Origin of the sequence: Brevibacillus sp. AY1 (assembly GCF_029870785.1) — a bacterium.
Taxonomy (GTDB): domain Bacteria; phylum Bacillota; class Bacilli; order Brevibacillales; family Brevibacillaceae; genus Brevibacillus; species Brevibacillus invocatus.
The window spans coordinates 1-57,671 of sequence record NZ_JAFLPN010000010.1 but is presented as its reverse complement, the minus strand read 5'-3'; the positions used below and the strand labels follow the sequence as shown (position 1 = coordinate 57,671).

Annotated in this window: 51 protein-coding genes and 1 other annotated feature (1 of these 52 running past the window's edge); of the genes, 48 read left to right on the top strand and 3 right to left on the bottom strand. The window is 49.9% G+C overall.

The features are described from left to right. From tig to JZI27_RS10805, 7 genes are all read left to right on the top strand, one after another. Nucleotides 1-15, top strand: partial view of a trigger factor gene (tig, locus tag JZI27_RS10835; protein WP_280207518.1) — the end only. It extends 1,278 nt beyond the left edge of the window; 15 of the gene's 1,293 nt are visible here — the last part of the coding sequence; its start codon lies beyond the left edge, outside the window; its stop codon occupies nt 13-15. Between the two features lie 134 nt (nt 16-149). Continuing rightward, nucleotides 150-731 (top strand): ATP-dependent Clp endopeptidase proteolytic subunit ClpP, encoded by a 582-nt coding sequence (clpP, locus tag JZI27_RS10830; protein WP_122910297.1) that lies wholly within the window; start codon nt 150-152, stop codon nt 729-731. Between the two features lie 20 nt (nt 732-751). Next, nucleotides 752-2,017 carry an ATP-dependent protease ATP-binding subunit ClpX gene (clpX, locus tag JZI27_RS10825; protein WP_251242958.1) on the top strand — a complete coding sequence of 422 codons (1,266 nt, stop codon included), beginning with the start codon at nt 752-754 and terminating at the stop codon, nt 2,015-2,017. Nucleotides 2,018-2,472: 455 nt separating this feature from the next. Continuing rightward, nucleotides 2,473-4,170 carry an ATP-dependent protease LonB gene (gene lonB, locus JZI27_RS10820; protein WP_280207517.1) on the top strand — a complete coding sequence of 566 codons (1,698 nt, stop codon included), beginning with the start codon at nt 2,473-2,475 and terminating at the stop codon, nt 4,168-4,170. A 247-nt stretch (nt 4,171-4,417) separates the two neighbouring features. Continuing rightward, a complete protein-coding gene (gene lon, locus JZI27_RS10815) occupies nt 4,418-6,757 on the top strand; it encodes an endopeptidase La (RefSeq protein ID WP_280207516.1) in 2,340 nt (779 codons plus the stop codon). Further along, entirely contained in the window at nt 6,754-7,410 is a 657-nt protein-coding gene (gene yihA / locus JZI27_RS10810; protein WP_122910300.1) for a ribosome biogenesis GTP-binding protein YihA/YsxC, read from the top strand. Before lon ends, yihA begins: the two co-directional genes overlap by 4 nt. A gap of 32 nt (nt 7,411-7,442) precedes the next feature. Continuing rightward, nucleotides 7,443-8,795, top strand: coding sequence for a protein O-GlcNAcase (locus JZI27_RS10805; protein ID WP_280207515.1), 1,353 nt, complete (start codon nt 7,443-7,445; stop codon nt 8,793-8,795). Nucleotides 8,796-8,870: 75 nt separating this feature from the next. Here JZI27_RS10805 and JZI27_RS10800 read toward each other — a convergent pair whose 3' ends face one another. Continuing rightward, nucleotides 8,871-9,812, bottom strand: a complete 942-nt coding sequence (locus JZI27_RS10800) for a DMT family transporter (protein WP_348521361.1) — start codon at nt 9,810-9,812, stop codon at nt 8,871-8,873. Between the two features lie 308 nt (nt 9,813-10,120). On the opposite strand from JZI27_RS10800, the gene hemA reads away from it, so the two are divergent. From hemA to JZI27_RS10760, 8 genes are all read left to right on the top strand, one after another. After that, on the top strand, nt 10,121-11,479 hold the full coding sequence (gene hemA, locus JZI27_RS10795; RefSeq protein WP_122910302.1) for a glutamyl-tRNA reductase: 1,359 nt from the start codon (nt 10,121-10,123) through the stop codon (nt 11,477-11,479). A gap of 48 nt (nt 11,480-11,527) precedes the next feature. Then, nucleotides 11,528-12,346, top strand: a complete 819-nt coding sequence (locus JZI27_RS10790) for a cytochrome C assembly family protein (protein ID WP_280207514.1) — start codon at nt 11,528-11,530, stop codon at nt 12,344-12,346. A gap of 21 nt (nt 12,347-12,367) precedes the next feature. Further along, complete coding sequence (gene hemC, locus JZI27_RS10785; RefSeq protein WP_280207513.1) at nt 12,368-13,294, top strand: hydroxymethylbilane synthase; 927 nt, start codon at nt 12,368-12,370, stop codon at nt 13,292-13,294. Next, nucleotides 13,291-14,121, top strand: a complete 831-nt coding sequence (locus JZI27_RS10780) for a uroporphyrinogen-III synthase (protein WP_280207512.1) — start codon at nt 13,291-13,293, stop codon at nt 14,119-14,121. The genes hemC and JZI27_RS10780 overlap by 4 nt, the downstream gene beginning before the upstream one ends. Continuing rightward, complete coding sequence (hemB, locus tag JZI27_RS10775; RefSeq protein ID WP_122910305.1) at nt 14,105-15,079, top strand: porphobilinogen synthase; 975 nt, start codon at nt 14,105-14,107, stop codon at nt 15,077-15,079. The genes JZI27_RS10780 and hemB overlap by 17 nt, the downstream gene beginning before the upstream one ends. Nucleotides 15,080-15,084: 5 nt before the next feature. After that, nucleotides 15,085-16,368 carry a glutamate-1-semialdehyde 2,1-aminomutase gene (hemL, locus tag JZI27_RS10770; RefSeq protein ID WP_280207511.1) on the top strand — a complete coding sequence of 428 codons (1,284 nt, stop codon included), beginning with the start codon at nt 15,085-15,087 and terminating at the stop codon, nt 16,366-16,368. Between the two features lie 154 nt (nt 16,369-16,522). Continuing rightward, on the top strand, nt 16,523-17,005 hold the full coding sequence (locus JZI27_RS10765) for a GyrI-like domain-containing protein (RefSeq protein WP_280207510.1): 483 nt from the start codon (nt 16,523-16,525) through the stop codon (nt 17,003-17,005). A gap of 81 nt (nt 17,006-17,086) precedes the next feature. Beyond that, complete coding sequence (locus tag JZI27_RS10760; protein WP_280207509.1) at nt 17,087-17,494, top strand: DUF1266 domain-containing protein; 408 nt, start codon at nt 17,087-17,089, stop codon at nt 17,492-17,494. Nucleotides 17,495-17,552: 58 nt separating this feature from the next. On the opposite strand, the gene JZI27_RS10755 is transcribed toward JZI27_RS10760, so the two are convergent. Then, nucleotides 17,553-18,773 (bottom strand): polysaccharide deacetylase family protein, encoded by a 1,221-nt coding sequence (locus tag JZI27_RS10755; RefSeq protein WP_280207508.1) that lies wholly within the window; start codon nt 18,771-18,773, stop codon nt 17,553-17,555. 419 nt (nt 18,774-19,192) lie between these two features. On the opposite strand from JZI27_RS10755, the gene JZI27_RS10750 reads away from it, so the two are divergent. From JZI27_RS10750 to JZI27_RS10700, 11 genes are all read left to right on the top strand, one after another. Next, on the top strand, nt 19,193-19,993 hold the full coding sequence (locus JZI27_RS10750; RefSeq protein WP_251242949.1) for an alpha/beta fold hydrolase: 801 nt from the start codon (nt 19,193-19,195) through the stop codon (nt 19,991-19,993). A 124-nt stretch (nt 19,994-20,117) separates the two neighbouring features. Then, nucleotides 20,118-21,995, top strand: a complete 1,878-nt coding sequence (locus tag JZI27_RS10745; RefSeq protein ID WP_280207507.1) for a bifunctional metallophosphatase/5'-nucleotidase — start codon at nt 20,118-20,120, stop codon at nt 21,993-21,995. Between the two features lie 126 nt (nt 21,996-22,121). After that, nucleotides 22,122-22,451, top strand: a complete 330-nt coding sequence (locus JZI27_RS10740) for a PadR family transcriptional regulator (RefSeq protein ID WP_122910313.1) — start codon at nt 22,122-22,124, stop codon at nt 22,449-22,451. After that, nucleotides 22,438-22,992, top strand: a complete 555-nt coding sequence (locus JZI27_RS10735) for an HAAS signaling domain-containing protein (RefSeq protein ID WP_280207506.1) — start codon at nt 22,438-22,440, stop codon at nt 22,990-22,992. Before JZI27_RS10740 ends, JZI27_RS10735 begins: the two co-directional genes overlap by 14 nt. A gap of 1 nt (nt 22,993) precedes the next feature. Then, nucleotides 22,994-23,812, top strand: coding sequence for a DUF4097 family beta strand repeat-containing protein (locus JZI27_RS10730; protein WP_280207505.1), 819 nt, complete (start codon nt 22,994-22,996; stop codon nt 23,810-23,812). A gap of 140 nt (nt 23,813-23,952) precedes the next feature. Next, nucleotides 23,953-24,990: a uroporphyrinogen decarboxylase gene (hemE, locus tag JZI27_RS10725; protein ID WP_280207504.1), complete on the top strand. Its 1,038-nt coding sequence runs from the start codon at nt 23,953-23,955 to the stop codon at nt 24,988-24,990. 18 nt (nt 24,991-25,008) lie between these two features. Then, on the top strand, nt 25,009-25,941 hold the full coding sequence (hemH, locus tag JZI27_RS10720) for a ferrochelatase (RefSeq protein ID WP_280207503.1): 933 nt from the start codon (nt 25,009-25,011) through the stop codon (nt 25,939-25,941). 13 nt (nt 25,942-25,954) lie between these two features. Continuing rightward, entirely contained in the window at nt 25,955-27,364 is a 1,410-nt protein-coding gene (gene hemY, locus JZI27_RS10715; protein ID WP_280207502.1) for a protoporphyrinogen oxidase, read from the top strand. Between the two features lie 90 nt (nt 27,365-27,454). Then, nucleotides 27,455-29,011 carry a LysM peptidoglycan-binding domain-containing protein gene (locus tag JZI27_RS10710; protein WP_280207501.1) on the top strand — a complete coding sequence of 519 codons (1,557 nt, stop codon included), beginning with the start codon at nt 27,455-27,457 and terminating at the stop codon, nt 29,009-29,011. 22 nt (nt 29,012-29,033) lie between these two features. Beyond that, a complete protein-coding gene (locus tag JZI27_RS10705) occupies nt 29,034-30,023 on the top strand; it encodes a phosphotransferase (protein ID WP_280207563.1) in 990 nt (329 codons plus the stop codon). Next, nucleotides 30,010-31,005, top strand: a complete 996-nt coding sequence (locus tag JZI27_RS10700; RefSeq protein WP_280207500.1) for a hypothetical protein — start codon at nt 30,010-30,012, stop codon at nt 31,003-31,005. Before JZI27_RS10705 ends, JZI27_RS10700 begins: the two co-directional genes overlap by 14 nt. Before the next feature lie 51 nt (nt 31,006-31,056). Here the strand turns inward: JZI27_RS10700 and JZI27_RS10695 are convergent, their stop codons facing one another. Next, on the bottom strand, nt 31,057-31,239 hold the full coding sequence (locus JZI27_RS10695; protein WP_122910322.1) for a hypothetical protein: 183 nt from the start codon (nt 31,237-31,239) through the stop codon (nt 31,057-31,059). 130 nt (nt 31,240-31,369) lie between these two features. Between JZI27_RS10695 and JZI27_RS10690 the strand changes: the two genes are divergently transcribed. From JZI27_RS10690 to JZI27_RS10585, 22 genes are all read left to right on the top strand, one after another. Next, the gene (locus tag JZI27_RS10690) at nt 31,370-33,550 is read left to right on the top strand and encodes a PP2C family protein-serine/threonine phosphatase (RefSeq protein WP_280207499.1); all 2,181 of its coding nucleotides are present in this window, start codon (nt 31,370-31,372) and stop codon (nt 33,548-33,550) included. Next, complete coding sequence (locus JZI27_RS10685; RefSeq protein ID WP_122910323.1) at nt 33,547-34,785, top strand: ATP-binding protein; 1,239 nt, start codon at nt 33,547-33,549, stop codon at nt 34,783-34,785. The genes JZI27_RS10690 and JZI27_RS10685 overlap by 4 nt, the downstream gene beginning before the upstream one ends. 106 nt (nt 34,786-34,891) lie before the next feature. Continuing rightward, nucleotides 34,892-35,206 (top strand): STAS domain-containing protein, encoded by a 315-nt coding sequence (locus tag JZI27_RS10680; protein WP_122910324.1) that lies wholly within the window; start codon nt 34,892-34,894, stop codon nt 35,204-35,206. A gap of 62 nt (nt 35,207-35,268) precedes the next feature. Further along, nucleotides 35,269-35,507 (top strand) — a binding site (T-box leader). Nucleotides 35,508-35,546: 39 nt separating this feature from the next. Further along, nucleotides 35,547-38,219, top strand: a complete 2,673-nt coding sequence (locus JZI27_RS10675) for a valine--tRNA ligase (protein WP_122910345.1) — start codon at nt 35,547-35,549, stop codon at nt 38,217-38,219. A 42-nt stretch (nt 38,220-38,261) separates the two neighbouring features. Further along, nucleotides 38,262-39,632 (top strand): bifunctional folylpolyglutamate synthase/dihydrofolate synthase, encoded by a 1,371-nt coding sequence (locus JZI27_RS10670; RefSeq protein ID WP_251242939.1) that lies wholly within the window; start codon nt 38,262-38,264, stop codon nt 39,630-39,632. A gap of 1 nt (nt 39,633) precedes the next feature. Then, nucleotides 39,634-41,016, top strand: coding sequence for a UDP-N-acetylmuramate--L-alanine ligase (murC, locus tag JZI27_RS10665; RefSeq protein ID WP_122910326.1), 1,383 nt, complete (start codon nt 39,634-39,636; stop codon nt 41,014-41,016). Nucleotides 41,017-41,451: 435 nt separating this feature from the next. Then, complete coding sequence (locus JZI27_RS10660; protein WP_122910327.1) at nt 41,452-42,297, top strand: SDR family NAD(P)-dependent oxidoreductase; 846 nt, start codon at nt 41,452-41,454, stop codon at nt 42,295-42,297. A gap of 1 nt (nt 42,298) precedes the next feature. Further along, on the top strand, nt 42,299-43,834 hold the full coding sequence (locus JZI27_RS10655; protein WP_280207498.1) for an AMP-binding protein: 1,536 nt from the start codon (nt 42,299-42,301) through the stop codon (nt 43,832-43,834). Nucleotides 43,835-44,318: 484 nt separating this feature from the next. Further along, entirely contained in the window at nt 44,319-45,314 is a 996-nt protein-coding gene (locus tag JZI27_RS10650) for a ketoacyl-ACP synthase III (protein WP_280207497.1), read from the top strand. A gap of 117 nt (nt 45,315-45,431) precedes the next feature. Then, nucleotides 45,432-45,908, top strand: coding sequence for a prepilin peptidase (locus JZI27_RS10645; RefSeq protein ID WP_251242935.1), 477 nt, complete (start codon nt 45,432-45,434; stop codon nt 45,906-45,908). Nucleotides 45,909-45,979: 71 nt separating this feature from the next. Continuing rightward, nucleotides 45,980-47,254, top strand: coding sequence for a hypothetical protein (locus tag JZI27_RS10640; protein WP_251242934.1), 1,275 nt, complete (start codon nt 45,980-45,982; stop codon nt 47,252-47,254). 153 nt (nt 47,255-47,407) lie between these two features. Beyond that, nucleotides 47,408-47,647: a DUF4321 domain-containing protein gene (locus tag JZI27_RS10635; protein WP_122910331.1), complete on the top strand. Its 240-nt coding sequence runs from the start codon at nt 47,408-47,410 to the stop codon at nt 47,645-47,647. 10 nt (nt 47,648-47,657) lie between these two features. Further along, nucleotides 47,658-48,242 (top strand): Maf family protein, encoded by a 585-nt coding sequence (locus JZI27_RS10630; RefSeq protein WP_280207496.1) that lies wholly within the window; start codon nt 47,658-47,660, stop codon nt 48,240-48,242. A 101-nt stretch (nt 48,243-48,343) separates the two neighbouring features. After that, entirely contained in the window at nt 48,344-49,042 is a 699-nt protein-coding gene (gene radC, locus JZI27_RS10625) for a RadC family protein (protein ID WP_122910333.1), read from the top strand. A 111-nt stretch (nt 49,043-49,153) separates the two neighbouring features. Beyond that, on the top strand, nt 49,154-50,197 hold the full coding sequence (locus tag JZI27_RS10620) for a rod shape-determining protein (protein ID WP_122910334.1): 1,044 nt from the start codon (nt 49,154-49,156) through the stop codon (nt 50,195-50,197). A 14-nt stretch (nt 50,198-50,211) separates the two neighbouring features. Further along, nucleotides 50,212-51,207: a rod shape-determining protein MreC gene (gene mreC / locus JZI27_RS10615; protein ID WP_122910335.1), complete on the top strand. Its 996-nt coding sequence runs from the start codon at nt 50,212-50,214 to the stop codon at nt 51,205-51,207. Next, complete coding sequence (gene mreD / locus JZI27_RS10610; RefSeq protein WP_122910336.1) at nt 51,207-51,734, top strand: rod shape-determining protein MreD; 528 nt, start codon at nt 51,207-51,209, stop codon at nt 51,732-51,734. The genes mreC and mreD overlap by 1 nt, the downstream gene beginning before the upstream one ends. 36 nt (nt 51,735-51,770) lie before the next feature. Beyond that, entirely contained in the window at nt 51,771-54,203 is a 2,433-nt protein-coding gene (locus tag JZI27_RS10605; protein WP_280207495.1) for a peptidoglycan D,D-transpeptidase FtsI family protein, read from the top strand. A 148-nt stretch (nt 54,204-54,351) separates the two neighbouring features. Next, nucleotides 54,352-55,047, top strand: a complete 696-nt coding sequence (minC, locus tag JZI27_RS10600) for a septum site-determining protein MinC (protein ID WP_251242929.1) — start codon at nt 54,352-54,354, stop codon at nt 55,045-55,047. 26 nt (nt 55,048-55,073) lie between these two features. After that, nucleotides 55,074-55,868, top strand: coding sequence for a septum site-determining protein MinD (gene minD, locus JZI27_RS10595; protein WP_251243067.1), 795 nt, complete (start codon nt 55,074-55,076; stop codon nt 55,866-55,868). A 118-nt stretch (nt 55,869-55,986) separates the two neighbouring features. After that, nucleotides 55,987-57,117 carry an FtsW/RodA/SpoVE family cell cycle protein gene (locus JZI27_RS10590; protein WP_122910339.1) on the top strand — a complete coding sequence of 377 codons (1,131 nt, stop codon included), beginning with the start codon at nt 55,987-55,989 and terminating at the stop codon, nt 57,115-57,117. A 235-nt stretch (nt 57,118-57,352) separates the two neighbouring features. Beyond that, entirely contained in the window at nt 57,353-57,553 is a 201-nt protein-coding gene (locus JZI27_RS10585) for a cold-shock protein (protein WP_122910340.1), read from the top strand. Nucleotides 57,554-57,671: the final 118 nt, after the last annotated feature.

The window sequence follows — 57,671 nt, the reverse complement described above, 5'->3', positions numbered from 1 at the left end:
AAAGTAAGTGCATAAACTTAGAAGAACGCAAGAATAGCCAGTGGTCAGGCTACGCCTCGCTTCTGGCTTTAGCGGATAACAAGGCACGATTCGTTCGTGCCTTGTTTTTCCAACTGGGTAATCCTTTTGTGCAAAGGAGGAACATACATATGCTGATCCCTATGGTTATTGAGCAAACGAGCAGAGGTGAACGCTCCTACGATATTTACTCCCGCCTCTTGAAAGACCGGATCATCCTTTTGGGGACCGAGATTGATGATGATGTAGCCAATCTTGTAGTCGCCCAACTCCTGTTTTTGCAGGCAGAAGATCCGGACAAAGATATTTCCCTATACATAAACTCGCCCGGAGGCTCGGTTACGGCCGGAATGGGTATTTACGACACGATGCAATTCATCAAGCCGGATGTTTCTACCATTTGTGTAGGCATGGCTGCTAGCATGGGAGCTTTCCTGTTGGCGGCTGGCGCAAAAGGAAAACGCTTTGCGTTGCCAAACAGCGAAGTGATGATTCATCAACCGCTGGGAGGCGTGCGCGGTCAGGCAGAAGACATTCGTATTCACGCTGACTGGATTTTGAAGACAAAGCGCCAACTGAATCAAATTTTGTCAGAACGGACAGGGCAGCCATACGAGCGTGTGGAAGCGGACACGGATCGTGACAATTTTATGAGTGCTGAAGAAGCCAAGGCCTATGGATTGATCGACGCAATTATTGAACGCAAAAACTGACCTGTTGTGAGGTGACGCGCATGTTTAAGTTTAATGACGACAAAGGCCAACTGAAGTGTTCCTTCTGCGGCAAGTCCCAGGAACAGGTGCGCAAGCTGGTAGCTGGTCCTGGTGTCTACATTTGTGACGAGTGTATCGAACTGTGCAATGAGATTGTTCAGGAAGAGCTGGGGACTGAAGAAGAAGTAGACATGAAAGAAATTCCAAAGCCGATTGAAATCCGCAAAATCCTGGACGATTACGTGATTGGACAGGATCTGGCGAAAAAATCTCTGTCGGTAGCGGTTTATAACCACTATAAGCGGATTAATTCCGGTGCGAAGATCGAGGATGTTGAACTGCAAAAATCCAACATCATGCTGATCGGACCTACTGGTAGCGGGAAGACGTTGCTTGCGCAAACACTCGCTCGTATTCTCAACGTACCTTTCGCCATTGCAGACGCTACTTCCCTGACGGAGGCTGGCTACGTGGGTGAAGACGTGGAGAACATCCTGCTGAAGCTGATCCAGGCAGCCGATTACGATGTCGAGAAGGCCGAAAAAGGCATTATTTACATCGATGAGATCGACAAGGTTGCCCGCAAGTCGGAAAACCCGTCGATTACCCGCGATGTTTCCGGTGAAGGCGTACAGCAAGCTCTGCTGAAAATTTTGGAAGGAACGGTTGCAAGTGTTCCACCACAAGGTGGACGCAAGCATCCACATCAAGAATTTATCCAGATCGATACCTCCAACATCTTGTTTATTTGTGGCGGTGCCTTCGATGGCATCGAACAAATCATCAAGCGGCGTCTTGGTAAAAAGGTCATCGGTTTTGGCAGCGATACGAACGAAGGCATCAAAGGCGATCTGAAAGCTGGCGAATACTTGAAATACGTATTGCCAGAAGACTTGCTTCGCTTTGGACTGATTCCGGAATTTGTCGGTCGTTTGCCAGTTCTGGCTACACTGGAGCCGCTGGATGAGGATACGCTGATTCGCATTCTGACTGAACCAAAGAACTCCCTGGTGAAGCAGTATCAAAAGCTGTTGAGCCTCGATGGCGTAGAGCTGGAGTTCGATGCGGGCGCCCTGCTGCAAATCGCGAAAGAAGCGATCAAACGCAATACGGGAGCGCGCGGTCTGCGTGCCATTATCGAGCAAATCATGCTGGACATGATGTACGAACTGCCATCGCGTGAAGACGTGAGCAAATGCGTCATCACGGAAGAGACCGTTCGCGACAAAGTGAAGCCCCAGCTGATGACCAAAGAAGGTCAGGAAGCTCGTTCGGAAACAGCGTAAACATATGAAATGATAAAAGGCTATCCCAAGTCGTTGACGAGGGATAGCTTTTTTACAGTATCGGAAAGTATAAACTTCTAAGAGCAACACATCCCGATGTATTTCTTCTTGAATAAGCCTCGAGGGGAGTCTCATGAGGAATAATGGTCATGTTGATCCAACCGTTGTGATGGCAGGAAACAGGAGAAAACGCTCCAGCTTCTTGGGCTGCCCGCCTTGGGGATTCACTGCCCGACTCCGTGAAAAAAACGAAACCGCGTCCAAAGCAGCTGTCTGCTGGACTAACCCAAAAGCTGGTGAGAGTAAAAAGAAGAAATTAGCGAAAGTCTTAAGCACGCTGGGAGTAACAGGAAGCTTGGTTTATGTCATCCTGTACGGGGTAATACTACTTGGTATAGTTCAAGAGACGTTTCCTGGGATGAATGGCTGCCAGTATTGCATGGGAGGGACAGCAGGTGGACTATACAACGTTAGTCATTGCCGTTATTGAAGTGATTGTCGGGATCGTGATCGGTACGTATTTTTGGAATTTGCTCCGTACTCAGCGGAATGCGAAGAGCTCGACAGAAAAAGACTCGCGTAAGGATTTGGATTCGCTACGTCGTTTGAGAATGATTGCTTTGACCGAACCGCTCTCGGAAAAAACAAGACCCGCCACGATGGATGAGATCGTTGGTCAGCAGGATGGTTTGCGAGCCCTGCGTGCCGCGCTTTGTGGGCCCAATCCGCAACACGTGATTATTTACGGTCCTCCGGGTGTTGGAAAGACAGCGGCAGCCCGCGTAGTACTGGAAGAAGCGAAGAAGAACACGATGTCTCCGTTCAAAGCAGACGCCAAGTTTATTGAGATTGATGCCACTATCGCTCGCTTTGATGAACGCGGAATTGCCGATCCGCTGATTGGATCTGTTCATGACCCGATTTATCAGGGAGCAGGATCGCTCGGTCAGGCGGGAGTTCCTCAACCCAAGCCGGGAGCTGTCACCAAAGCGCATGGTGGCATGCTTTTTCTCGATGAGATCGGAGAGCTTCATCCTGTACAAATGAATAAGCTGCTAAAAGTACTGGAAGATCGCAAAGTCATGCTGGAAAGCGCGTACTACAGCGAAGAGAATACGCAGATACCGTCCCATATTCACGATGTGTTCAAATACGGACTTCCTGCTGATTTTCGTCTCGTAGGAGCGACGACTCGCTTGCCGGATGAATTGCCTGCTGCGTTGCGCTCGCGTTGTCTGGAGATCTTCTTCCGACCGTTGAAGGCTGGAGAGGTTGGCAGCATCGTGCGGACTGCTGTGCCCAAGATGGAGATGACCATTGACGATGATGCTGTTTCGGTCATCGAGCGCTACGCGACGAATGGACGTGAAGCGATCAATACCTTGCAGATTGCAGCTGGTATCGCCTTGACGGAAGAGCGGAAAGAGATTCACGCTTCGGATGTAGAGTGGGTCGTGCACAGCAGCCAGAAGTCGCCGCGTATGGAAAAACAGGTTCATGATCAGCCTCAGGTTGGTCTGGTCAATGGCCTTGCCGTCTACGGACCGAATATGGGAAGTGTGATGGAGCTGGAGGTCACGGCAACACCGGCTGTCCTGTCAGGGCAGGGAAAAGTCGCCATGACGGGAATGGCCGAAGAAGAGGAGATGGGTGGACGCAGTCGCACCATCCGTCGTAAATCGATGGCGAAGGGCTCCATCGAGAACGTTTTGACCGTGTTGCAGCGCATGGGTATTCGATCCTATGATTACGACCTGCACATCAATTTTCCTGGCGGTGTTCCTGTAGATGGGCCATCCGCTGGCATTGCCATCGCGACAGCGATCTGCTCGGCTATCAAGGAAGTGCCTGTCGACAATCTCCTTGCCATGACGGGTGAGGTAAGCATTCACGGAAAGGTAAAGCCGGTGGGTGGTGTCGTAGCGAAAGTAGAAGCAGCACGTATGGCCGGGGCTACACGCGTTCTGATCCCGGAAGAGAACTGGCAATCTATTTTTGCCGACATGAAGGGCATTGAAATCATTCCTGTATCTGCGGTATCGCAAGTCCTCGAGCTGGCGCTGCTGGAACAGGAGGAGCCGAAAACGGAAGAAGCGGGTTTCACCCTGCAATTGCCGGCAGAAGAGCTGGCATCGTCCCCAATGTCCTTGTAAACAGTCGGGAGAACTTGCATATTAGACATCGGATTGCGTTTGCGCTACAATGGAAAAAAGCTTCAACTTGTCGGTGGGCGAGGGGTTGCTTACTCCTGCACAAGCCTCGAAAAATGCTGTGTTGGCGGGCTGCCCCCCGTGTCGACGAGTTATTTTTTCGACGATCAAAAACGGCTGTCGGAGCCGTTTTTGCATGTTAACGAACTGAAACTTTGATAAAGGGATCAACAAGGAGAGGTGCATAAGTTTGGGCGAACGTTCCGGTAAACGAGAATTACCGCTTCTCCCGTTGCGAGGATTGCTTGTGTATCCAACTATGGTACTCCATCTGGATGTTGGGCGAGAAAAGTCCATACGCGCATTGGAGCAGGCGATGGTGGATGACAATAAAATCCTATTGGCGACGCAGGAAGAAGTCCACATAGAAGAACCGAATGCAGAGCAAATCTACACCATTGGTACGGTGGCACGGGTCAAGCAGATGCTGAAGCTGCCGAATGGTACGATTCGCGTCCTCGTAGAAGGTCTGCAACGGGCCAAAATCGAGGAGTATTTACAGTCGGACGATTACTTCATTGTTTCCATTACATACTTGAATGATGAAAACTCAGAGGAAAATGAGGCAGAAGCTCTGATGCGTTCTGTTCTCAACCATTTTGAACAGTATATCAAGCTGTCCAAGAAGGTATCCCCCGAGACGTTGACCTCCGTGACAGACATCGAGGAGCCAGGCAGACTGGCAGACGTGATCGCTTCCCACCTTCCATTAAAAATCAAGGATAAGCAGGAGATACTGGAGACGGTCAATATTCAGGAGCGTCTGGAAATCCTCTTGACTATTCTCAACAATGAGCGAGAGGTACTGGAGCTGGAGCGCAAAATCGGCAACCGTGTGAAAAAGCAGATGGAGCGCACCCAGAAAGAGTACTACCTGCGTGAACAGATGAAGGCGATCCAGAAAGAACTGGGCGACAAGGATGGTCGCCAGGGTGAAGTCGACGAGCTGCGTGCCCAGCTGGAGAAGTCGGATGCGCCAGAGCGGATCAAGGCGAAGATCGAGAAAGAGCTGGACCGACTGGAAAAAATGCCGTCCACTTCTGCAGAGGGCTCCGTGATCCGTACGTATATTGATACGCTCTTGGGATTGCCTTGGACGAAAACAACCGAGGACAATCTCGACATCAGCCATGCGGAGAAAGTCCTGGATGAGGATCACTACGGTTTGGAAAAGCCAAAAGAGCGCGTTCTGGAATATCTGGCTGTGCAAAAGCTGGTCAATTCCATGCGCGGACCGATTCTCTGTCTGGTCGGCCCTCCAGGGGTAGGGAAAACCTCTTTGGCACGTTCAGTCGCTCGCGCTTTGGGACGAGAGTTTGTCCGTATTTCGCTGGGCGGCGTTCGGGATGAAGCAGAAATCCGCGGACATCGCCGTACCTACGTAGGCGCCTTGCCTGGACGGATTATTCAGGGAATGAAGCAGGCAGGTACGATCAATCCCGTCTTCCTGCTGGATGAAATCGACAAGCTCGCTTCTGATTTCCGGGGAGATCCTGCATCCGCTCTGCTGGAAGTGCTGGACCCGAATCAGAACGACAAGTTTTCCGACCATTACATCGAGGAAACCTACGACCTGACCAATGTCATGTTCATTACGACAGCAAATAGCCTGCACACGATTCCACGCCCGCTTTTGGATCGTATGGAGGTCATCTCCATCGCAGGATATACCGAGCTGGAAAAGCTGAACATCATGCGCGGCTATCTGATGCCTAAGCAGATGGAGGATCATGGACTTGGCAAGGATAAGCTGCAAGTAAATGAAGATGCCATGCTCAAGCTGGTTCGGCAGTACACACGTGAGGCTGGTGTGCGCAACCTGAATCGGGAAGCAGCCAGCATCTGCCGGAAGGCTGCCAAGCTGATCGTCAGCGGAGAGAAAAAACGCGTCGTGGTGACTGCCAAGACGTTGGAAGCCCTGCTTGGAAAACCGCGCTATCGCTATGGATTGGCAGAGAAAAAGGATCAGATCGGCTCGGTGACTGGTCTTGCGTGGACGCAAGCAGGAGGCGACACCTTGAACGTAGAGGTCAGCATTCTTCCTGGCAAAGGAAAGCTGACGCTGACGGGTCAATTGGGCGACGTGATGAAGGAATCCGCACAAGCGGCATTCAGTTATATCCGTTCCCGTGCAGAAGAGTGGGGGATCGACCCTGTCTTCCATGAGAAAAACGATATTCACATCCACGTTCCGGAGGGAGCAATTCCAAAGGACGGACCTTCTGCTGGTATCACGATGGCGACAGCCTTGGTCTCTGCGCTCACCCAAATTCCTGTGAAGAAGGAAGTCGGGATGACAGGAGAGATCACCCTTCGCGGCAGAGTATTGCCGATCGGCGGATTGAAGGAAAAGTGCATGTCTGCCCATCGCGCTGGATTGACGACGATTGTTTTGCCGAAAGAGAATGAAAAAGATATTGACGATATCCCGGAAAGCGTTCGAAGCGAGCTGACCTTCCATCCAGTAGAACATCTGGACGAAGTGCTCCGTATTGCCTTGACCAAAAAGCCAGAAGGTGGCAAAGCATGAAGGTAACCTCTTCCGAATTTGTCATCAGCGCCGTAGGTCCGAAGCAATACCCGACGGACGGCCTTCCTGAGATTGCACTGGTTGGCCGCTCCAATGTCGGCAAATCGTCCATGTTGAACAAAATGATGAATCGCAAGGGACTGGCCAGAATCAGTTCGCGGCCGGGGAAAACCCAGACGCTGAACTACTTCAGGGTCAATCAAATGCTGTATTTCGTTGACTTCCCTGGCTATGGCTATGCCAAGGTGGCCAAAACGATCAAGGAAACATGGGGAAAAATGATCGAAGGCTACCTGAAAAATCGCCAAGAACTGCGCTTTGTCATCCAGCTGGTAGATATCCGTCATGCACCGAGCAAGGATGACGTCGCTATGTACGATTGGTGCAAGCAAATCGGGATTCCGACCGTCGTTGTGGCGACAAAAGGAGATAAAATCGCCAGAGGGCGTTGGATGCAGCATATCAAGGTCATACGTCAGGATCTGAAGCTGCGCGGTGACGATACGATCATCGTGTTTTCCTCCGAGACAGGTCAAGGCAAGGATGAGCTGTGGGGAGAAATCATGCGTCGCTTGCGTGCAGCTGAAGAGGACCAAAGACAAGCAGAAAAAGAAGAGCAAGAAGAACAAGCGAATTCTAGCAACCCGTCATAACCCAGACCATCAGGCAGGGGGATGCATCTTACGTGACCGAGCAAACACGTTTTGCCATACGAGGGGTGATTGAAGGCTTTTACGGAAAGCCTTGGTCCCACCAAGAGCGCTTGGACATGATCGATTTTTTGGGGCGAAACAGCTATAACTATTATTTTTACTCCCCAAAAGACGACCCGTATTTGCGGGATCGCTGGATGCAGCCCCATCCAGAGCGGGATCTGGAACAGTTTGGTGTATGGGTAGCAGCTGCACGGAAACGGGGGATCTCGTTTGTCTATGCACTGAGTCCGGGGTTTGGGATGAATTATGCCAGCTCACAGCACCTTCGGCTCCTGTTAGACAAATATCAATCTCTCTACAAACAGGGCGTGCGCGACTTTGCCCTCCTGTTTGACGATATCCCCTTGCAGCTCATGCATACGGAAGACAACGAACAGTTTTCCCAGCTGGCCGAAGCGCATGTCCACACCACCATTCAGGTATGGGAGGAAATGAGCGCTTGGCCGGACGTGGGGAAGCTGTTTGTCTGTCCTACCCAGTATAGTGGAATGGGGGATGAACCCTATATCACCTATTTGGGGCGGCACCTGCCAAAGGCAGTGGAGCTGTTTTGGACAGGGCGTTTTGTTTGCTCCCCCTCGCTCACCAGTCAGGACGCCATGCGCTTTTTGACCTATACGCAACGTCGGCCGCTCTATTGGGACAACTATCCCGTAAACGATCTGGCGATGGCAAACGAGCTGCATATCGGTCCCTTGCGCAATCGAGATCACGATCTGTGCAATTACGCAGCTGGGTACGTAGCGAATGCGATGTCCAGACCGGAATCAAGCAAAATTCCTTTGATGACGGCAGCTGCCTATTTGAGAAATCCGGAAGCCTACGACCCAAGAACAGCGTGGGGCGTGGCCATAGCCGAAGTGGCAGGAGAGGAGAAGCAAGCTGCTTTTCGACGGTTTGCCGAGCATGTGCAGAGCTCCTTTCTGCACGACGCTGAATCGCCTGGTCTTCTGGAAGCCTTGCTTCAATTTCGCTTTCAATTTCTGCGTGGGGATGCTCGAAAAGCCCTTCAGGATTTACATAAAGTGTTCGTAGAGATGGAGACGACAGCACGAGATTTGCTCGTAGACACAGATGAACACAAGCTGATCCGGGAAAGTCGGGAATGGATTGAAAAATACGAAGGCTGGGGACTGGTCGGGCAGGCTGCGGTAGCCCTCATGGAGGCTGGAACCAGCGGGAAAATGGCGCAAGCGGCTTTCCATTTGCTCAAGCTGAAACGATTGGTTAAACGTGTGGAGAGCATGCCGCAAATGGTATGTGGCCATGTGATGAATACGTTTGTCGAAGCAGTATGGCAGGAAGTGAAAAAGGGACGTTAGGAAAAGCTCAAGTGGAGATACCAAAAAAGGTTCCAATCCCGACTGGGAGAGGAACCTTTTCTATTCCATTTGGCATTACACGGAATTTCGGTCTGTTCGAGTAGGCTGTTTGCGATTTTTCGCATTTTCCAGCCATTCCTTGATAGGCAATTCAGCCAGAATCATGCCGACGAAGATCAGCATACAGCCGAACAGCTGACGACCGCTCAAAATCTCGTTGATGAACACATAGGACGTCAAGGCAGCAAACACGGGCTCCAAGGCAAAAATCAGAGCGACCCGGGTCGAGCTGGTCTGCTTTTGCAGGGCGGTTTGGGCCAGGAAAGCAAGGGCGGTTGCAAAAATAGAAGTGATGAACAACCCGAAGGCTACTTCCGGAATCAGCAGAACACCAGGATCAAAAGCAAGCTGGTAATCCTCGAACAGAAAAGCGTAAGCCCAGCTCAAGAGAGCAACGGTTGTGAGCTGCACGATAGCCAGCGGCAAGGCGGGAAAGCGTGGAGCGTATTTTCCTGTAATGACGATCTGCATCGCAAAGCAGATCGCGCATCCAAAAACGAGCGCATCTCCCAGATTGAACGAGAAGGAATTGCTTTGTGTCAACATATACAGTCCGAATGCAGCCATGATGACACCGATGATGGCCGCGGGCTTTACCCGATCCCGTAGCAAGAGAAAAGAAAAGAGCGGTACGAGGACGACGGAAAGTCCGGTAATAAAGCCTGCTTTTGATGGCGTGGTATAAAGGAGCCCGACGGTCTGCAGCGCATAGCCGAGACACAGCCAGAAACCCAGGATCGCTCCTGACACGAGCAGAGGTCCTCGCCACTCCTTCCATTGCTTGCGGTACATCGTGATTTGAATGAGGAAAAGGAACAAGGCTGCAATCGTAAAGCGTACAGCATTGAACGTATTCGGAGGCAAGGAAGAGATTGCCTGCTGTACGATGAGAAAGGTACTTCCCCAAACGAAGGCAACCAACAGCAAGGTGATGTCGGCCATCCATGGTTTTCTCAAAGTTTCTCTTCTCCTATCGTGTGAGTATTCAAAATCTTTCTATCTATACATGTAGAACCATGCTGATCTCTTTCATGGATGAGTGATAGCAAAATAGAATGGCAATGCCACGTTCTCACGTACAGGAAGGTATAGCCTGCATGATACGGCATTCCTGTCAAGAGCGCAAGCGGTTTTCACATCGGATGGAGAAGTGTCGCCGTTAATAAACTTTTCACAATTACTCGTAGCCCTTTCGGGACATAATGTTATAATGATAGTGAAATTTATACATGGAACGACAAAGCAGGTCATTCTGGGAGGATATTATGGATATACTTTTGCTGGGACTTAACTATAAAACGGCACCGGTTGAAATTCGCGAAAAATTTACTTTTAGCGACGATGGCACCGCACGTGCTCTTCATCTCCTCTCCCAGACGAAGAGTATCGCTGAATGTATCATTATCGGTACGTGCAACCGCACTGAGATCTATGTGGTATGTGACCAGGCCAATATTGGACGGGATTATACGCTGCGCTTTCTCGCAGAGTGGTTTGGCGTGGAAAAAGAGTCTTTCAAGGAACATCTCTATATAAAAGAACAAGAGCAAGCCATCGAGCATTTGCTTCGCGTATCGGCTGGTCTGGATTCGATGGTCATGGGAGAAACGCAGATTCTCGGTCAGGTGCGGGATGCTTTTCTGCTTGCCCAAAAATTGGAGACCACGGGAACGGTTTTTAATACGTTATTCAAACAAGCAATTACATTTGCCAAGCGGGCGCATACCGAGACAGCAATCGGACAGAATGCAGTCTCTGTCAGCTATGCTGCGATCGAGCTGGGCAAGAAGATCTTCGGTACCTTCTCGGGCAAAACCGTCCTGATCATCGGTGCGGGCAAGATGAGCGAGCTGACTGTGAAGCACTTGCATGCCAACGGAGCTGCCAAGGTGATCGTTGCGAACCGGACGCTGGAGCGCGCACAGCTGCTCGCACAGAAGTTCAAAGGGGACGCCTGTACGATGGAGCAGCTGCCACAGGCACTGCTCGCAGCTGACGTCGTCATCAGTTCTACCGGAGCGGCTGGCTATGTGCTCGGAAAAAGAGAACTGACTTCGATCATGAAACAGCGAAAGCACCGTCCTTTGTTCATGGTAGACATCGCCGTTCCACGCGACTTGAACCCGGATCTGCACGACCTGGACAATGTCTATCTGTACGATATCGACGATCTGGAAGGAATCGTGGCAAGCAACGTGGCTGAACGCTCTCGAGAAGCAGAGCGCCTGGATGTCATGATCGAAGAAGAGATTGTGGCTTTTACCAACTGGTACCAGACGTTGGGTGTGGCGCCATTGATTGCTGCATTGCGTGAAAAAGCATTGGGCATTCACGGAGAAGCGATGCGCAAGATCGAAAACAAGCTGCCGCAATTGAGTGAGCGGGAAATGCATATCATCCGAAAAACGACCAAAGGGATTGTCAATCAGCTCATGCACGATCCGGTTGTGCGCTTGAAAGAGATGGCAGCCAATAAAAAAGGAGACGATGTGCTGGATATTTTCACGACGATGTTCGCCCTTGAGGAAATTCTGACTCGTACGGAGAAGGAAGCTACCTGGGCTAGCGAGAAGAAAAAACAGCTGACTTCCCCGGAGAAGATCCTCGTCTCCCGAGATTCATAATGAGTATTTCGTGATAGAAACTTGAAAGAGAAAGAGGGGAGGGCGTACATGGCTGATGTGAGATGGATCTATGATCTGACCATCTTTCTCTATGCTGCGAGTGTTCTCTTCTATTTTAACGACTTCTTGCAAAGCAATCGGAAAGTCAAACGTTTGGCTTTCGGGTTGCTTGCTGTCGTTTGGGCCTTGCAAACCGCATTTTTTGTCTCGCAAACCATGGCCAAAGCCTATTTTCCTGTCATCACCTTGTTTGAGACGCTCTTTTTTTACTCATGGGTACTGGTGAGCCTTTCGCTTGCCATCCACTATTTTTTTCGCATTGATTTACTGGTTTTTTTTACTAATATCATCGGATTTGTCGTACTGGTCATGTCCATGTTTTTGCCGGAGACACCGATTACAGCCGTCTCCCATATCTTGACCTCGGAGCTGCTCTTGACGCATGTGACGCTGGCGATGTTCAGCTATGGGGCATTTTCACTCTCGATGGTGTTTTCCGTCATGTACCTGTTTCAGCACAAGATGTTAAAGGAACGAAAATGGACTCCCTTGCTGCGCAGGCTGCCGAGCTTGGACCAACTGGAGGCCTATGCATACCGGATGAATATGCTGGGCGTCCCGATGCTCCTCTTGTCCATTGTTCTGGGGATTATATGGGGGAAAATGGTTCTGCCTGAAAAATTCCTGCTAGACGCCAAGGTGTTTTTGTCCATACTGCTAGTGGCAGTCTATTCTTTCTGGCTGTATAAACGATACCGCGATACGTGGCAAATGCGAAGGCTGGCACAGATGAACATTTTGGCATTCGCTCTCTTACTAATCAATTTTTTCGGAACGAATACATCTAATTTTCACAGCTGGTGGTAGCGGCTGTCTGAGGAGGCAATCATGAAGAACTGGAAAGTGGGAACGCGCCGCAGCCGTTTGGCGCTGACTCAAACGAATTGGGTAGTGGAACAATTGCAAAAGCTGGAGCCAGAAGCGAGCTTTGAGCTGCATGAAATCGTGACCAAGGGTGATCAGATTCTGGATGTCATGCTATCCAAAGTAGGAGGCAAAGGACTGTTCGTCAAGGAAATCGAGCAATCTCTCTACGACAAGGAAACAGATTTTGCAGTTCACAGCTTGAAGGACATGCCTGCTGAACTCCCAGAGGGCTTAGTCATTGGCGCTATTCCAAAGCGCGTTGATCCAAGAGACGTGCTCCTCTCCAAGGATGGCAAGACATTGGATGAACTCCCAGAGAGTGCTCTGGTAGGAACTAGCAGTCTTCGTCGTGCTGCACAGCTTTTGGCGTATCGTCCGGATATCCAGATCGAATCCGTCCGCGGAAATATTGATACGCGGATGCGCAAGCTGCACGAAGGAAATTTTGACGCCATCATTCTGGCTGCCGCTGGATTGGAGCGGGTTCAATTTGAGGGCGAAATCGCCCAGTTTTTGCCTGTGGAGATCAGTCTTCCGGCTGTCGGCCAAGGAGCTTTGGCTATCGAATGTCGTGCCGACGACGAGGAAACTCTCGCTTTGCTGCGCCGCTTGGATGATGAGCCGACCCGTCTGGCTGTGACCGCTGAGCGCACCTTCCTGCACAAACTGCAGGGTGGCTGCCAAGTGCCGATCGGTGCATACGCAACGGTAGAAGATGGAGAGATTCATCTGACTGCGATGGTTGGCTCTCCAGATGGAAAGCTAATCTGCAAGAGCACCGCTTCTGGTCGCGATCCTGTAGCCGTAGGCTTGCAGGTATCGGAGGCCGTCCTGGCTCAGGGTGCAGCAAATATCCTGGCAAAAGTGCTGCAGGAGAACGAAAAATGATGAGCGGCGAAGCCTACGCCAAAACCAGTGCGAGCAAGCCACTGACTGGCAAATGTGTTATGGTGACACGCGAGCGAAGTCAGGCGCGAGAATTGGTTGAACAAATAGAGGCATTGGGAGGAGAAGCGTTTGCTTTTCCTCTCTTGAAAATGATCCCGCCGCTCGATTACAAACAGCTGGATGAGGCCATTCGTACGCTCGATACCTACGACTGGCTGATCTTCACTAGTGTGAACGGCGTCCGTTTCTTTTGCGAGCGTATGGACGGATTAGGAGTAGCGGTGCAGGATTACGCTGGTCGTGTGGCGGCAGTTGGCCCCAAGACAGCGGCTGCTCTGGAAGAACGAGGGCTTTTGGTAGAGGTGATCCCTTCTGATTTTGTGGCAGAGGGATTGTTGACCAGCTTGCAGACCGCGCTTCTCGCAGGCCAGCGAGTCCTGCTGCCGCGAGCTGATATCGCCCGCAAGCTATTGCCAGAAAAGCTTCGGAAAATGGGCATGGATGTCACGGAAGTCGATGTGTATCAGACGGTGATCGATGCTGATATGGCACCTCAAGCTGCTGAGCGTTTACAGCGCGGGGAGATTGATGCGATCCTGTTTACAAGCTCGTCGACCGTCAGCCATTTTGTACAAGCGATGTCTACATGGATCACGCCCACGTGGCTCGATCGAGTCCATATCGCCTGTATCGGCCCGATTACCGCGCAGACAGCACAAAAGCTGGGGTTGCAGGTGAATGTTGTGGCACAGGAGTATACAATAGATGGATTACTGGATGCATTACTGAAGAATCTGGGAGGGGAATCTCATGACAAGCAAATTTGATCGTCATCGCCGATTGCGCAGCAGCGCAGCCATGCGCAACCTAGTTCGGGAAAATCACGTACATATTGAGGATTTGATCTATCCGCTTTTTGTAGTAGAAGGCAGCAATATTAAAGAAGAAATCCCTTCGATGCCAGGCGTTTATCATTTTTCCCTGGACATGCTGGCAGAGGAAATGAAGGAGATTGTCGCGGCAGGTATTCAATCCGTTCTGATGTTTGGTGTACCAGAATTCAAGGATGCATGCGGTTCTGAAGCATACAACGATCAAGCGATTACCCAACAGGCCATTCGCCAAATCAAGGAATCCTATCCGGAAATGATCGTCATTGCAGATACCTGTCTGTGTCAGTACACGGATCACGGGCATTGCGGTGTGTTGCACGAGGGAGAAGTCGTCAACGATGAAACCTTGAAATTACTGGCCGCTACAGCCGTATCGCAAGCAAAAGCAGGTGCAGACATCATCGCGCCTTCCAACATGATGGACGGATTTGTGATCGCCATTCGCGAAGGCTTGGACGAAGCTGGATTTGCCCATATTCCAATCATGTCTTACGCAGTGAAGTACGCATCTTCTTTTTACGGTCCATTCCGTGATGCCGCTCACTCGACACCACAGTCTGGTGATCGCAAAAGCTACCAGATGGACCCGGCCAATGCACGTGAGGGACTTCTGGAGGCAGCATCTGACGTCCGGGAAGGTGCCGACTTCCTGATTGTAAAACCAGCTCTGGCATTCATGGACATGGTCCTTCGCCTGCGCGAGAACTTCCATGTGCCGATCGTGGCGTACAACGTGAGTGCGGAGTATTCGATGGTGAAAGCCGCAGCGGCGAATGGCTGGATCGATGAAGAACGGATCGTAATGGAAACACTGGTAGGCTTCAAGCGCGCAGGCGCAGATCTGATCATTACGTATCATGCTAAAGACGTGGCAAAATGGCTGACGAGGTGAGCAAAATGAACAGAGAGAAATCGACGAAGTTTTTTGCAGAAGCGCAGCATTATATACCTGGTGGTGTAAACTCGCCTGTGCGCGCCTTCAAAAGCGTGGGCGGCAATCCGGTATACATCGCCAAAGGGGAAGGCTCCCGAATCTTCGACGTGGATGGAAACAGCTACATCGATTACATCGGATCATGGGGTCCATTGATTTTGGGCCACGCTCATCCAAAAGTACTGTCTGCCATTACAGAAGTGGCAGCATTGGGTACCAGCTTTGGGGCACCGACCGAGCGGGAAACCGTGATGGCCAAGCTGGTTTGCGAGCTGGTGCCATCCGTTGAGGTTGTGCGGATGGTCAATTCCGGTACAGAGGCGACGATGAGTGCACTTCGCCTGGCTCGCGGCTATACCAAGCGCAACAAAATCATGAAGTTCGAAGGCTGCTACCATGGTCATGCGGACAGTCTTTTGATCAAAGCGGGTTCAGGTGTAGCTACGCTCGGTTTGCCTGATAGCCCGGGTGTACCAGAAGGCACAGCACTCAATACGATTACAGTGCCGTACAACGATCTGGAAAGTGTAAAGCTGGCGTTCGAAAACTACAGTGACGATCTGGCTGCCGTTATCGTCGAACCAGTAGGCGGCAATATGGGTGTCGTCCCTCCGTTGCCTGGCTTCCTGGAAGGCTTGCGTCAGATTACTGAGCAATACGGTACTCTCTTGATCTTTGACGAGGTCATGACCGGCTTCCGCGTTGCTTTGGGTGGTGCACAAGAGCGTTTCGGCATTACACCAGACCTGACTACGATGGGGAAAGTTATCGGCGGCGGCTTGCCAGTTGGCGCTTACGGCGGTAAACGGGAAATCATGCAACAGATCGCGCCTGCAGGTCCGATCTATCAGGCAGGTACGCTTTCGGGCAATCCGTTGGCGATGGCAGCAGGACTGGCGACTCTTCAGGAATTGTCCACACCGGGTGCTTACGAGCAGCTGGAAAAGCTGTCCAAGCGTCTGGGTGAAGGTCTCGCCGAGAACGCAAGCAAACTCGGCATTCCACATACACTGAACCGTGTTGGATCGATGGTTTGCCTGTTCTTCACAGATACGCCTGTCATCAATTACGAGACTGCGAAAACCTCGGATCTGGAGCGTTTCTCCTCATACTTCAGTCATTTGCTGGACGATGGCATCATGATTCCGCCATCCCAGTTTGAAGGCATGTTTGTATCACTCGCTCATACAGAGGAAGACATCGAGCGTACGATTGAGGCAAGCTACCGGGCCATGCAAAAACTGTAAGAACGAAACCCCCTTTGAAAAAGGGGGTTTTCCTGTTTTCTTGTTTGCGCAATGTTTTAAACAGAGGTTTCATTTCCTCTTACAGGATTTGTCTGTATTTGTTAAGAATATGGTAAAGTGTGGATAAAAAGTCGATAACAAAGGAGACATCGTGATGGAGGGAATGGTAGTCCAAGTACCGCAAAAACATTTTATTGGCATGAGCTTTTCAGGACCTTTTCAGACACTGGTGGAAGGGATGACCGACCATTGGGGGAAATTTGTCGCTCGACAGCAAGAGATACCGCTCGTGATTCACCCCGATGTCCGATACGACATCAGTGATGAAAATGCCAAGTATCGCATGTATACCGAATATGTGGCAGTGGAAGTCGAGGGCTTTGAAAGAATCCCGGAAAGAATGGTAGCTTTCACGATCCCCGCCAGGACATACGCTCGTTTCACCCATGTCGGCCCCATGTCTACGGTAAAAGATACATACACACAGCTGTTTCAATGGTTGGCACAGCAGGGACTGGAAATGGACGAAACGGCATTGCGCATGGAGCGTTATGATGCTCAGTACATCCCGTCCATGCACGCACCGGATCGCCCCGAAAATACATACCAAATCTTTATACCGCTGAAGGAAGTCTAGCTGTTCATCGCCCAACCGAGGTGAGGAAGGTCTGCATGGCTTTTATGACACCCTGCAAGCAGACTCTCCTGAATATGTACCATGTGGTGTAACACCTCCTATGAGCGAATGGCCATCATCCACAACGTCCTCCGGCAATTGCCATCCGGTGAGATCACTGGATTTGGCGGTGGGTGGGCAATTTTTCTCTGTCGCGTTGGCGTGGTTTACCAGTTCTTGACGAAAGAAGAAGCGTGGGTGATCAACTTGGAGGCAGCCCGACACGTGCAGGAGCATCATGACAGCTGGCAGAATTATTTCATCGGCTTTGCAGCAGGGAGTCAGTTTCACTTGTCGGATCGTCGATGGAAGAAATGCATCCCGGTCATGAACCGGGTGAGCACGATACTGGGCAGAAGCACGTTGGGTTGGAACAGAGCAGCGTGGGTTCAGGATTTGCTGCCGGATAAGGAAAAGCACCTCCCCAAGCAGGAGAGTATCTCTGTTTGACAGGTAAATACTGAAAAGAAAGCCAAGCGTACGCAGAAAAGCGATGCTTGGCTCATTTTTATTTATACGGCTTTACGCCCAGCAAGGTATCCAGTCCGACGATTTCGAAGCCTTGCTGTTGAAGCTCGGAAATGATCATAGGAACCGCTTTGGCTGTCTCGCTTTTGTCATCATTGGAGTGCATCAGGATAATGTCGCCATTCCGTACGTTGTCCATCACGTTCTTGCGGATATTTTCGGCTTCCTTTTGAGACCAATCCAGTGTGTCGATAGACCAGAGAATAATCGTATTCCCGTTTTGCTTGGCCGCTTTCACGACCTGTTCATCTGTCTCGCCAAAAGGAGGACGCAGGAGAGCAGGCTTTTTGCCAATAACCTGCTCGATTTCGTTCTCCGTCTGGATAAGATCCGCTGCTATGCCTTGCAGGTTTTTGGTTGTTAAATCTTCGTGCAAATAGCTGTGACCCTGAACAAGATGACCGCTCTTCGCGGCGAGCTGTACGACCTCCGGATTTTCCTTCACTCTGCTGCCGACGAAGAAGAAGCTTCCTTTTACCCCGTACTGGTCCAGCGTGCGGATGATCGCGGGTGTGACAGTAGCATCGGGACCGTCGTCAAAGGTTAAGGCAACCTGTTTTTTATTCGGGCCATTGATGTACACTTCATCACGATGCTTGCTTGCAAATTGCCGAATCTCGTTTCTCCATCGGTCCATGTTTTGTTTCGCTTTCGTAGATAGCTGGTTGGATTCACCTTTGATAGCCAGATCGTAAGTCTCGGGGATCGATGCCGATGGGTCAGCTCCTTGATCAGCCGAAGCAAGCAAGGATACGTGGTCTACTCTGCCTCTTTCATCGGAGAGGATGAAGCGAAGGGACAATGATTCGTCAAGGCTGTAGGAGAGAACGGTTTCATTCGGCAGTTTTCTGATATGCTCCGCTTCGCCGAGCATATCCATGATCTGGTCCCGGGAGATTCTTTGCAGATTCCCTCCTACTTGATCCAGCTTGTCAGGTTGGCCCCAAGCTTGCTCTACTTCGTCCATGGTCGTTTTGGTAACCACAAAGGAAGTATGCGGGATTTTCCCATCCCGTGCCAGGTCGATCAAAACCGCAAGCTCGAACGGGTTCTTTTCGGCTGGTGGTGTTTGCGGCAAAGGCTCTTCACTCTGGGCTACAGGAGGAGCTTGTGCCGATTCGTTTTCGGTGCTAAAAGGAGAACACGCTGTGAGCAGCAATGCCAGAATTACGGTTTTGGTTGTGTTGGTTTGTCGTTTCAACCTGTGTACCTTCTCTCTCAGGTAGTCAGTGGTGCTTTGCTACTAGTATGGACGAAATAAGGGCCAGAAGGTTGCATGCTTTCGATAAACTGGAAGGTATGGGACAGGCAAAAAGAGAATGGAATTAAAAATCAGCTATCAAGTCAGGAGTTGAAGGGATGACAACGAATCTATACTTCGTCCGCCATGCCCATTCTGTCTACTCACCGGATGAATATAAGCGGCCACTACCTGGGGACAGAAGTGGTGATCATGGAGGATTTCAAGGAAAGAGTCTTGGCGGATCAGCAGATCGCTCATTTTGATGAAGCTGTTCTGAAGGCTGTTGAGCGACTCTGGGATCAGCCATAGGATACAGGTTTAGGTTTTAGCGGCTCCGGGCAAGACTTTGACAAAGACGGAAAGAAAGGGATGAGCATATGAAAAAACGGATTCAGTTAAAAAATGGAAAACGCATCGCCTATCAGGAAGAAGGGACTGGAGGGACCCCCATTGTTTTGCTGCATGGCTTTTGCGGAAGCAGTGCGTATTGGAACCGGGTGTTGCCTCTTCTCGGTAAAACCCGTCATGTCATCGCTGTGGATCTGGCAGGCCACGGGGATAGCTCAGCACCAGAACCGAATGAAGCCTATACGATTGAGAAATTCGCGGAGGAGCTCTCCATGCTGGTGGAGGAGTGGGGTTTTGAACGTATTCATCTCTTCGGCCATTCATTGGGAGGCTATGTTGCCCTGGCATTTGCCGAACAGTATGCAGACAAGCTGCAGAGCTTTGGTCTGATTCACTCCACGCCCTTTCCAGATGACGAGGCAGCCCAGCAAAATCGCAACAAAGGGGCAGAGAGCATCCGCAGCAACGGAATAGAGCCGTTCATCAAGGCATTGGTTCCCAAGCTGTTTGCGCCAGAGAACCTGAAGTCCATGCCCGATCAGGTTGCTTTAGCCAAAGAAATCGGACTGGCTACCGATCCAAACGGGGCCATCCAAACTCTCCGGGCCATGAGGGATCGCAAGGATCGGCTGCACGTTTTGCAAGAATCCCAGCTCCCTGTGTTGTTGCTGGCAGGTGACCAGGATCAAGTCATTGCACCAGCCAAGACCTTTGTGGTAGAAAAGGCACAGGTCCAGCAAGTGCTGCTGCCAAATGTGGGGCACATGGGCATGCTGGAGGCTCCTCAGGATTTAGTCGATGCGATGGTGAAGTTTGTCGAGTCACTTTAGAATCCTTTACAATCATTCATTTTCTAGTACATTTATCCAATCTATCAGCCAAAATTTAATAATTTTTGATATAATGGTCACGAGTTTGGACAAATAGATACATAGTTGAGAGGGGAAATTTGCGATGAAAAAAGCACGTCGTATTTCGATGACTGCATTCGCTTCAGTTGTCTTTGCCTCGATGATGGCAACATCCGCTTTTGCTGCACCGCTGCATCCTGTTCAGCACGCTGACTGGATGGCAAAAAAATCGATCATTTCAGCGGGTCAAAATGGGGATTTAGCCCTGGAACGCAATGTTACATTGGCTGAAGCACTGGTTGTTTTCGCGAAGCTGAAAGAAACTGAGCTGACAGCTGCAGCAGCTGGAGCACATTGGTCCACTCCATATCTGAACTGGGCAAAAGCAGAAGGGGCAGTCAGCGACGCAGATACCGCCAACCCTTCACAAGCTGTTTCTGCTGCCAAACTGGTTGCAATCGCTGAAAAACTGGGATACAGCATGAGCCTCGACGAAAAAGCACAGGTAACACGCGGCGAGTTCTTCCAGGCGTTGGGAGATGCAGCTACCACCCAAATTACCATCGCGCACACCAATGACGTGCATGGTCACATTCAAGAAGATAAAGGACAAAAGGAATATGGCTACGCCAAGATCGCTACCTTGATCAATGAATGGCGCTCAGAAAATGATAACTTCCTGCTTCTCGATGCAGGAGACACTTTCCAGGGAACCATTTTCGTGAACCAGTTCAAAGGGGAATCCATCGTTCCGATTCTCAACCACCTCGACTACAGCGTGATGGCTGCTGGAAACCACGAGTTTGACTTTGGCTACGAGCAATTGCTGAAGCTGCGTGATGCATTGGATCATCCCGTAATCTCTGCGAACGTGTTCAAAGCAGACGGTGAAGAACTGCTGGTTCCTACCTTCAAGGCTGAGATCGGCGGCAAGAAGTTTGCCTTCCTGGGCTTTGTAGCAGAGGATACACCAATCCTGACACACCCTGACAACGTAAAAGGACTTACCTTCAAAAGTCCTGTAGAGGTTGCCAAGGCTGTCGTTCCTGAACTGAAAAAAGAAGTGGATCACGTGGTAGTCGTTTCCCACATCGGAATTAACGTCGACCGTGAGATCGCCGAAAATGTGGAAGGAATCGACCTGATCGTCGGCGGACACTCCCATACGCCACTGCGTACTCCAGAAGTCATCAATGGAACCTATATCGTACAGGACTGGGAGTACGGCAAATCTTTGGGCCGTGCTGACCTCTACTACCTGGATAATGAATTGGTTGCCTTCAGCGGCGGATTGAAAGAATACGATGAGACTGTCGTAGCGGATCCGGAAATCGATAAAATGGTGAAGGACATCGTCACGCAAATCGACACAGTCATGAACGTGGTGATTGCCAAATCTGAAGTTCCACTGGATGGCGACCGCAATCTGGTCCGTAAGAAAGAAACCAACGTGGGCAACCTGATTACTGACATCATGCTGGAGCGTACGCAAAGCATCCCTGGCTATGAAGCAGATGTAGCAGTGGCGAATGGCGGCGGTATCCGCACACAGCTCGAAGCAGGAGACATTACGAAGAAAAACCTGTATACTTTGCTGCCGTTTGAAAACAACACTTTATCAGTAATTGAAGTTACAGGGGCAGAATTGAAACAGGTCTTGGAACATGGAGTGAGTGATGTGGAAAACGGCGCAGGCCGCTTCCCGCAAATCAGTGGAATGAGCTTTACCTACAGCAAGAGCAAACCGGTGGGGGAGCGCGTTCTCGAAGTTAAGGTAGGCGACGCTCCACTTGATCTTGAGAAAACCTACAAGCTGGCGACCATTGACTTCTTGGCTGCTGGGGGAGATGGGTTTGAAATGCTGAAAGAAAAACCATTCTTCAACTCAGGTTTGTCTATGTACAGCGTGGTTGAAGCAGGACTGATCGAGCGTAAAGTCGTCAATCCGCAGGTTGAAGGACGTATTGTTGAAGTAGAATAGACGTTTTGCGACACAAAGACAGGGGACGAGCATTCATTCCCTGTCTTTTTTTCATTCAGGAACAATAATATTTAGTACCTTGTATTGTATAATAGTAATCTGGTAGAATTTTCTGGGTGATGCACAATGAATGTCCAGTTTAAAAAAGGTGTCCTGGAGCTGTGCGTGCTGGCGTTAGCCGCGTATCAGGACAGATACGGGTATGAACTGGTTGCGAGCATTTCTGAAAAGTTCCATATTTCCGAAGGGAGCGTTTATCCCTTGCTGCGACGTCTTACACAGGAAGGCTTGTTTGTTACGTACCTGGCAGAATCCCAGGAAGGTCCGCCTCGCAAGTACTATCGGCTGACAGAGCGAGGACGTATCTATATGAACGATCTGATCCTGGAATGGCATGTGTTCAGCCGTGGTGTGAATCAGATCATCGAGGAGGGACTTGGGTATGACGAGGCTTGAGTTTATCGAAGAATTAAACGCCTTGCTGGCGGATTTGCCTGACAAGGATCGCTTGGACATCCTTTCTGATTATACGGAGCATTTTTTGATCGGGATCGAGAAGGGGAAAAGTGAACACGAAATCGCTGAGCAGTTAGGGAGCCCGAAAACAGTAGCCAGAGAAGTATTGGCTGGGTATCGTATTCATCAAGCCCAGACAGATGCCTCCATTGGAAATATCAGCCGGGCGATTCTGGCCACCGTTAGCCTTGGTTTTTTCAATATTGTTTTTGTACTAGGGCCGTTCATGGCTTTGATTGGAGTACTCATCGCGTTTTATTCCGTAGCCGTCACGCTCTTGTTTGTTCCGTTTGCCTTTGCGTTCTTTCCTCCGTTACTGGCCGACATTTCTGAGAATCGACTTCTCATGCTGTTCGGATGCTTGACCTCAGTCGGTTTGGGGGGCATGCTGTTTATTTGGCTGCTGCGCTTGACGGTTTGGCTCTATCGACAGTTTTTGCGGTATCTTCAATTCAATGTTCAGATGATCAGGGGGAAATAAGATGACCCGATGGTTAAAAAGATTGTTCCGATTCTTTTTGCTCGTATTTATCGTCGGCGCAGTAGGTTTGATCTGGCTGTTATCACAAAGGGATACACTGATCGAGGCGGGGACGGCAATCGATGAGCAGCGAACGATTGAACAAGCGGTAAAAGGGGTAGAAATCGCGACCAGCAGGGTAGATGTCAAAGTCATGTACAGCCATATCCCTACGGCTCGTATCGGATTAGTGGGCAAGGTGTCGGAAGAGCAGAGAAAGCAAATTCAATTGCAAAGCGAAGTGAAGGCTGATGGAAGCTTGCAGGTGAAGGTGATCGAACAGCAGGGTGCCAATCTGTTTTTCATGGGACGCAGCTGGCTTCAACTGCAGGTATTGCTACCCGAAACGGATGACTCCTATGATCGCTTGCAAGTAAAAACCGATACCGGTGATGTGAGCATTCATACCGTATCAGCCAAGGAGGGCAAAGTCTTCTCCAGCACGGGAGATATTGATTTGCTCGGATTTCACGGAGACACCTTGGAAGTCAAGACCGAAACAGGCGACATTAATCTAATAGATACGCAGGCAGCCATGCAACTGACGAGCACGACAGGTGATGTGGATGTCCTGAATGTACCTGAGCTGCTGCACGCATTAAAAGTAAGCACGGAGACTGGCGATGTTCAGATCACGTTTGCCAAACAACCAGCCGCGGTTGATTTGGACCTGGAGGCGCCGATTGGGGATATTGAAGTAGGTTGGACAAAAGGTTCCTATAGCGTGGGAGGACCGACTCTTTCGGTGAAATCCTCAACGGGAGATATTCGGATTCAATAGACAAAGTTTGGCAAGAATAATGGAATAGGTTGGGAAAAGTAGAAACGATAAGATTTTGACACAAAAAAGAGCGTTTTTGTCGAAACTCAATGGTATCATTAGGGTTGGGAAAGATTATTGTGCAAAGCGAGGTTTATTTCATGACCGCAAAACCATTTAACGATACGTTCTTAAAAGCTTGTCGAAAGGAAGCGACGGATCACATACCAGTATGGTATATGCGTCAGGCTGGTCGTTATCAGCCTGAGTACCGGGCGATTCGCGCAAAACATACCTTTTTTGAAATGAATTACATACCGGAAGTGTGTGCGGAGGTTACCCGATTGCCTGTAGAGCAGTTGGGTGTCGATGCAGCGATTCTGTTTGCCGACATAATGACTCCGTTAAAGCCGATCGGCGTGGACGTAAATATCGAATCTGGCATCGGGCCTGTCATCGCCAATCCTGTTGAGTCCCTGGCCGACGTCGAGCGTTTGAGCGATCTGGACCCGGAGACACACGTCCCTTATATTCTGGAATCCATCAAGATTTTGCGTCAGCAGCTTTCTGTTCCGCTGATTGGCTTTGCAGGTGCTCCGTTTACATTGGCCAGCTACATGATCGAAGGTGGCCCGTCCAAGCATTATCACAAAACCAAATCCTTCATGTACACCGAACCAGTAGCATGGCAGGCATTGATGGATAAACTGGGAGACCTGACCATCACTTATCTGAAAGCACAAATTCGGGCGGGGGCTCAGGCAGTGCAAGTATTTGACTCCTGGGTAGGGGCATTGAACGACGAAGATTACCGGACTTTCATTGCACCTGTCATGAACCGGATTTTCTCTGCACTTCGCCAGACGGATGTACCGACGATCTATTTCGGTGTAGGGGCAGGACATCTTCTGCAAGAATGGAACCGCTTGCCTGTAGATGTAGTGGGACTCGACTGGCGCACTTCGATCACCACTGCACGTGAACTTGGAGTGACCAAGGCGCTGCAAGGTAACCTCGATCCGACACTGTTGCTGGCTCCATGGGAAAAGCTCGAGTCCAAAGCGCAAGAGATCCTGGCTGAGGGAACCAAGAAGCCTGGTTTCATCTTTAACCTGGGACATGGCGTGTTCCCAGACGCAAAAGTGGAGACACTGCAAAAATTGACCCAACTGATTCATAGCTACAAGACAGGGCAGTAATCAGGAGGTGCGTGAAGGATGTCTAAACAAAAAACGGGACTGCTGCTGATGGCGTATGGTACGCCACGCACGCCCGATGAAATCGAGCCTTACTATACGCATATTCGCCGTGGGCGCAAGCCGTCCCAGGAGCATCTCGACGATTTGGTCTCACGCTATGAAGCGGTAGGGGGATTGAACCGTTTTGCCGAAATTACGGACGAGCAGGTTCAAGAGCTGGAAAAAGAAATGAATAAGCGCTACCCGGATCGTGAATTTGCGGGCTACCTGGGGTTGAAGCATATCTCGCCATTCATTGAGGATGCAGTCGACAAAATGAAGCAGGATGGCGTAGAGGAAGCGATCAGCCTGGTGCTGGCCCCTCACTATTCAACTTACAGCGTCAAAGAGTACAACGGACGGGCTAAAGCGCATGCAGAAGCCATCGGCGGGCCGAACATTCGCAGCATCGAGAGCTGGTACCTGGAGCCTGGCTTCATCTCCTACTGGGTGAGTGTGATTCAGGAAGTCTTTGCATCCATGTCCGCTGCCGAACGAGAGAAGGCAGTCGTGATTTTTTCGGCACATAGCCTTCCGGAGAAGATACTTCACTCCGGCGATCCTTATCCACAGCAGCTCGAGGAAACTGCCAAGCTCATTGCAGAGCAAGCAGGCATAGCGAACTTTGCGATTGGTTGGCAAAGCGCTGGAAATACACCTGAGCCTTGGCTGGGGCCTGATGTACAGGACTTGACCAGAGAATTGCATGCCAAACACGGATACCAGGCATTTGTCTATTGTCCAGTCGGGTTTATTGCAGAGCATCTGGAAGTTTTGTATGACAACGATGTGGAATGTAAGTCAGTAACAGATGAGTTGGGCGTGCACTACTACCGTCCTCCGATGCCGAATGCCAGACCAGCTTTTATCTCCAGTCTGGCGGATGCCATCGAGAAAAAGTTGGTAGACTAGGGGTTCGATCAAGATGAGTGAGACAACCTATCACATTACGATTATTGGTGGCGGCATCACAGGTCTGAGTGCCGCCTTTTATTTGCATCAGGAAATCGAGGCAAAGAACTTGCCTGTTCGCATTCAATTGATTGAGGAAGCAGATCGTTTGGGCGGCAAGATTAAAACCTGGAGACATGAGGGGTACGTCATCGAGCTTGGACCGGACTCCTTTCTGGAGCGAAAAGGAAGTGCGGCCCAATTGGCACGGGATTTGGGATTGCAGGATGAACTGGTGCGCAATAGTACAGGTCAATCTTATATTTATCACCAGGATCGCCTGCTCCCGATTCCAGAAGGTGCCGTCATGGGTGTACCGACGAAGCTCATGCCATTTGTGCGCACGGATCTGATCTCCTGGCCAGGAAAGCTCAGGGCAGCAGCCGATCTGTTTTTACCCGCATCCAAGGGGAACGAGGATCGCTCAGTCGGAGAATTTTTTCGACGCAGATTGGGCGACGAGGTGATTGAAAACCTGATCCAGCCGCTCCTGTCCGGCGTCTATTCGGGAGATATCGACAATCTCAGTCTATTGTCCAGCTTTCCGCAATACGCAAAAATGGAACAACAGCATCGCAGTCTGATTCTGGCGATGAAGCATTCCAGGCCACAGACAAAGGATCCGGGCAAACCCAAGGGAATCTTTCTTACGCTGAACAGCGGTTTGGAAACGCTCATCGAGGAAATGGAGAAGCGATTGCCGGCAGACGCTATCTGGAAAGGGACAGGCTTGGAGAAACTGACAAAGCGCGAAAACGGAGGCTACATCCTGACGATGAAGGATGGACGTGTGGTGGAAACGGACGCTGTATTGCTGACGTTGCCGCATGCGATTACGGAGCTGCTGCTTCGCCCTTATGTTGAGACTCCGACACTTCCAATGGCCAAACCGCATATGGTCGCAACGATCGCGATGGGTTTTCCCGAGGAGGCGTTGGATCAGCGCCTGAACGGCACGGGCTTTATCGTGCCACGCAACTCGGGAGCCAGAATCACAGCCTGCACCTGGGCGCATCGCAAGTGGCCGCATACGACGCCAAAAGGCAAAGCGTTATTGAGATGCTTTGTTGGAAGGGCGACAGAACAGTCCTTTATGAGCATGTCAGATGAAGAGATCGTTCAGATGGTCTTGCAGGATCTGCGCAAAATCATGACGATTGAACAAGAACCAGACTTTTATCGGGTGACCAGACTTCAAAATGCGATTCCGTACGTTGTCGGACATCAGGATTGGGTGAAGGAAGTTCGCGCAAAAGTAGAGGCAGCGCTGACTGACGTTCACTTGGCCGGGGCTTCGTACAGTGGCGTAGGCGTACCGGATTGTATAGATCAAGGTAAAAAAGCGGTTCTAGATTTGCTGGCATCCATCCAACCGGGGAGATAATCCCCGGTTTTTTCGTTTTTCAGGTGCTAAACGACTCGTCCCGTCCATATAGTATAGGGAAATGTCCTGCACCTGAAAGGAGGATCACGAATGGCATTACAGGATGGACTACTCTCGTTTACCATCAAGGAGACCATTTTCCTCTCATCTGATAGAGCCGGAATTGGCGAGCTGCAAGAGTTGGAGCTCGTTCCGGATGTAGAGGTATTGGAGAATCAGTCCTATGTCTCCATTACAGGCTGCCTGCAGCTGTTTGGGAAGTACGAGCCGATCAGAGAACCTGCTGAACCAACCAGCGGTGGAACGGAAACTCTGATCGAGGCGATGAACTTTTCGCCGTTTCGGCAGGACGGAGGTGAACGATCGGTCTACGGCTGGGAAGAGCAGATCGGGCACCGGATTCCGCTCAACATTACCATTCCCTTAGAACGGATTGCAGAGATGGGAGATATCTACGCGGTCGTTGACAGTGTCGATTTCAGGCTTGAATCTCCGCATCAAATGCTGGTCGAGGCAGAATTGAAGATCGCTGGAATTCAATTCACAAACCAGGCAGAATCAGAGCCCCAGAAAGAGATGGCTGTTCCGTACGCAGAAGGATATCATGCCGTACCCGCCAGCCAGGAAGATTCCTGGGAGTTTTCTCATGCGGCAGTTGAAGGGGATGACGTCCTGGAGGAACCTTCCCTGGACGAAATTGAGCAAAAGCTGAGCGCATTGGAGCAAGAGATGGAAAGACAGGCACAGACAGTATCCTTTGAATCAGAGGAGTCGCCTTCCTTGTACGATGCACCTGCGATACCGGTTTCTTCCCATCAGACTTCGAGAACAGAGAGCTACGGGGAAGTGTCTGAGGAATCATTGGCCGAGTATGAATCCGCACAAATAGAGTCCTGGCAGCATGTGGCACAAAGTCAAACACAGGATTCATCTGCCTACGAGCAAGTCCTGGCTCAGGAAGACTATGAAGAAAGATTGGCTGTCGACGGACCAAACAAGGAAAATGAAGAACTTGTCCTGGCGATCCATGAACCGCAAGAAGTGCAGGATGTAGATTTCACCTCAGTGTCCGTGGAGGAGCGAACATCGAGTGAATCTAACGACGAATCGTATGAAGAGTCGTATGAAAGCCAGTCTGTATTCGCCAATGAAGAGCGAGAAAGCCACGAACTTGCAGTCAATTCAGAAGAAGCGGTCGAAGATGAGGAATTGGCTGAAGCAGCCGAAGTGATGGCGAATGCAGATGTAGAAGAGCAGGAGGAAGAAGTCGAGGTACGAATCGCGATTTCAGGCAAGCCATCTAGAGAAGAAGCAGGCAACCTGAACATCACGTCAATCTTCTCAAATGCGAGCAGGGCGAAGCAGGATGCAGAAGCGTTGCAAGCCGAATCGTCTTCCAGCTCCTCCAAGAAAGCATCGCTGCAGGAAGCCAACCCAAGTACACTGGAAGCCATGCAGAATTTGTCTTCCTTTGTTCGTAGTCGGGAAGAGAGAACCAGCCAGCTCAAGCTGTGCATCATTCAAAAGGAAGAAACGCTGGAGCTGATTTCACAGCGGTACTCATTACCCGTATCCAGGCTGGTGGAAGTAAACCGACTGACAACTGATCAGCTTGTGGCCGGGCAAATCCTGTACATTCCACAGTGAGGAGTGGAGGACTGTGGACAAAATGGATCTCCAAGAGATTTGTCAACAGTATCGGGCACGTGTGATCCGTGTAACGCCACTTGAAGATTATTACTTGCTGGAAACCAACCGAGGTCCCAAAGAACTCCGGGTATGGCCGCGCGTGGATGTGATGCGCTGGTCGTTTGCATGGCGCGAACGACTGGCGCGTCAAGGTTTTCGCGGTCTGGAGCGCTTTATTCGGACGCGAGAGTCGAAGCCATTTGTCATCGTGGGAAAGCGTGGCGTGACGATGACGGATCATCAGCGCCATATCGAAGCCTGTCAGTCCAATCAGGAAGTAGACCGCCAAACGGGACGTGTGATCGGCATGATGCATGCAGCCCAACAGGAAAGTCCTTTGCTTTCCGGCTTGGAGTACCTCAATCAGGAAAAACTGAAAGCGGAGACGGCGTGGAATCGCGCAAAAGCGCTGTTCGCATCCTATCGCAGGAGTCGCGCAGGAGAGGCACGAGGCGAGCGGTGGGTGGCAGAACTGATGCCGTCGCTTCTCCAGCGAATGGAGCGTTCTTATGCCATGCTCTCTCACTCGAGCATTTCTGCGGATCAGATAGGGGTATCTCATCGGGACCTGACGCGCGACAACTGGGGAATGGTGAACGACAAGCTGTTTATACGCGGATTTTTTCGTCCCACATTATCTGTACAGCTACGTGATGTGGCGAATTATTTACGCGAAATGCACCTGACACATGGCGACTTTTCGCAGGTCGATTCGTTTTTGGATGGGTATCAGGAAAAGAAGCCGCTAACCTATGGGGAATACACACTCCTGCTAGCATTCATGGCTCGTCCCCGGGAAGTGTGGAATAGTGTGGAGGACTACGTGACACGACTCTCGCACGAGCAGCAGGTGCCAACGACAGGTATAGAGCGGGCCCTGGAATCTCAGCAGTCTGTTGACCAACTGCTGCGACATATTGCTGACCGTGCCGAGCGAGCAAGGGGTGAAGGCAGCCGTGAGTCGCCATGAGGATATTTTCCCGTTGTTTCAGGAATACGACATGTTTGCGCAGACGATAGACGTGGTCAAGGAGCCTAATGTCTTTAAAGCTACGACTCCCTACGGCATGTTTGTCTGCAAAAAATCGCCGGTTCCCAGCCAGCGAATATCGCAGGTGAGCGATATCCTACGTCAGCTGCAGCAACGTGGTTGGGATGGGGCAGTGCCATACATTTACACCAAGTATGATGATCCTTTTGTGCAGCTCGATGAACAGGTGTATTATCTGACACGTTGGCAGCCAGGAGGTGAACAATGGGCGGATCAACCGCTCGCGTGGGCGACGCCTTGCTTGGAAAGGCTTGCAGAGCTGCATCATCTGACACAGAACTACCGGTTTGATGATCCACGGCAGGTGGAACCTCTGATTGATTCCTTGCTGAACAGATGGCAATTGTGGCTGGGGCAGATGCAAAAGGCAGCGGAGGAAGCCCACTTGCGCACCTATCAATCCCCATTCGACATCGTCTTTCTGGCGAATCAGGGATTTATTGCCGATATGGCCAATCAAGCCATGGAGCTGCTCACGGAGTGGAGAGAGCGTCATCAGACACACGCCCATTTTCGATTGTCCCTGATTCACGGCTATCCGCATCCGGCTCATGTCATACCGGATCGGACTGGTAAAGGTCGACTCATCAATTTTGATCGTGCTGTCTTTGATACACCGATCCGTGATCTGACCTTGTTTTACCGGACGTATTTTCATATGACTGGCGACCAGTCCGGCGCTTCCCAGCTGTTTCATCGGTATGCGGCGATTTTTCCGCTACGGCCAGATGAGATCGAGCTGCTTGCCGCTTTTCTTAGCTACCCGGAGAGAGTAATGCGCGACATTGACATTTATTACAATGGGAAGCGGGAGTGGAATGAGCTTTACGCGGTCAAGCGACTGGAAAAAGATATGGACCGTTTGATGCGGCTGCATCGCTGGGTCCAGCAAGCTTTTTAACAATCAACGTCTCGAACAGTGGGACGTTGATTTTTTTGTGCGATCGAAGGTTTAAAGCCAATCCAACACGATCGCTACATAGACAAAGGCAAGGATTCCAAGCAGCACGACATCGAAGGATGTAGGAAAGATGATCGTACGGACAAATTGAAATATGATCAGAGGTAGCAGAATCTGCTTACATCCAAATTTAATTCGCAAAAAAGTAGGATTGTACTTCCAGCGAAAGTTCATCTCGAAATCACCTCGTTCCAGCATATGCGGATGCTGGTGGGACAGTGCTAGTCATCTCGATGCAGGTTTGAAACGACCGAAAAGGGGGAAGGGCAAGAGAAACGAACCTATACGATGCAAGGTGATAAAGATGGTCTTGATAGCTTGGATTTACCTACTGGGGATCTGCCTGGGTGGCTGTATATTATGGGAAGCACGCAAACACGCAAAGGTCCAAAATGGAAACAATGTGTCTCTTTTGCAGGGCTTAGGCATGATCGCTTGGGGTGTCGGTCATCTCCTTCTCCTGCAGTCGTGGATGTGGGTTCAAAATCTGAGCGTGCCGGTCTTCCTCGCCTTCTACGTCTTATTTCTCTGGTCCCTGCATCGCTTCCCCCTTCCTGCTTCTCTCTCCTACGAGCGCTGGAAAGCGGTCATGGATCTGTCGATGTTAATAGGAATCTACGTAGTAATCGCGATATTCAACTGGCTGTCCAAGGATATAGATAATACGTTTACCGACTTTATGCAGCTATACAGTGGCTTGCTTCTTTTTGTCCCCGCATTGTGTCTGCTTGCGGGAAACGAATTGACCGCAAAGAGTCCCACAAGAACCTCACGCAGAAAGCTTCTGCTCGCTACAATAGGCTTTCTCGCAGTGGTAGTGATCCATCCCTATCTGCCGGTATTCGCAAGGGATGCTGCTCTCCTGACTGTGTCTATCGGCTTATGGCTGGGGCATCGATGGTATGGCAAAATAGACGGGAATGATGCCTTCGATTCTACCTATGAATTTCTGTATGCGAAGCTGAAGTTCTCTTATTATGACGGGATTGTCATTCTCATACTTATGATTGGAACAGCTGCTTCCCTAATCCTGATCCCGGAAATCCCGTTCGAGGGAAAGGTAGGACTCGCTCTGGGAATCTTGCTGTGCGCAAATCGTTTCTTCCTTTCGAAGCGCTGCAATCACCAATTGCTGAATGAGCTGTTCCTATCGGTGAACCAGCTGGAGGAGAACTATTCTGCTCAACTGCTTGCCTTGCAGGAAAAGAACAGCCAGCTTACTCAATTGCTTGGTCTGAACCGAAACTATGAGTTTCTGCTCAATGCCAGAAATGATATACAGATCCGGCCTGTAACGGCTGACTCCTTGCAGGATCTGGTGGAAGAGCTAGTCGGCAACTGGTACGCGAGAGTCCATACCATCACCTTCCTTCGTTTAACGCTTGAGTCCGAAGAAGGTGTCATGTATCATGGCGCTCAGCTTGGCGCTACGGATCACCCTGGCGTCATCCTTCGCGTCACAGAGCAAATGAAGGTAGATGATCTGCCTGATCCGATGAAATTGATCCGGTTTGTCACGCTGACTGCGGAAGTGAAAGCTGGAGAGTCGGGCGAAAAAGAGCTGGATCCCACCTTTTTCAGATTTTTACTGTTGCATGTTCACGACTATATTTTGCGTTGCCTGGACGATCGTCGCTCCGTTGCCTTTCGGGGTCTGGAAAAAGAAATGGAGCTGGCACAACGACTCCAATCTCTGCTGGTTCCAAGAGAGCAGCTTACCCTCGATCGTTTGATTGCACGCACGGTCTATTCTCCTGTTACGTATGTTGGGGGAGATTACATCGACTACATACGCATGGATGAGCGATTTACATGCTTCATCGTGGCAGACGTCTCGGGCCACGGTCTTCCGGCCAGTCTACTGGCGACAGGCATTCGCAGCGCGGTGCGAGCGGTATTACAAAAAAGCTGTGCACCCGATGAGATTTTGAGCCGCCTCAACCAGCTGCTGTACGATGATTTGTCCAAGACCCGATCATTTATTACGATGCTGGTCATGGTATACGATGGAGTTGAGCACAAGCTCCGTCTCAGCCGTGCAGGACATCCGCAACCGCTGTATGTGTCAGCTACCAAGCAAGTCGTACTACCCTGTGCTGGGGGCGTAGGGCTGGGCTTGCTGCCGAACAGCACATACGTCTCTGAGGATCTCTCATTGGACGAGTCTGCAATGATGCTGGTGTATACGGACGGTCTTCTGGATCGGGGCGGAAGCAACAATCAGGCCTATTCGAAAAAATGGCTGGAAGACCTCACTGTACTGCTTGGAAATCCTGCTGTAAACTGTATAAGCACGATGGATCGAGTCGAAGCTTTTTTGTGGGAAAAAACGAGAAATTTGCCACAGACTGATGATATTTCTGTTTTGATCATGCAATTTCAACCACTAGAGAACGACCCATACGTACATAGCGGGGATAGGAGCCCATCCGTCTATTCGTCCAACATGCCCAATGCGACACTGATAAAGGAGGTTAAACCGTGATTCTGTGTGAGCAGTGTCCGAATAATCCTGAATGCCAAAAATGTCTGGATGCCCTGCGCTCCGGCAATTCGGCAAGGAAAGTCATTCCGCCACGTCCTGTGCGTGTTACTCTACTTGGCAGCAATGAATCAGGCCAGGTCTCCTTGGTCACGGTTAGCCGGACAGCCATTGGCCTGTACAGCCCCAACCTCCGCCTTCATGATCGTATCGAGGTGGAGCTGGCATACGATTTTCGCATCATTGGCACAGGTCTGAGAGGGATTGAGGGCGATCCTTTCTATGTTCTGGATATTGATAAAGTGCTTCGTCGTCAGGAAGTATTGGATCGTCTCCTCATCGAGGAATTTCACACCTGGCTGATGAGCGGTGAGCTTGATCCCTCCAATATTTTGGTAGACTGGAGAGATCGCGAAGATGAGAGGAGCCGACTCATCAAGCAGGAATTGCAAAAACTGTCTATTTTGAGACAGGTAGAAACCATCTTTCTCTATCATTTTGAGGCCGGGAATCTGCGTTCTCTCGGTTCAAGCAGAGCAGAGCCGGACGTCGAACGGGAAATGCGAAGATTGGTGAGCGAGGCTGCCAGTAGTGGGGCATCTTTGCGGGAGCAGCTGGTATCAGCCAACGGAGAAAAAGTATTTGAGCTGTACGCGTCACCTCTGCCGGATCAGACCTGTGGAATCGCCTTGATTGACGTGACTGAGGTCATCACGGAGGAGAGGAGACGAAAAAAACGAGAGTGGGAGCTTTATCGCGATCTGATGGGTGTAGTCACGAAAAATAAGTTACTGCTCTTGAGCGATGAGGAGCTGTTCTTCCTGCTTCGGGAGGGGCGAAAGCTGCTGTCGATTGATCTTCATGCTCCGGAAGATTTGGCTGAGCTGCGTTTTGCGTTCAGGCGAGCGTTGGAGCCTATGAAAATACCAGACAAGCGGCTTTTGCAATACATGGTAGCGGTGAATGAGGCTGCATCTAACACGATCAAACACGGAAATGGCGGAACAGTCACACTGTACGTGCTGTCTGACTGGACGAAGTGCAGAACGGTCATCCACGACCAGGGACAGGGAATTGTCCTGGAGGACCTGCCACGCGCTACGCTGCTGCAAGGCTACTCCACCCAACAGTCCCTAGGGGTGGGCTTTCATGTGATGCTTCAATATTGTGACAGGCTGTTTCTTGGAAGCTCCCATGCGGGCACGAAGCTGATCCTGGAATGTGGAAACAATCCTTGACCGTACAGATTTGAAGCGGCTTTGAGGTTTATATAGAATGGAATCAGGGAAATGAATCAGTGTGGAATGACTATCGTACGTAAATGATACCGAGAGGGGTTAAAATATGGACTACCGGGCAACTGAGACTAATGGGCATGCCACGTTATTTTTTGCCGGGGAGCTGGACATGGCTGTAGGAGATCAGGTCGGTCAGCTGCTTCAGCAATACGGAGAACGTAACCAGACCGTAAGAGTTGATTTTCAGCAAGTCTCTTTTGTGGATTCATCGGGAATCGGCAGTTTGTTCTTTACCACGAAAGAATTGCTCTCATTGGGGAAACAGGTGGAGATTGTCAATGTACGTGAGGAGATCTTGGATATTTTGCACGTGCTTGGCTTTACCCAAGCATTGGGGATCACCGTGGGAAAGGCCGAATAAACCGGGTTTGACGCAAAACCGTCTATTTGTATATAATATGTTGTAGCTGTCAACTACATATGTCATCAACGATGATCGGGAAGAGTAGGTCAGGACGCCTTTTCAGAGAAGAGAATCACAGCTGAAAGATTCTCTAAGGCAAGAATGGTCGAATGTCGCCCAGGAGTTGTTCCGGTGAAGCTGCACGTGTAGCCGGAAACGGTTCGCAGCCGTTATCTTGTTTGAGGGAATACACAATCGCTGTGTTAGGCATTGTGTGTTAACAAAGGTGGTACCGCGAAAATATCCTTTCGTCCTTTGGATGAAGGGTTTTTTTTATTATTTTGAAGGAGGAAAAGCCATGTCAACGCAACAAACACAAGACATTGATCAACTGCTGCCGAAAAATTATGATCCCAAGGCTGCAGAAAGCAAATGGTATCCATACTGGGTGGAGAAAGGGTTTTTCAAAGCAGAACGCGATCCGCAGAAAAAACCATTCACCATCGTCATTCCGCCTCCAAACGTGACGGGCAAGCTGCATCTGGGTCATGCGTTGGATACGACCTTACAGGATATCATTACCCGTACGAAAAGAATGCAAGGCTATAGCACGCTTTTTCTCCCTGGAATGGACCACGCGGGTATCGCAACACAGGCGCGTGTAGAATCGACACTGCGCGAAGAAGGCATCTCTCGTTACGATCTGGGCCGGGAAAAATTCGTGGAAAAGGTGTGGGAGTGGAAGCACGTCTACGCAGGTCATATTCTTGAACAGTGGGAAAAGCTTGGGCTTGCCCTCGACTACTCCCGTGATCGTTTTACGATGGACGAAGGGTTCTCTCGCGCCGTTCGCGAGGTTTTTGTTCGTCTGTATGAAAAAGGGCTGATCTATCGTGCCAATCGGATCATCAACTGGGACCCTGCAGCACGTACGGCGTTGTCGGATATTGAGGTTATCTACAAGGAAGTAAAAGGTGCCATGCACCACATGCGCTACCCGCTGGCAGATGGTTCGGGCTTTATTGAAGTGGCCACTACTCGACCTGAGACGATGCTCGGGGATACTGCTGTAGCCGTTCATCCTGAAGACGAGCGCTACAAGCACTTGGTAGGCAAAACCGTGATCCTGCCAATCGTAGGCCGCGAGATTCCAATCGTGGCAGATGATTACGTAGATCCTGAGTTTGGTTCCGGTGCAGTAAAAATCACACCTGCTCACGATCCGAATGACTTTGAACTGGGTCTGCGTCACAACTTGCCACAGATCGTTGTCATGGACGAAACGGGCAAGATGAACGAACAAGCCGGAATTTACCACGGACTGGATCGCTTTGCATGCCGCAAGCAGATCATTAAGGATTTGAGCGAGCAAGGCATCATGTTCAAGGTTGAGGAGCACGTCCACCAAGTCGGTCACAGCGAACGCAGCGACGCGGTTGTTGAACCGTACCTGTCGACACAGTGGTTTGTAAAAATGCAGCCTCTTGCAGATGCATCCTTGGCCAACGCAGCGAGTGAAGAGAGTGTCAAGTTCGTCCCAGAACGCTTTAAAAACAACTACCTGCGCTGGATTGAAAACATTCGTGACTGGTGCATTTCCCGCCAGCTTTGGTGGGGACATCGGATTCCAGCCTGGTACTGTGCAGATTGTGGAGAAACCATCGTTTCTCGTGAAGATGTAACAGAATGCGCTAGCTGCCACAGTCACAAGCTGGAGCAGGATAACGACGTTCTGGATACCTGGTTCTCCTCGGGTCTGTGGCCGTTCGCGACACTGGGCTGGCCGGAAGAGACAGAGGATCTGAAGTACTTTTATCCGACCAACGTACTCGTTACAGGCTACGACATTATCTTTTTCTGGGTAGCCCGGATGATTTTCAACGGCTTGGAATTTACAGGTCAAAATCCGTTCGAACATGTGCTGATTCACGGTATCATCCGCGATTCCGAGGGACGCAAGATGTCCAAGTCACTCGGCAACGGGGTTGATCCGATGGAAGTAATCGAGAAGTACGGAGCGGATGCGCTACGCTATACGTTGGCTACCGGAAACTCGCCAGGGAACGATCAGCGCTTCTACTGGGAAAAGGTAGAGTCCAACCGCAACTTCGCCAATAAAATCTGGAATGCTTCCCGATTTGCATTGATGAACCTGTCTGGCTTCCGTTACGAGGACATTGATCTCAGTGGTGAGCTGTCTACACCGGATAAATGGATTTTGTCCCGACTGCAAGCTACGATCGCAGATGTGACGCGACTGTCCGACAGCTTTGAATTCGGGGAAGTAGGGCGCGTCCTCTACAACTTTATTTGGGATGACCTCTGCGACTGGTATATTGAGATGGCCAAATTGCCGCTGTATGGCAACGACGAGGCAGCCAAGAAAACGACACAATCCGTCTTGGTGACGGTTCTGGATCAAACACTTCGCCTCCTGCATCCGTTCATGCCGTTTATGACGGAAGAAATTTGGCAAGCGCTTCCGCATGAAGGAGAGAGCATTACGGTTGCAGCATGGCCGACAGTCAACGAAAATTGGATCTTTGCAGATGCAGAGGCAGAGATGAGCCTCTTGGTTGACGTCATCCGCAGTGTGCGCAATATCCGTGCCGAAGTGAACGTGCCGATGTCCAAAAAGATTGAGCTTCTAATCAAGCCAAGCGATGCCGTAGCTTTGGAAAGACTGACACGCGGTGAAGAGTATATTTCTCGTTTCTGCAATCCGGAACGTCTGGAAATCAGCCAAGAGCTGAGGACCCCTGACAAGGCGATGTCTGCTGTAGTCAGCGGAGCAGAATTATTCCTCCCGCTCGCAGGGTTGATCGATTTGGATCAAGAGCTGGCACGCCTGGAAAAAGAGCTGGCTACATTGAACAACGAAGTGGAGCGAATCGAGAAAAAACTCAACAACGCCGGTTTTATGGCGAAAGCACCTGCAAAAGTCGTAGAAGAAGAAAAAGCAAAAATGGCAGACTACATGGAAAAACGGGATAAAGTTATTGCCCGGCTTGCTGAATTGAAGGGCGCATGATTCGCCGTTTCATCGCATAATTTGAGAATGGAGCATTGCGGTATGAGTGCAGAAGAATTTGTGGAATACGAAGAAGGGCTCGATTGGCTGCACGGTCTTTTGAGATTCGGTGCCAGACCGGGTCTAGAACGGATGAATTGGGTCCTGGAGGAATTGAATCATCCCGAACGAAGACTGGCGTTTATTCACGTCGCAGGGACGAATGGAAAAGGATCTACCTGCGCGTTTCTGACGCAGATGCTGATGGAGGCGAACTACAGCGTAGGGACCTTCACATCCCCGTACATGGTTGATTTTCGGGAACGGATTCGATACAACGGCAGTATGATTTCCCAAGAGGATTTACTGACTTTGATGAATGAAGTGAAAGTCCTGGTAGATCGCTGTGAAAAAGAGACCTCTTTTGGCTCCCTGACGGAGTTTGAAGTCATTACAATCATTGCGATCCTGTACTTTGCCAGGGTAGTTAGACCGGCTGTAGTGGTTTGGGAGACGGGACTCGGGGGACGATTGGATTCGACGAATGTCGTCTCGCCCATCGTTTCTGTCATCACGAATGTTGGAATGGATCACACGCAAGTACTTGGCAACAGCCTGGAGGAAATTGCACGAGAAAAAGCGGGTATTATCAAGCCGGGTGTTCCTGTCGTTACCGGAGAACGCAGGCCGGAGGTACTCGCTGTACTCCAGGATAAGGCGAAGCAAACCAGAAGCACGCTGTACCAGATCGGCAACCACTTTGATGCACAGCAGGTAGCAGAACAGTTGGGTGAACAACAGCTGCGTTACAAGAGCATCCATCGCCGGGAGCCCAGCAGCTATCGTTTGACCATGAATGGCATGCATCAGACGGATAACGCCGCTGTCGCTTTAATGACGATAGACGTGCTGCGAAACTACTTTTCCTATTTGCTGGAGGAAGAAGAAATCGTTCGTGGTTTGCAACAAACCCGCTGGCCTGGCCGTCTAGAAATAGTCTCCCCTAGACCGATGGTAGTCTTGGACGGGGCACACAACCAAGAGGGAATTGCGGCCTTGACGGGTAGTTTGAAACAGCTTTTGCCGGCGGGGACGCGTTTGCATCTGCTGTTTGCAGGGCTGGGAGATAAGCCTCTGACAGGGATGGCAAAGGCACTCGACCCATTGAAGGATCAAATCGAAGCCCTTCATGTGACTTCGTTTGATTTTCCGCGAGCCGCTGACGCGCAGACCTTGTATGAAGCGTTTCGAACAGGAGGATGGGAAGACGAGTATTTGGATACCGTCCCCGACTGGCGTGCTTTTCTCTTATCTTGGATGCAAGAGAAGCAATCGGCGAAGGCGGATGACTGGCTGGTCATCTGCGGTTCGCTCTACTTCATCGCCCAAGTGCGCGCATTCTTTCCCACTACAGTAGAAGAGGCAGGTGAATAGGGTGGATCAGGCACAACACGTCCACTTTGTGGGCATCGGCGGATATGGTATGAGTGCGATTGCTCGTGTCTTGATTGACCTTGGTGTAAAGGTAACCGGCTCGGATGTCGCTTTGAATGACTTGGCGAAAAAGCTGGAAGCAAGAGGTGCAATCGTGCATATTGGCCATTCTGCGTCCCACATCGAAGGAGCAGACATGATCGTATATTCCACCAGTATTCCCAAAGACAATCCGGAGGTCGTTGCGGCACAGGAGCAAGGCATCCCTGTCTTGCATCGCTCTCAAATGCTTGCCCAAATCTTGAACGAGCGTACAGGAGTTGCAGTAGCAGGTGCTCATGGCAAGACAACGACCACCTCCATGATCGCTCATGTGTTAGAAGAGTGCGGCGTAGATCCGACGTTTATTATCGGCGGAGAGCTGGTGAATGCAGGGACCAATGCCAAGGCAGGTTCCAGCCCATACGTAGTTGCAGAGGCAGATGAAAGTGACGGCTCCTTTTTGGAGTACCGACCAGTCTATGAAATCGTAACAAGTATTGAGCCAGATCATCTGGAGCATTTTGATGGTGATTTCAACAATTTGAAGCAAGCGTACGTCAAATTTTTGGGCCATCTCAAGCCAGGTGGCAAAGCTGTGCTCTGCATCGACGATGTTCATGTGAGAGAGGTGCTTCCTACTGTCACGGAATCGGTTATTACCTATGCCATCCAAGAGCCTTTTGCAGGGCAGGCAGATTACAGAACGAGTGAAATAGAGTGTGGGGATCGACGGGCGAAATGCCTGATCTATCATCAGGATCGTTTACTGGGAGAGATGTCTCTCAACGTTCCAGGAAAGCACAATATCGCCAATGCGTTGGCAGCGGCCATCGTCTGTCTCGATATTGGCCTTGACTTTGAGCAGATTGCTGCTGCGCTGACCACGTTCCGCGGGGCCAAGCGTCGCTTTCAAATCATTGGTGAGGCCAGGGACATTCTTGTCGTAGATGACTATGCTCACCATCCAACGGAAATTATTGCGACCCTTCGCGGTGCCAGAGCATCCGGGAAACGGGTGATTGCTGTCTTCCAACCGCAACGCTACACCCGTACCTATTTTCTGATGGATGAGTTCAGCCGTGCTTTTGGTGAGGCGGACGAAGTGATCATTACCGATATCTACTCGCCTGCTGGGGAGGCAAGAATCGAAGGGGTTAACTCTGAGGTTCTGGTCCAGAAGATCAGAGATAACAGCCATCCCCGTGCGCAGTATATCCCTACGAAGGAGCAAGTTCAGGAGCATCTCTACCAAGAGCTGAAGCCGGGAGATCTGGTTCTGACGATGGGAGCCGGAGACATCTGGAAGTCGGCCTACTGGCTGGCAGAGAAAATCGGGAAATAATGCATGAAGGAAAAGCCTTTTTCGCTTCCGAGCGAAGGGGCTTTTTTCTTTAGACGTGCTTACTTATGCTCTTGAAGGCATAAGATTATGAAATTCATTCCGTTGTAAGCATTACGAGAGATTACTATAAGAAAAGTTAAATTGAATGCATGGAAGCTGGAACCCAAGCTGGAGATGCATGATATCTCGGTTATTTTGGACGAGGTATTGATCACCGTAGAAGCTCTCCCAAAAATGCCAAAAGTGGGGGCTGCTTGATCACCCAAAAGAACACCTCTGATGATAAATCGTCTATTTTCTTGTAGATCGCCAAGAATACAGGCGGTTTTTTCGTTGGTTTCAAGGGTAGACAAAAAACATTAGGCTATTGTTTCCAGCGGTGAAGTCGAGGAAAATAGAAGTGTTCTACATAACTCGTGAAAAAGGATTTGGACCATGTACAACTATAGCCTGTTGGAAAGCTTATTATTTTTGTCTACTCCTTTCAACGATCGAAAGCTTGCGAGTGCGCTGCAAGGCAAGACGATTCTGATAACAGGGGCAAGCTCCGGCATTGGAGAGCAGCTAGCCTATTTACTCGGGCAACTACCCGTTCATCTCATTTTGGTGGCTAGAAGAGAAGAAAAGCTCTCCCAAATCAAGCAAGAGCTCAAAACAAAGAATGCCAAGGTCCATATTTTTCGGGCGGATCTTAGAAATGAGGATGAGCTGGAAGATTTCTTGACCTTTCTTCATCAACAACCTGATGGAGTAGATATCGTAGTAAACAACGCAGGCATTTCCATCAGACGTTCGATTATGGACTCGCTAGACCGTTATCACGATTTTACCCGAACGATGGCGATCAACTATTTTGCTCCTGTCAGACTGCTGCTGTCTGTCATCCCCCAGCTCCAACAAAATCAGGGACAAATCATCAACATCTCTACGATCAATACTTCGTTGATCCCTCTCCCTTATTGGGCAGCTTATCAGGCTTCCAAGTCCGCTTTTGATACCTGGTTTCGATCCGCAGCACCCGAACTGAATGCCAATGGAATCTCCACAACGTCGATTTATCTGCCTTTAGTCAAAACCCCTATGATTCTGCCTACGGCTGCTTATCAGAACATGCCTGCCATGCGTGCAGAGCATGTCGCCCGAATCATCGCCAAATCCATGTATACAAAACGCAGAGTGTTCAAGCCATGGTGGCTGGTATTTGGGCAGTTTTCATCCATTTTCGGCAGGGGGCTTTGGGAGCGGTTCTTACCAGGAAAGCTGCGAGAGAGGGGGAAGTGATGTGCGGATTGTGATACTGATTGAGATCCTGTACAAGTTGAGGCTGCTTTCCCCAGCGGGGCTGTTCCGATTGATAAAAGCCATTTTTCAATATGGAATGAATGTGATGGCACTCTTGCGCATCGCTGAGCGCACTTACGGTCAAAAAGTTGCAATCGTCGATGACCATGAAACGATTACCTATCAGCAGCTATGGTCTCAGTCCGAACACCTCGCACTCGCCTGGAAGCAGACATACGGCCTGAATAGCGACAAGAAGGTAGGAATCTTATGTAAAAATCATGCTTCACTGGTGAAAGCCATTTTTGCTACGTCCTATACCGGCGCTGATCTTTACATGCTCAATACCGAAATGAGCGCACGACAGCTCGATCAATCGCTGGATGGTTGCGAAATCGATTTGCTCATTTATGATGAGGAATTGACTACCCTGATCGAACAATCAACGTATGCCAAAGACAAGCTGTTGAGCTATCATGATCAATTGCCCGCTATCAACAACCTGACTCAGTCCATCGTGAATGAAAAATTCATGCTTCGCAGAGCCTCTTCAAGCAAGATCATGCTGCTGACAGGCGGTACTACCGGAGCTTCTAAAAAAGTCCCGCACAAGCCTTCCTTGTTCCATTACCTGCCGCCATTGTCAGCGCTGCTATCCAGGCTTCATCTTTTCCGATATCAGACTACTTATATTGCAACTCCCATCTATCACGGCTACGGGATCGCGTTCCTGCTGTTATGCGTCGCACTAGGAAAAAGAATCGTCCTGACAGCTGGCTTTGAGCCGGCAAAGGCATGTGACCGCATACGGGAGCACCAGGTGGAAGTCGTCACCGTCGTACCATTAATGCTCTATAAAATGCTGAAACACAGTGCAGCAGATTTGAAGTCACTTGCCTGTATCGCATCTGGTGGTGCTGAACTGAATCCAAAGCTCGCGGCAGAGGTGTTTAGCACATGCGGCGATATCTTGTACAATCTGTACGGGACATCAGAAGCGGGGTTGATGGTCATTGCGACACCAGCGGATTTAAAGGCGTCCCCTAATACGATCGGGAAGAAAATCGAGCATGTCCGATTAAGTGTGCTGGATCACCAGCATCAAAAGCTGGGTGTGGGTGAAATCGGTCAATTATGCGTGAAAAATACTAGGTTCAAGCACGACGGAAATCAAACCTGGATAGGAACAGGCGACCTCGGTTACCGGGATGAACGAGGTTACTACTATTTATGCGGGAGAACCGATGACCGAGTGATTTCAGCAGGGGAAAATGTGTATCCGATCGATGTCGAGCAAATCTTGATCCATCACACTTCCGTAGAAGATGTAGCGGTGATAGGGATACCCGATGAAACGTTCGGACAACGGCTGAAGGCTTTCGTGCAATCAGCCCCGCATGCAGACCTGACGAAGGAACAGCTGCTCGAATGGCTGCGTCCTAGGGTGGCCAGGTATCAGATGCCAAAAGAGATCGTTTTCGTGGAGCAGATTCCGTATACCCATTTGGGGAAGGTCGATAAGAAGCAATTATCGTAGTGGCTGAAAATTCCGCAATCCAGAAGAAAATCATATAAACACATGCTGATATAATGAAAAAGAAAATCATAAAAAGGAGGCAAGAGGCATGTATAAATCAGGGCTGGCCATATTGTACAACGTTGCGAACTTGGACCGAACGCTAGATTTTTACACGAGAGGACTAGGGTTTGAGGTGGAAGACATTGAACTCGCAGTAGCTGAATTAAAATCACGCGGTGTTTCATTCACGGAGAGATTGAGACAATACCCGAGTTTGTAAAGCTTGCAGTCTTTCATGATCCGGACGGGCATCGCTTTGAGTTTTCCCAGACTTTAGCGAGTCCTTGATGATTCGAAGAACCCAATCTATCCGAAAAAGGAATGTCTATGTGGCTTCGCTTCATGCGGGCTACAATTTTTATTAAAAATTAGTACCAGGTGCTAATATCTAGTGCTATAATCAAAGGAGATGAAGTGAAAATGATCGAAGGAGTGAAGCGCAATGACAGTAGCTGCCCAGGGCTCAAAAGCGCGTATCACGGCTATTGGTACGTATGTGCCCGAACGTGTTCTCAGTAATCATGACCTGGAAAAAATGGTGGACACCTCGGATGAGTGGATTCTTCAGAGAACTGGAATACACGAAAGGAGAATCGTAGAGAAGGATCAATTTACGAGTCACTTAGCGATAGAAGCAGTAGCCAATCTGGCGAAAAACTACAGGAAGTCTCTTTCAGACGTGGATATGGTACTGGTCGCCACTTCTACAGCTGACTATCCATTTCCGAGCGTGGCCAGCCAGATTCAAGCACACTTTGGCATGTCAGGAGCGGGGGCGCTCGATCTTTCGGCTACATGTGCGGGCTTTACCTATGGCATTCACGTCGCCAACGGATTGGTCAGCTCAGGCTTGCATCGCAAAGTGCTGGTTGTAGCCGCAGAGACATTATCCCGCGTGACTGATTATACCGACCGGACGACCTGTGTTCTTTTCGGGGATGGTGCGGGTGCTGTACTAGTGGAGAGTGATGAAGCCAATCCGAGCATTCTTGCGACCCATGTTGGTGCAAAAGGAGAAGGAGGAATTCATCTGTACCGCGCTGGACTGTCCAGTCAAATGCACGGCCAAACGCTACAAGGCAATGGGTGTATGGTTCAGAACGGCAGGGAGGTTTATCGCTGGGCCGTCACGACTGTGCCTGCTGGCATGCGGGAAGTGATGAACCAAGCTCAGATGAAGCTGGAACAGATAGACTGGTTCATTCCCCATAGCGCCAACCTGCGCATGATCGAATCGATCTGTGAGAAGAGCGGTTTTCCCATCGAGAAGACCCTATACAGCATGGAGTACTATGGCAATACATCAGCAGCAACGATCCCACTGGCATGGGAGCGGGGGATCATGCAGGGAAAAATCAAACAGGGAGACACACTCCTTCTCTACGGCTTCGGCGGCGGTTTGGTCCATGCGGGTATGCTCCTGACTTGGAATCCATAACGCAGGACGCGAAGAATAGACTGTCTAGGCAAGTTAGTGATTGCTAGACAGTTTTTTTTGTCCAAATCCAATGTGTGAAGATGAGCAAGGCGGAATCACAATAAAAGGAGTTTGCCTATGCTCTCATTTGCTCTTCCAATAGAGCCCTTCACGGTTGAGCGAATCATCCAGCTCATCCTGCTGGGGCTGTGCTTTTCTGTTTCTTGGACGGATTTTAAGGAAAGACGTATTCCCAACCTGGCCTTGCTGATTGGTTTTATGCTCATGCTGGCATTGCGTTTGTTATGCGGGGAAGAGTGGTCATGGTTGTCTGCTATTCCTTTTGTTGCTGTTGTCCTGGTCTTTTTTGGAGGGATAGCGTTGGTTTGGCCAGCATCGATCGGGATGGGGGATGTCAAACTGCTTGCATGCGCAGCTTACACACTGGGAGTCGGTCCATTCTTCCTCGTACTGACTATCGCCAGTATGACGGCATTGTTAGGTGCCAGTCTCCTGCTTCTTTTCGATCAAGCAAGCCGGACACACTCCCTTCCGTATGCTCCTTTTCTGAGTGTGGGGCTGCTGTCCTGGTTTGTCTCTGCTTTCTGGGAATAGCCCAAACAAATCAGTCATAACTCGTCCCGTGATCTCGTATGCTGGTACAAAGAGCCTGTAGCTGGGAGGGCATGACGGTGAGCGGAACGAAAGGAAATAACCTCAGAGTAAAAGTAAACGGCCAAAACTGGCAAGGCACTGCACGGGAGAAAGAAGAGCTGCCTCGTGCAAACCATAATCCATCACCCAAGAGACAGATTCAGGGGCCTTCCCTTCCGTTGTCGGAAATAGAGAAGATGAGCAAACGTGATGATGCCTGGGATCGGATGATGCAAATTCGTTCTGCGGCTGCTGCGGAACCTGAGCGACAGCATGAATCCTATACGGCTCCTGAACACGATTATCGCAGGGAATATATAGAGGAAGATTCCCATGAATGGTCTTCGAATCGCTTTCAATCCTTTCTTCCCAAAGGGGCCTTTCTCCGAACCCTGCTTACAACAGGGGGAGCCATTGCAATCGGTCTCGTATTTGGAATCATGGTCCTGACGATTTTCTCGCAGGAACAGTTTTCGACTTCTTATCGCACTGTTTTGTCCGATACGGTGGAGACGCTGACTGCACAACCCGAGTCACCGAGCAACAAGCAGACCACTCCAACGGGGCCAGTACTGCCGGGTGATCAGGGAAGCGCCGCTCAGCCGACTGCTTCAACAGGAGCTGCAATGAGCCTGTCCTTACAGTTGCCAGAGGTGAAGATGCATGTGGCACAGGTAGGCGTCTTTCAATTGGATGCTCCTGAGGAAGCCGCGACCCAATCCCTGACCAAGCTCGGGCTTCCGCATCTGCTGTACAACGATTCCACCAAACAGTACATGTTTGCCGCAGCAGCCACATCCCGAGAGGCAGTACTGGGCTTTGCCAGCAACCTGAAAACAAAAGGTCTCGAAGTGTTTGTGAAAGAGTTTAGCTTCCCGGCGTACCAGGGGGAAGTGAAGATCGAGCAGTCAGCAGAACCGACAACAACCCAGCCAAATCTGGACCTGTTTTTCACAGCTGGAAGAGAGCTTACCGAAGCTTTGTCGGCCCAGTCAGGTCTGGTCATCACTAGCGCCCAGCCTGCCATCGCCCCTGCAGATACGGCGACATTGAAAGAAAAGCATCGGAAGTTCCTGGAGGCTGGAAAAGTGAACACACTGCCTGCTGAATGGCAGCCGTATTTTCAGGAAATGGTCAACGGGCTGAATCAGGCAGTAGCGGCACGTGACAAAATGGCAGAGGCATCAGGAGGCAAAAAGACAGAAAGTGCTGAATCGTATGCTTGGCAAGTGCAGGGCGGAATTCTTACCTATTTGGAGAGCTACACCAAGTGGCTTCAGCAGCTTGATAAAGGTAAATCCATATAAAAGCAATCAGGACTTCTCACAAGTTTTCTTGCGGGAAGTCTTTTCTTTCTATACAGTTACTTCCAAGAGCATTAGGGATTGTTTCACCCCCTCCCATTTGCTACACTTATTGATGGTTAACGTGAATCCCTTAGCAATCTAGGGAGTGGAATCATGGGGAAAGAGACGCTTACACTCGTTTTTCTGTTGATTTGTGGACTTTTATTTGGAAGTATAGTGGGCGAAATCCTGAAACCTTGGATTCCGTTCTTGACCACGAGCAAAGAAATTACGTGGTCACCTTCCGCAGATTTGGAAATTTTGAAGTACGATTTGAACTTTCAGCTAAAACTAAATCTAGCCAGTATCGGAGGGCTCGCCCTCGCCTTTTGGATACATCGACGAATGAAGTAGGTTGATACGGATGCATACAGATAAAACTTTGATCCTTGCCTCGTCTTCGCCGCGTCGCAAGGAATTGCTGCAGACGCTAGGATTAACTTTCACCATCCAGACTAGTGATGTCGATGAAACCACTAGCCCTGGCTTATCCCCACAGGAGGTCGTCGAAGAGCTTGCTTTGCGAAAAGCAAAAGAAGTGGCGTCCCGGTTGAATGAGGGAATCGTGCTTGGCTCTGATACGATTGTCGTCCTGAATGAAGACATATTGGGCAAGCCAGTGGACGAAACCGATGCCTATCGAATGCTGTATGCTTTGCAAGGGTGTGAACATACTGTGTACAGCGGGGTTGCACTGATTGACGCTGCGACAGGAATGTCTGAGGTTTCGTATAGTCGGACTCAGGTCAGAATTCGCCCCCTTGCCTCGGAAGAAATCCATGCCTATATCGCTACACGAGAGCCGATGGACAAGGCCGGATCGTATGCGATACAGGGAATTGGATCCACCCTGGTAGAAGGAATCGATGGCGATTATTTCACTGTCGTTGGCCTTCCGCTGTGTTTGACCGCTATTATGCTTGCGCACTTTGGTATTAAGGTTTTGTAAGTTGCTTTGCTTGATTTCAAGCAGCGACGGCTAATCCTTCATGATCGTCTCCCACTGTAGCCGTTTCAAGGATTAGGTGAACTGGTTGGAGGCGATGCGAAATGTCAACAAATACCTGTAACAAAATCGTGCCAAAAAACGTCCCTTACTATGATCGTCCTCGGGAGAGACTACTTCGCGAAGGAGCAATCCATCTGTCGGATACAGAGCTTCTCGCCATTTTACTGCGGACTGGTAGGGAGCAGGAATCAGCTTATCAGCTTGCTTCACGCTTGCTGTCGACGTTTGGCGACCTGCATGGATTGGCTCAGGCTGCCCATTCGGAGTTGACGGAACTAAAAGGAATTGGCCAGGTCAAAGCAATCGAATTGCATGCAGCGTTTGAACTAGGGCGTAGGTTAAGGAACGCTCCCAGACAGGCGCGTACGACGATTCGCTTGCCTCGTGATGTGGCTGATCTCATGATTCCTGAGTTGGCTCATTTGACACAGGAGCATTTTGTCTGCCTATTTCTCAATACCAAGAACCATGTGATTGGCAAACAGACGATATTTGTTGGAAGTCTGGACTCCTCGATTGTGCATCCTCGTGAGGTTTTTAAAGAAGCAATTCGGCGCAGCAGCGCATCCGTCATTTGCTTACATAATCATCCAAGTGGTGACCCGACACCGAGCAGAGAAGATATAGCGATCACACGTACCTTATGTGAAGCTGGTGAGCTAGTTGGGATATCACTCTTGGATCATGTCATTATAGGGGATGGCAAATACATCAGCTTGAAAGAGCAAGGGTACATGTAAAGCAAGTCGGTCCGACTCGACCGCCATTGTCACATCCATTTTCGTGATACAAGGAAAGCTGCTTTCACGGAAAAAAGCTCGCAACTGTCTAATACTGGAAGGAGTTTTCGTATGTTTGGTGGATTTACTCGTGACTTAGGGATTGACCTGGGCACTGCCAATACACTTGTTTTTGTAAAAGGTAAAGGTATTGTAGTGCGTGAACCTTCTGTTGTAGCAATTCGTACGAATAACAATTCGATTGAAGCGGTGGGAAATGCGGCCAAGAACATGATCGGCCGCACACCTGGAAATATTGTAGCGGTTCGTCCCATGAAGGATGGCGTGATCGCCGACTTTGACACGACTGCTACCATGATGCGTTACTTCATTAATCAAGCACAAAAAAATCAAGGGATGTTCAGCCGCCGTCCCAATGTAATGGTGTGTGTACCGTCTGGTATTACTGCTGTGGAGAAGCGCGCCGTTGAGGACGCGACCAAACAGGCAGGCGCCCGGGAAGCGTACACCATTGAAGAGCCATTCGCAGCAGCGATCGGCGCTGATTTGCCTGTCTGGGAACCGACAGGAAGTATGGTTGTGGATATCGGTGGAGGAACGACGGAGGTTGCCATTATTTCTTTGGGGGGAATCGTGACGTCCCGTTCGATTCGTGTAGCTGGGGATGAGATGGATGAAGCGATCATCCAGTACATCAAACGCCGCTACAATCTGATGATCGGGGAACGTACAGCAGAGACGCTCAAGCTGGAGATTGGTTCTGCCATAGCACCTGATGAGGTAGAAACCGTTGAAATTCGCGGGCGAGATCTGGTGACTGGGCTCCCGAAAACCTTGAGTGTGAGCAGCTCGGAAATTGCTGAAGCTCTTGCTGAGACAGTGGCAGCTATTGTGGAAGCGGTGAAAGTAACGTTGGAGAAGAGTCCGCCCGAGCTAGCTGCGGACATTATGGATAGAGGGATTGTTCTGACAGGTGGTGGTGCCCTTCTGCGAAACATGGATCGGTTGTTGAGTACGGAGACAGGAATGCCCGTTCACATTGCAGAAAATGCCCTTGACTGTGTGGCGATCGGAACTGGACGAGCGTTGGAAAATATGCACTTGTTCACTTCGAAGCACGGAATCACCTCTTCCCGACAAAAACGGGGTAAATAAACGGAGGTCTGGGCATGTCGTTTTTCGGGAACAAGCGACTCATTATAGTACTTGTAGGCTTGGTCCTGCTAATCTCGGTAGTGGGCTTTACCTCGCGTGAACGGGATAGGCTGACCTGGCCGGAAATGTTTTTCAAGGATGCATTCAGCGTGGTGCAGGGTATTTTTTATCGCCCTGCCCAGGCTGTTTCCGGCTTTTTTCAGGAAGTGGAAGACGCCTATAGCGTGTATGAGGAAAACAAGGCGCTGAAGGCCAGCTTGGATCAATACGCTCGATTGACCGCCGAGCTGCATGATGTGAAAGCAGAAAACGAGCGATTGCGCGAAGCATTGCATGCGACAGAGAGCTTGAAGCTGTATCAGCTCCGTTTCGCAGAGGTGGTTGCCCGTAATCCGGATACCTGGAACAATGTGACGACCATTGATAAAGGGCTTAAACATGGCATTAAAAAAGACATGGCTGTCATTACTGCCAAAGGGATGATCGGTCGTGTGCAAAGCGTTGCCAACTTTTCTTCCACCGTCGAGCTGTTAACCAGCTATGAACGACGGAACCACATCTCGGCAATTATCCAGACTCAGCAAATGGTGAACGGTGTTGCGACGTATCGCGATGTGAGCGGGGTCGTAGAAGAATACGATCCACAAGAGCGTCTGCTCATCATGCGGAAAATTCCTTGGGGACTGAAAATTGAAGAAAAGCAGCAAGTGGTTACGTCCGGTCTGGGAGGGGTCATTCCCCGTAACCTCCCGATTGGCTACATTGTTAAAGTAGAGCCGGATGATTACGGTCTTACCCAGACAGCCTATGTACAGCCGAGTGCCGACTTTTCACAATTGAACGAAGTGATGGTCGTTGAGCGCAACTTCACTATCTCGCCCAATGGTGAAGTCATCCCACAACAGTCATCCAACCAGCCAGCCACGAACAACGCATCGAATACAACTCCAACGACACCTGCTTCCGGCGCACAGCCCCCGGCATCGACCGCAGTCGGAGGTGGCCAGTAATGGCGCGCTTTCTGCTGACCATGACGGTGTTGCTGCTGTTCGTCCTGGAGGGTACGGTCGTGCAGGTGATTTCACCATCAACAGGGGGACTGTCCTGGATGACAGTACCCCGCTTTGCGCTGGTTTGCACGATCCTGATCTCTATGTTTTTAGGCAGAAGGGAAGGTCTGTACTACGGACTGGTATTCGGCCTTTTGCAAGACATCCTGTACGGGCAGGTAATCGGGATCTACACCTTTTCGATGATGCTGGCCAGCTATTTTTCAGGTCTGATCGTCCTCTTGTTTCAACGGGGGTTTGGTATGGTGCTTATTACCAGTATCCTGATCCTGTTCGGACATGAATGGCTTTTGTACAGTATGTATCGCGTGTTTGCTTTGGCTCCGCACGATGTTCAGTGGATCTTGAATAGTCAGATCCTGCCGACAGTCATTCTCAATAGTCTGTTATCTTTAGTCATGTATATACCGATCCAACGCTTATGCAAGACGATTGAGTCCAAGCGAGAAATGTCTGCGATGGAATAGTCAGGTGTGAGATGGAAATAAGAGGGGGCAAGATGGATGGAAGAGGAAAAAAAACAAAAATCGACCATTCCAATCCGACTCAATATCTTGTTCGTCATCGTGTTCCTCTTTTTTGCCGCAATTATTTTGCGACTCGCCTATGTTCAGCTGGTGGAAGGCGAGCAGTATAGACACGAATTGGAAAAGTTTAGCATTCGCGAACTGCCGATTCCGGCGCCAAGGGGACGGATTCTGGATAAAAACGGGGTCGTGCTCGTCTCCAACAAACCGGTATATACCGTTCAGTATGTAGAGGAGCAAGGGCAGGATATTGATGAAGAAAAAGTCGCGGATCGTCTGGCCAAAATATTGATTCCCGATGATAGCAAAATTGGAACGGATCAAGAACTGCTGAAAAAAACGATTGAGCTTCGCTCGACGCTGCCTGTCGGTTTCAACAGAGAAGAAACGAATGAGCTGAAGGCGAAAATCACTCCGATGCTGCAGCGATTGCCACAGGTGGATGAAGTCGATGCCATGACAGACCTCGAACTGGTCAAAACAGCGATGTTTGCAGGTTTGCGGGTTCGTTCGCCTTTTCAGGAAAAGCAACGGGCTGAGGTGGAAAAGAAGCTCGGCGCGATCTTTAAAACCAATGGAAACACACTGGATCTAAATAGCATTTCTGACTGGGAAATGTTCAAGCAAGCTGTAAAAGCGAATGTGGATATGAAGCTGTCTTTGGATAAAGAAGACCGCGATGATTTGGTTAAAGAGGTAAAGGCACAGCTTCGGCAATTGCCTACGCCTGATCAGCTTTCCACGAAGTCCGACATGGATCTTTTGCGTTACGCGTATATGTTTGAGCTGGACGTTGTGCTTCCACTGACAGAGGAACAGCGACTGCATCAATGGCACAAGCTTTCACTTCTGCAGGAGATGCGTTCCCCGCAGTTGGCCAGCTATATTCCGAGACGGGTGAAAACAAACATTTCCTCAGAGGAAATGTTTCAAATTGAAGAAAGACGTACAGAGCTGCCAGGGATCAGCGTGGAGCTGGAGCCAGTACGACAAATCATGCAAGACCCCGACGGAACGCCTTTTGCGACCCATATTCTCGGGTACATCAATGCTATTCGCCCGGATAGTCTCAAAGAATACCTGGCGCAAGGGTACAACGCGATCGACCGCGTCGGTGTTACCGGATTGGAGAGTTACTACGAGCGGTATTTGCGCGGCAAGGACGGCATCATGGAAGTCCATGTCAACAAGAACTCCGAGTCTGTAGAGAAGACGATGCGTCAGCCGGCCCAACCGGGTAATGACCTTGTGCTAGCATTAGATTGGCGTTTTCAAAGTAAAGTTGAGGCCATTTTAAAGGAAGAAGTTGAGGCATACAAAAAGCTACCAGCGACGCCAGATGAATTTAAGGAGACTCATGTGCTTGTCATGAATCCTAATACTGGTGAGATCTTGGCTATGGCGAGCTATCCAGATTACGATCTAAATCTATATTATGATCGTAAAAAGTTCAATGAAAATTACAGTTCACTGATTTTACCCAACGAGGCGAATCGCTTTATTTATACTCCTTACCCACCCGCTTCTACCTATAAACCGCTCTCGGTAATGATTGCGCTTGAAGAAGGGTTAACAACTCCTACAGAAACTATTTATGATTCTGGCGGATATTCTGTAGGTAATGCCTATAAGCGCAACTGGCGACCAGGCGGGCATGGACCTGTGAATGCGCGTCGTGCCCTCCAGGTTTCCAACAATACGTACATGTATATCATGGCTGATCGCCTGTTGAAAAAATCCAGTCCATGGCAGAACCAGTTCCGTATTCTGGATTATTACAACGCCCAGTTCGGTTTGGGTGTCAAGACAGGAATTGACTTGCCTGGTGAAAACAAAGGCTGGGAAAACCCATATCTGAACTACGGTAACCTGGCGGATGCGATGATCGGTCAATACGACTTGTTCACGCCGATGCAAATCGCGCAGTACGTGTCTACGATTGCCAATGGCGGCTATCGGGTCCGTCCGCATTTGGTGAAGGAGATTCGCCGTGGAACCACAGATCCTCAGGAACCAGGCCAAACCTTGAGTATTATCGAACCGGAAGTGTTAAATCGCGTTACGATCGATCCGAAGTACATTCAGGTCATTAAAGAAGGCATGCGCATGGTAACGCAGCCAGGTGGTACAGCAGTTCGAGATCTGAGCAACCTGCCTTTCGCTGTTGCTGCCAAAACCGGTACCGCGCAAACTGGGCGCAAAGCAGAGAACGCATTGCTCGTCGGATTTGCCCCTTACGAAAATCCACAGTTGGTTTTTGTCGTCATTGCGCCAAACAGCTTGAAGGATGGAACCTCCAGCTCAGCTGCAACAGGACCTGTATCGAGACGACTGCTTGAAGCGTATAACGAGTTGAATCCAGGTGTTCTCACGTCTGCACCCCCAAAAGCTCCGGCTCAAGGGCAATGACATTAGTAATGGTAACGATCCGGAAATGAAATACCCTCTCAATCGTGCTCGCACATTTTTAATGAGAGCTCGATTGAGACTAACCCATGTTCTGCTTTCATTCGGCAAATTTTTCATGTAGAGCAGGAAAGTACTTGTCTGGTGGCGAATGGTATCGGTCGAGGTGAAACAGGTGACGACTGTGAAAAGCAAGGTCACGATCAAAGGGACAAAAGACGGTCTCGTCTTTTTCATGGATGATACCTGTTCCTTTGAAGAACTGCTGACCGATTTGCGTGAAAAAATAGAGCATAGCCACCAACAAATCTTGTCAGGTCCGTTGATTCGAGTATCGATCAAGCTGGGCAAACGATACTGCACTCACGAACAACAAGAGGAATTGACAAAAATTATCCGGCAAAAAGGTAATCTGGTGATCCATTTGGTGGAAGCCGATGTGATCACCAGAGAAGAAGCATTTGCTGAGCGACTCAAGTCTTCGTTTCACGTGCAAGTGCATACCATTCGTTCTGGACAAGTCCTCGAAATGGAGGGCGATATTCTCCTCTTGGGAGATGTCAATCCGGGAGGGACGATTCGCAGTACGGGAAGCATTTATGTGCTTGGCCATCTGCGTGGTTATGCACATGCCGGGTTTTCTGGAGATACGGAAGCGATTATCGCAGCTGCCGTCATGAATCCGACTCAGCTGCGCATCGGTGAAGTGGTCAGTAAACCAGGAGAAGAGTGGACCAAGAATTCAGGCGGGACAGAATTTGCCTACCTGGAAAACGAGACGATGCTCGTCGCAAAAATGAACTATTTGCCACGGATACGCCCTGAGCTGGGAGAGAAAAAAGCATGAGGGTCGAAGGAATAGGGGGATCGGATGTGGGGATCGGAATTGTCGTAACTTCAGGTAAAGGCGGCGTGGGAAAGACAACCACTTCCGCTAATTTGGGAACAGCGCTTGCCTTGCAGGGGCAAAAAGTATGTATGGTCGACACAGATATCGGGCTTCGCAATCTCGACGTCGTGATGGGATTGGAAAACCGGATCATCTACGATTTGGTCGATGTTATAGAAGGAGCATGCCGTCTGCAGCAAGCACTGATCAAGGATAAGCGTTTTGAAAATCTATCCCTACTGCCAGCTGCACAGACCAAGGACAAAACAGCAGTCATGCCGGAGCAGATGGAAGAAATCGTCACACAGCTGAAGCGCGAATTTGATTATGTGATCATCGACTGTCCGGCAGGGATCGAACAAGGCTTCCGCAATGCTGTGGCAGGTGCTGACCAGGCAATTGTCGTCACGACACCGGAGAAAGCGGCAGTACGCGACGCAGACCGTATTATTGGCCTGCTGGAGCGCGAAAAGGTAGGTATGCCGAAGCTGGTGATCAATCGGGTTCGTTCCCACATGGTTAAAAATGGCGATATGTTGGATGTAGAAGATATTCTGGATTTGCTAGCCATTGACTTAATTGGTGTTGTGCCAGATGATGATCACGTGATCAAATCAGCCAATTCAGGGGAACCTGCAGTGATGAATCACGAATCCCGTGCTTCGATTGCGTACCGCAACATTGCTCGCAGGCTTTTGGGCGAGGCAGTGCCGCTGCAACCGCTGGAAGAAAAAGCGGGCGTCTTTAAAAAAATGCGTAAATTCTTTGGCTTGAAATAGGATAAGGTTTAAAGAAGCAGGCAAAAGAACAGGAGCCATCCTGTTCTTTCCTTCTTCACAGACCATTTCATTAGGGCTTCGCAGAAAAGCGGAAGCCACGTTTTCTAGGAGGAAAAAGATGGACCTGGAAAAACGACATTTAAAAACCCTCGATTGGACCATTCTGATCATTTTGGCTGCACTGGGTGTCTTTAGTTATTTGGGCATTTCCGGATCTGCCGCAGGGGTCGATAAGGCACAGCAACAGGTCTTGTGGTACGTGATCGGGTTTATCGTATTGGGAGGCAGCCTCCTTTTTGATTACAGGCTGTTCTACAATTTTGCCTTTGTCTTGTACGGATTCGGGCTGATCCTGCTGATTGGTGTGTTGCAGACAGCAGCGATCAATAATACGCATAGCTGGTACAATCTCGGACCAGTTCTGTTCCAGCCCTCTGAGCCCATGAAGCTGTTTACCATTTTGGCGGTCGCCAGGTATATGGCAAAACGGGCAGAAGACCCTTATCGCTTTCACTATTTTTACAAGCTGATTCCTGTCGCCTTGCTGGTGATGGTACCGCTGCTTTTGATTCTCATCCAGCCAGACCTGGGGACAGCATTGGTGTACACAGGCATGCTGGCTACGATGCTGATCGTCGGTGGAATTCGCCTGCTGCACGTGACTTACGTGGGTGGCTTGGTCGGAAGCTTGGCTGCTGGAATGGTGTTTCTCTACGAGTACAAGCAGGACATCTTCTTCAAGATCATCAAGCCGTATCAATGGGATCGTATCGTTTTCTGGCTGAATCCCGATCTGGAAGCGATGGGTCGAGGCTTCCAATTGAAGCAGTCGTTAATTGCTATTGGCTCTGGTCAGCTGGTGGGAAAAGGAATCGATACGCCTACTCAAGCGAGCTTTGGTTGGGTGCCAGTGGGGGAGAGCGACTTCATATTTACGGTGATCGCTGAAAAGCTGGGCTTTATCGGCGCAGGCCTTTTGATGATCCTGTTCTTCTTCCTGATTTATCGCATGGTTCGTATCGCGATGGAAGCAAAGGACCCGTTTGGTGCCTATGTCGTAGCTGGAGTCGTCGGCATGCTGACCTTCCAGGTATTCGAGAACATCGGCATGACCATTCAGCTGATGCCGATTACAGGGATTCCGCTACCCTTCATCAGCTATGGCGGAAGCTCGTTGATTACCAACTTTTTGATCATCGGCGTGGTCTTGAATATCGGTATGCGCAAGGACAAGTTGCGCTTTGACTAAATGCGTGACAAAAGGATAACGTTGTGATAAAATCAACCTAAGTTAACCATTTTTACAAGATGCAGTGATTTGATGGATTGGTTATGGAGTCGTGCCTTGTTGAGTGACGTCACCATGTCAAATCTCAACGATGCATGACTTTTTTGCCTTACCGCAATAGACTCCTGAAGTAAAAACAGGTTAACGCTACACTTCATCGCCTTACGGGGCGCAATGTTTAGGGAGGTTTTGTTTCATGCAACAAGGTATCGTAAAATGGTTTAACGCAGAAAAAGGATACGGTTTCATCCAAGTTGATGGAGGAGACGACGTATTCGTACACTACAGCGCGATCCAGACAGAAGGTTTCAAATCTCTGGACGAAGGCCAAAAGGTTGAGTTCGAGATTGTTCAAGGAAGCCGTGGACCTCAAGCTGCTAACGTATCTAAACTGTAAAAATTTTTGTAAATCCAAGGACAGTCTCTCTATGGGGAGACTGTCTTTTTTGCTATATAGGAAAGTATATAATTTTGAGGGGCGCAAGTCCCTCTATTTGTTGGTAAAATCGTTATAT

Excerpts from the sequence above, each read along its gene's own strand:
- JZI27_RS10695 (WP_122910322.1), bottom strand. The coding sequence starts at position 31,239 with ATGAACTTTCGCTGGAAGTACAATCCTACTTTTTTGCGAATTAAATTT.
- JZI27_RS10780 (WP_280207512.1), top strand. The coding sequence starts at position 13,291 with ATGATGAGCGGCGAAGCCTACGCCAAAACCAGTGCGAGCAAGCCACTG.
- JZI27_RS10650 (WP_280207497.1), top strand. The coding sequence starts at position 44,319 with ATGACAGTAGCTGCCCAGGGCTCAAAAGCGCGTATCACGGCTATTGGT.
- clpX (WP_251242958.1), top strand. The coding sequence starts at position 752 with ATGTTTAAGTTTAATGACGACAAAGGCCAACTGAAGTGTTCCTTCTGC.
- JZI27_RS10675 (WP_122910345.1), top strand. The coding sequence starts at position 35,547 with ATGTCAACGCAACAAACACAAGACATTGATCAACTGCTGCCGAAAAAT.
- JZI27_RS10790 (WP_280207514.1), top strand. The coding sequence starts at position 11,528 with ATGGCTGATGTGAGATGGATCTATGATCTGACCATCTTTCTCTATGCT.
- hemH (WP_280207503.1), top strand. The coding sequence starts at position 25,009 with ATGTCTAAACAAAAAACGGGACTGCTGCTGATGGCGTATGGTACGCCA.
- JZI27_RS10705 (WP_280207563.1), top strand. The coding sequence starts at position 29,034 with ATGGATCTCCAAGAGATTTGTCAACAGTATCGGGCACGTGTGATCCGT.
- JZI27_RS10630 (WP_280207496.1), top strand. The coding sequence starts at position 47,658 with ATGCATACAGATAAAACTTTGATCCTTGCCTCGTCTTCGCCGCGTCGC.
- JZI27_RS10635 (WP_122910331.1), top strand. The coding sequence starts at position 47,408 with ATGGGGAAAGAGACGCTTACACTCGTTTTTCTGTTGATTTGTGGACTT.
- radC (WP_122910333.1), top strand. The coding sequence starts at position 48,344 with ATGTCAACAAATACCTGTAACAAAATCGTGCCAAAAAACGTCCCTTAC.
- JZI27_RS10735 (WP_280207506.1), top strand. The coding sequence starts at position 22,438 with ATGACGAGGCTTGAGTTTATCGAAGAATTAAACGCCTTGCTGGCGGAT.
- hemC (WP_280207513.1), top strand. The coding sequence starts at position 12,368 with ATGAAGAACTGGAAAGTGGGAACGCGCCGCAGCCGTTTGGCGCTGACT.
- mreD (WP_122910336.1), top strand. The coding sequence starts at position 51,207 with ATGGCGCGCTTTCTGCTGACCATGACGGTGTTGCTGCTGTTCGTCCTG.
- JZI27_RS10740 (WP_122910313.1), top strand. The coding sequence starts at position 22,122 with ATGAATGTCCAGTTTAAAAAAGGTGTCCTGGAGCTGTGCGTGCTGGCG.
- JZI27_RS10585 (WP_122910340.1), top strand. The coding sequence starts at position 57,353 with ATGCAACAAGGTATCGTAAAATGGTTTAACGCAGAAAAAGGATACGGT.
- JZI27_RS10670 (WP_251242939.1), top strand. The coding sequence starts at position 38,262 with ATGAGTGCAGAAGAATTTGTGGAATACGAAGAAGGGCTCGATTGGCTG.
- JZI27_RS10680 (WP_122910324.1), top strand. The coding sequence starts at position 34,892 with ATGGACTACCGGGCAACTGAGACTAATGGGCATGCCACGTTATTTTTT.
- yihA (WP_122910300.1), top strand. The coding sequence starts at position 6,754 with ATGAAGGTAACCTCTTCCGAATTTGTCATCAGCGCCGTAGGTCCGAAG.
- JZI27_RS10745 (WP_280207507.1), top strand. The coding sequence starts at position 20,118 with ATGAAAAAAGCACGTCGTATTTCGATGACTGCATTCGCTTCAGTTGTC.
- JZI27_RS10760 (WP_280207509.1), top strand. The coding sequence starts at position 17,087 with ATGTGGTGTAACACCTCCTATGAGCGAATGGCCATCATCCACAACGTC.
- clpP (WP_122910297.1), top strand. The coding sequence starts at position 150 with ATGCTGATCCCTATGGTTATTGAGCAAACGAGCAGAGGTGAACGCTCC.
- JZI27_RS10640 (WP_251242934.1), top strand. The coding sequence starts at position 45,980 with ATGACGGTGAGCGGAACGAAAGGAAATAACCTCAGAGTAAAAGTAAAC.
- hemY (WP_280207502.1), top strand. The coding sequence starts at position 25,955 with ATGAGTGAGACAACCTATCACATTACGATTATTGGTGGCGGCATCACA.
- JZI27_RS10590 (WP_122910339.1), top strand. The coding sequence starts at position 55,987 with ATGGACCTGGAAAAACGACATTTAAAAACCCTCGATTGGACCATTCTG.
- hemB (WP_122910305.1), top strand. The coding sequence starts at position 14,105 with ATGACAAGCAAATTTGATCGTCATCGCCGATTGCGCAGCAGCGCAGCC.
- JZI27_RS10605 (WP_280207495.1), top strand. The coding sequence starts at position 51,771 with ATGGAAGAGGAAAAAAAACAAAAATCGACCATTCCAATCCGACTCAAT.
- JZI27_RS10730 (WP_280207505.1), top strand. The coding sequence starts at position 22,994 with ATGACCCGATGGTTAAAAAGATTGTTCCGATTCTTTTTGCTCGTATTT.
- JZI27_RS10710 (WP_280207501.1), top strand. The coding sequence starts at position 27,455 with ATGGCATTACAGGATGGACTACTCTCGTTTACCATCAAGGAGACCATT.
- minC (WP_251242929.1), top strand. The coding sequence starts at position 54,352 with ATGGTATCGGTCGAGGTGAAACAGGTGACGACTGTGAAAAGCAAGGTC.
- hemA (WP_122910302.1), top strand. The coding sequence starts at position 10,121 with ATGGATATACTTTTGCTGGGACTTAACTATAAAACGGCACCGGTTGAA.
- hemL (WP_280207511.1), top strand. The coding sequence starts at position 15,085 with ATGAACAGAGAGAAATCGACGAAGTTTTTTGCAGAAGCGCAGCATTAT.
- hemE (WP_280207504.1), top strand. The coding sequence starts at position 23,953 with ATGACCGCAAAACCATTTAACGATACGTTCTTAAAAGCTTGTCGAAAG.
- JZI27_RS10620 (WP_122910334.1), top strand. The coding sequence starts at position 49,154 with ATGTTTGGTGGATTTACTCGTGACTTAGGGATTGACCTGGGCACTGCC.
- JZI27_RS10750 (WP_251242949.1), top strand. The coding sequence starts at position 19,193 with ATGAAAAAACGGATTCAGTTAAAAAATGGAAAACGCATCGCCTATCAG.
- JZI27_RS10660 (WP_122910327.1), top strand. The coding sequence starts at position 41,452 with ATGTACAACTATAGCCTGTTGGAAAGCTTATTATTTTTGTCTACTCCT.
- mreC (WP_122910335.1), top strand. The coding sequence starts at position 50,212 with ATGTCGTTTTTCGGGAACAAGCGACTCATTATAGTACTTGTAGGCTTG.
- JZI27_RS10765 (WP_280207510.1), top strand. The coding sequence starts at position 16,523 with ATGGAGGGAATGGTAGTCCAAGTACCGCAAAAACATTTTATTGGCATG.
- JZI27_RS10690 (WP_280207499.1), top strand. The coding sequence starts at position 31,370 with ATGGTCTTGATAGCTTGGATTTACCTACTGGGGATCTGCCTGGGTGGC.
- JZI27_RS10645 (WP_251242935.1), top strand. The coding sequence starts at position 45,432 with ATGCTCTCATTTGCTCTTCCAATAGAGCCCTTCACGGTTGAGCGAATC.